The 57,161-nt window shown below is 66.1% G+C and carries 49 protein-coding genes (1 of these 49 only partly in view); 19 read left to right on the forward strand and 30 right to left on the reverse strand.

Features of this window, described 5'->3' with window-relative positions:
- From alaS to panD, 13 genes are all read right to left on the reverse strand, one after another.
- On the reverse strand, positions 1 to 1,110 hold the start of the coding sequence (gene alaS / locus AC6LJW_RS02410; protein WP_498086420.1) for an alanine--tRNA ligase. 1,515 nt of this gene lie to the left of the window's left edge; 1,110 of the gene's 2,625 nt are visible here — the first part of the coding sequence; the start codon lies at positions 1,108 to 1,110; its stop codon lies beyond the left edge, outside the window.
- 79 nt (positions 1,111 to 1,189) lie between these two features.
- On the reverse strand, positions 1,190 to 2,242 hold the full coding sequence (locus tag AC6LJW_RS02415) for a prepilin (RefSeq protein ID WP_498086421.1): 1,053 nt from the start codon (positions 2,240 to 2,242) through the stop codon (positions 1,190 to 1,192).
- Positions 2,239 to 2,856, reverse strand: coding sequence for a type 4 pilus major pilin (locus AC6LJW_RS02420; protein ID WP_156395326.1), 618 nt, complete (start codon positions 2,854 to 2,856; stop codon positions 2,239 to 2,241). The genes AC6LJW_RS02415 and AC6LJW_RS02420 overlap by 4 nt, the downstream gene beginning before the upstream one ends.
- A gap of 61 nt (positions 2,857 to 2,917) precedes the next feature.
- Positions 2,918 to 4,054 (reverse strand): hypothetical protein, encoded by a 1,137-nt coding sequence (locus tag AC6LJW_RS02425; RefSeq protein WP_498086422.1) that lies wholly within the window; start codon positions 4,052 to 4,054, stop codon positions 2,918 to 2,920.
- On the reverse strand, positions 4,047 to 5,849 hold the full coding sequence (locus tag AC6LJW_RS02430; protein WP_498086423.1) for an ATPase, T2SS/T4P/T4SS family: 1,803 nt from the start codon (positions 5,847 to 5,849) through the stop codon (positions 4,047 to 4,049). The genes AC6LJW_RS02425 and AC6LJW_RS02430 overlap by 8 nt, the downstream gene beginning before the upstream one ends.
- Complete coding sequence (locus tag AC6LJW_RS02435) at positions 5,846 to 6,292, reverse strand: hypothetical protein (protein WP_498086424.1); 447 nt, start codon at positions 6,290 to 6,292, stop codon at positions 5,846 to 5,848. Before AC6LJW_RS02435 ends, AC6LJW_RS02430 begins: the two co-directional genes overlap by 4 nt.
- A gap of 34 nt (positions 6,293 to 6,326) precedes the next feature.
- Complete coding sequence (locus tag AC6LJW_RS02440; protein WP_498086425.1) at positions 6,327 to 7,715, reverse strand: hypothetical protein; 1,389 nt, start codon at positions 7,713 to 7,715, stop codon at positions 6,327 to 6,329.
- Between the two features lie 2 nt (positions 7,716 to 7,717).
- The gene (locus AC6LJW_RS02445; protein ID WP_498086426.1) at positions 7,718 to 9,343 is read right to left on the reverse strand and encodes a hypothetical protein; all 1,626 of its coding nucleotides are present in this window, start codon (positions 9,341 to 9,343) and stop codon (positions 7,718 to 7,720) included.
- The gene (locus AC6LJW_RS02450) at positions 9,340 to 10,245 is read right to left on the reverse strand and encodes a TrbG/VirB9 family P-type conjugative transfer protein (protein WP_498086427.1); all 906 of its coding nucleotides are present in this window, start codon (positions 10,243 to 10,245) and stop codon (positions 9,340 to 9,342) included. The genes AC6LJW_RS02445 and AC6LJW_RS02450 overlap by 4 nt, the downstream gene beginning before the upstream one ends.
- Before the next feature lie 209 nt (positions 10,246 to 10,454).
- Complete coding sequence (locus AC6LJW_RS02455) at positions 10,455 to 11,795, reverse strand: extracellular solute-binding protein (RefSeq protein WP_056571481.1); 1,341 nt, start codon at positions 11,793 to 11,795, stop codon at positions 10,455 to 10,457.
- 4 nt (positions 11,796 to 11,799) lie between these two features.
- Positions 11,800 to 13,056: a D-amino acid dehydrogenase gene (locus AC6LJW_RS02460; RefSeq protein WP_498086428.1), complete on the reverse strand. Its 1,257-nt coding sequence runs from the start codon at positions 13,054 to 13,056 to the stop codon at positions 11,800 to 11,802.
- Positions 13,057 to 13,181: 125 nt separating this feature from the next.
- Positions 13,182 to 14,228 (reverse strand): CDP-6-deoxy-delta-3,4-glucoseen reductase, encoded by a 1,047-nt coding sequence (locus AC6LJW_RS02465; RefSeq protein WP_498086429.1) that lies wholly within the window; start codon positions 14,226 to 14,228, stop codon positions 13,182 to 13,184.
- A 69-nt stretch (positions 14,229 to 14,297) separates the two neighbouring features.
- Positions 14,298 to 14,666, reverse strand: coding sequence for an aspartate 1-decarboxylase (panD, locus tag AC6LJW_RS02470; protein ID WP_050446262.1), 369 nt, complete (start codon positions 14,664 to 14,666; stop codon positions 14,298 to 14,300).
- A 209-nt stretch (positions 14,667 to 14,875) separates the two neighbouring features.
- Between panD and sugE the strand changes: the two genes are divergently transcribed.
- Positions 14,876 to 15,193, forward strand: a complete 318-nt coding sequence (gene sugE, locus AC6LJW_RS02475; protein WP_056571491.1) for a quaternary ammonium compound efflux SMR transporter SugE — start codon at positions 14,876 to 14,878, stop codon at positions 15,191 to 15,193.
- Positions 15,194 to 15,230: 37 nt separating this feature from the next.
- On the opposite strand, the gene AC6LJW_RS02480 is transcribed toward sugE, so the two are convergent.
- The 6 genes from AC6LJW_RS02480 to AC6LJW_RS02505 all read right to left on the reverse strand — a co-directional run bounded on the left by AC6LJW_RS02480 (position 15,231) and on the right by AC6LJW_RS02505 (position 20,100).
- Positions 15,231 to 16,103: an MOSC domain-containing protein gene (locus AC6LJW_RS02480; RefSeq protein ID WP_498086430.1), complete on the reverse strand. Its 873-nt coding sequence runs from the start codon at positions 16,101 to 16,103 to the stop codon at positions 15,231 to 15,233.
- 122 nt (positions 16,104 to 16,225) lie between these two features.
- Complete coding sequence (gene thpD / locus AC6LJW_RS02485; RefSeq protein WP_056571498.1) at positions 16,226 to 17,152, reverse strand: ectoine hydroxylase; 927 nt, start codon at positions 17,150 to 17,152, stop codon at positions 16,226 to 16,228.
- A 15-nt stretch (positions 17,153 to 17,167) separates the two neighbouring features.
- Complete coding sequence (locus tag AC6LJW_RS02490; RefSeq protein WP_056571502.1) at positions 17,168 to 17,566, reverse strand: ectoine synthase; 399 nt, start codon at positions 17,564 to 17,566, stop codon at positions 17,168 to 17,170.
- Positions 17,563 to 18,870 carry a diaminobutyrate--2-oxoglutarate transaminase gene (gene ectB / locus AC6LJW_RS02495; RefSeq protein WP_056571509.1) on the reverse strand — a complete coding sequence of 436 codons (1,308 nt, stop codon included), beginning with the start codon at positions 18,868 to 18,870 and terminating at the stop codon, positions 17,563 to 17,565. Before ectB ends, AC6LJW_RS02490 begins: the two co-directional genes overlap by 4 nt.
- Positions 18,871 to 18,994: 124 nt before the next feature.
- Entirely contained in the window at positions 18,995 to 19,555 is a 561-nt protein-coding gene (gene ectA / locus AC6LJW_RS02500) for a diaminobutyrate acetyltransferase (RefSeq protein WP_056571512.1), read from the reverse strand.
- A complete protein-coding gene (locus AC6LJW_RS02505; RefSeq protein WP_056571608.1) occupies positions 19,552 to 20,100 on the reverse strand; it encodes a MarR family winged helix-turn-helix transcriptional regulator in 549 nt (182 codons plus the stop codon). Before AC6LJW_RS02505 ends, ectA begins: the two co-directional genes overlap by 4 nt.
- A 275-nt stretch (positions 20,101 to 20,375) precedes the next feature.
- Between AC6LJW_RS02505 and AC6LJW_RS02510 the strand changes: the two genes are divergently transcribed.
- Both AC6LJW_RS02510 and AC6LJW_RS02515 read left to right on the forward strand, forming a co-directional pair.
- Positions 20,376 to 21,308, forward strand: a complete 933-nt coding sequence (locus AC6LJW_RS02510) for a MurR/RpiR family transcriptional regulator (RefSeq protein WP_498086431.1) — start codon at positions 20,376 to 20,378, stop codon at positions 21,306 to 21,308.
- Between the two features lie 48 nt (positions 21,309 to 21,356).
- Positions 21,357 to 22,697 (forward strand): aspartate aminotransferase family protein, encoded by a 1,341-nt coding sequence (locus AC6LJW_RS02515; protein WP_427985446.1) that lies wholly within the window; start codon positions 21,357 to 21,359, stop codon positions 22,695 to 22,697.
- Positions 22,698 to 22,745: 48 nt separating this feature from the next.
- Here AC6LJW_RS02515 and AC6LJW_RS02520 read toward each other — a convergent pair whose 3' ends face one another.
- From AC6LJW_RS02520 to AC6LJW_RS02535, 4 genes are all read right to left on the reverse strand, one after another.
- Positions 22,746 to 23,948: a DUF418 domain-containing protein gene (locus AC6LJW_RS02520; protein ID WP_498086432.1), complete on the reverse strand. Its 1,203-nt coding sequence runs from the start codon at positions 23,946 to 23,948 to the stop codon at positions 22,746 to 22,748.
- 79 nt (positions 23,949 to 24,027) lie between these two features.
- A complete protein-coding gene (gene parC, locus AC6LJW_RS02525) occupies positions 24,028 to 26,364 on the reverse strand; it encodes a DNA topoisomerase IV subunit A (protein WP_498086433.1) in 2,337 nt (778 codons plus the stop codon).
- A gap of 45 nt (positions 26,365 to 26,409) precedes the next feature.
- Entirely contained in the window at positions 26,410 to 27,009 is a 600-nt protein-coding gene (locus AC6LJW_RS02530; RefSeq protein WP_498086434.1) for a YcxB family protein, read from the reverse strand.
- A complete protein-coding gene (locus tag AC6LJW_RS02535) occupies positions 27,009 to 28,970 on the reverse strand; it encodes a DNA topoisomerase IV subunit B (protein WP_056571533.1) in 1,962 nt (653 codons plus the stop codon). The genes AC6LJW_RS02530 and AC6LJW_RS02535 overlap by 1 nt, the downstream gene beginning before the upstream one ends.
- 325 nt (positions 28,971 to 29,295) lie before the next feature.
- On the opposite strand from AC6LJW_RS02535, the gene trxA reads away from it, so the two are divergent.
- Entirely contained in the window at positions 29,296 to 29,622 is a 327-nt protein-coding gene (trxA, locus tag AC6LJW_RS02540) for a thioredoxin TrxA (RefSeq protein ID WP_056315616.1), read from the forward strand.
- Between the two features lie 117 nt (positions 29,623 to 29,739).
- Positions 29,740 to 30,999, forward strand: a complete 1,260-nt coding sequence (gene rho / locus AC6LJW_RS02545) for a transcription termination factor Rho (RefSeq protein ID WP_043541410.1) — start codon at positions 29,740 to 29,742, stop codon at positions 30,997 to 30,999.
- Positions 31,000 to 31,118: 119 nt separating this feature from the next.
- On the opposite strand, the gene AC6LJW_RS02550 is transcribed toward rho, so the two are convergent.
- Positions 31,119 to 34,751 (reverse strand): YhdP family protein, encoded by a 3,633-nt coding sequence (locus AC6LJW_RS02550; protein WP_498086435.1) that lies wholly within the window; start codon positions 34,749 to 34,751, stop codon positions 31,119 to 31,121.
- A gap of 103 nt (positions 34,752 to 34,854) precedes the next feature.
- On the opposite strand from AC6LJW_RS02550, the gene glnE reads away from it, so the two are divergent.
- Both glnE and AC6LJW_RS02560 read left to right on the forward strand, forming a co-directional pair.
- Positions 34,855 to 37,638: a bifunctional [glutamate--ammonia ligase]-adenylyl-L-tyrosine phosphorylase/[glutamate--ammonia-ligase] adenylyltransferase gene (gene glnE / locus AC6LJW_RS02555; RefSeq protein ID WP_498086436.1), complete on the forward strand. Its 2,784-nt coding sequence runs from the start codon at positions 34,855 to 34,857 to the stop codon at positions 37,636 to 37,638.
- Positions 37,639 to 37,686: 48 nt separating this feature from the next.
- Complete coding sequence (locus AC6LJW_RS02560) at positions 37,687 to 38,361, forward strand: epoxyqueuosine reductase QueH (protein ID WP_105238120.1); 675 nt, start codon at positions 37,687 to 37,689, stop codon at positions 38,359 to 38,361.
- Between the two features lie 118 nt (positions 38,362 to 38,479).
- On the opposite strand, the gene AC6LJW_RS02565 is transcribed toward AC6LJW_RS02560, so the two are convergent.
- Entirely contained in the window at positions 38,480 to 39,469 is a 990-nt protein-coding gene (locus AC6LJW_RS02565; RefSeq protein WP_056571545.1) for a quinone oxidoreductase family protein, read from the reverse strand.
- Between the two features lie 50 nt (positions 39,470 to 39,519).
- Positions 39,520 to 40,497: a DMT family transporter gene (locus tag AC6LJW_RS02570; RefSeq protein ID WP_056571548.1), complete on the reverse strand. Its 978-nt coding sequence runs from the start codon at positions 40,495 to 40,497 to the stop codon at positions 39,520 to 39,522.
- Between the two features lie 69 nt (positions 40,498 to 40,566).
- Between AC6LJW_RS02570 and AC6LJW_RS02575 the strand changes: the two genes are divergently transcribed.
- From AC6LJW_RS02575 to AC6LJW_RS02595, 5 genes are all read left to right on the forward strand, one after another.
- A complete protein-coding gene (locus AC6LJW_RS02575; protein WP_498086437.1) occupies positions 40,567 to 41,454 on the forward strand; it encodes a DMT family transporter in 888 nt (295 codons plus the stop codon).
- A gap of 31 nt (positions 41,455 to 41,485) precedes the next feature.
- Entirely contained in the window at positions 41,486 to 42,010 is a 525-nt protein-coding gene (locus AC6LJW_RS02580; RefSeq protein WP_056571614.1) for a MarR family winged helix-turn-helix transcriptional regulator, read from the forward strand.
- A gap of 95 nt (positions 42,011 to 42,105) precedes the next feature.
- Positions 42,106 to 43,521 (forward strand): efflux transporter outer membrane subunit, encoded by a 1,416-nt coding sequence (locus tag AC6LJW_RS02585; RefSeq protein WP_498086438.1) that lies wholly within the window; start codon positions 42,106 to 42,108, stop codon positions 43,519 to 43,521.
- A 21-nt stretch (positions 43,522 to 43,542) separates the two neighbouring features.
- On the forward strand, positions 43,543 to 44,736 hold the full coding sequence (locus AC6LJW_RS02590; RefSeq protein WP_498086439.1) for an HlyD family secretion protein: 1,194 nt from the start codon (positions 43,543 to 43,545) through the stop codon (positions 44,734 to 44,736).
- On the forward strand, positions 44,733 to 46,346 hold the full coding sequence (locus AC6LJW_RS02595; RefSeq protein ID WP_498086440.1) for a DHA2 family efflux MFS transporter permease subunit: 1,614 nt from the start codon (positions 44,733 to 44,735) through the stop codon (positions 46,344 to 46,346). Before AC6LJW_RS02590 ends, AC6LJW_RS02595 begins: the two co-directional genes overlap by 4 nt.
- Before the next feature lie 94 nt (positions 46,347 to 46,440).
- On the opposite strand, the gene AC6LJW_RS02600 is transcribed toward AC6LJW_RS02595, so the two are convergent.
- The 3 genes from AC6LJW_RS02600 to AC6LJW_RS02610 all read right to left on the reverse strand — a co-directional run bounded on the left by AC6LJW_RS02600 (position 46,441) and on the right by AC6LJW_RS02610 (position 50,163).
- The gene (locus tag AC6LJW_RS02600) at positions 46,441 to 47,400 is read right to left on the reverse strand and encodes a WaaZ-like lipopolysaccharide core biosynthesis protein (RefSeq protein ID WP_056571561.1); all 960 of its coding nucleotides are present in this window, start codon (positions 47,398 to 47,400) and stop codon (positions 46,441 to 46,443) included.
- 33 nt (positions 47,401 to 47,433) lie between these two features.
- Positions 47,434 to 48,501, reverse strand: a complete 1,068-nt coding sequence (locus tag AC6LJW_RS02605) for a tartrate dehydrogenase (protein WP_056571615.1) — start codon at positions 48,499 to 48,501, stop codon at positions 47,434 to 47,436.
- Positions 48,502 to 48,624: 123 nt separating this feature from the next.
- Positions 48,625 to 50,163: a helicase HerA-like C-terminal domain-containing protein gene (locus AC6LJW_RS02610; protein ID WP_498086441.1), complete on the reverse strand. Its 1,539-nt coding sequence runs from the start codon at positions 50,161 to 50,163 to the stop codon at positions 48,625 to 48,627.
- 159 nt (positions 50,164 to 50,322) lie between these two features.
- Here AC6LJW_RS02610 and AC6LJW_RS02615 point away from each other — a divergent pair, with 159 nt between their 5' ends.
- The 7 genes from AC6LJW_RS02615 to AC6LJW_RS02645 all read left to right on the forward strand — a co-directional run bounded on the left by AC6LJW_RS02615 (position 50,323) and on the right by AC6LJW_RS02645 (position 55,542).
- Positions 50,323 to 51,054 (forward strand): YebC/PmpR family DNA-binding transcriptional regulator, encoded by a 732-nt coding sequence (locus AC6LJW_RS02615; protein WP_056571568.1) that lies wholly within the window; start codon positions 50,323 to 50,325, stop codon positions 51,052 to 51,054.
- 63 nt (positions 51,055 to 51,117) lie between these two features.
- Entirely contained in the window at positions 51,118 to 52,425 is a 1,308-nt protein-coding gene (gene purD, locus AC6LJW_RS02620; RefSeq protein ID WP_056571571.1) for a phosphoribosylamine--glycine ligase, read from the forward strand.
- Between the two features lie 12 nt (positions 52,426 to 52,437).
- Complete coding sequence (gene hemF / locus AC6LJW_RS02625) at positions 52,438 to 53,349, forward strand: oxygen-dependent coproporphyrinogen oxidase (RefSeq protein ID WP_056571574.1); 912 nt, start codon at positions 52,438 to 52,440, stop codon at positions 53,347 to 53,349.
- Positions 53,346 to 53,933 (forward strand): nicotinate (nicotinamide) nucleotide adenylyltransferase, encoded by a 588-nt coding sequence (gene nadD / locus AC6LJW_RS02630; protein ID WP_498086442.1) that lies wholly within the window; start codon positions 53,346 to 53,348, stop codon positions 53,931 to 53,933. The genes hemF and nadD overlap by 4 nt, the downstream gene beginning before the upstream one ends.
- A 62-nt stretch (positions 53,934 to 53,995) precedes the next feature.
- A complete protein-coding gene (rsfS, locus tag AC6LJW_RS02635) occupies positions 53,996 to 54,406 on the forward strand; it encodes a ribosome silencing factor (RefSeq protein ID WP_056571579.1) in 411 nt (136 codons plus the stop codon).
- Positions 54,407 to 54,413: 7 nt separating this feature from the next.
- Entirely contained in the window at positions 54,414 to 54,884 is a 471-nt protein-coding gene (rlmH, locus tag AC6LJW_RS02640; protein WP_498086443.1) for a 23S rRNA (pseudouridine(1915)-N(3))-methyltransferase RlmH, read from the forward strand.
- Positions 54,885 to 54,915: 31 nt separating this feature from the next.
- Positions 54,916 to 55,542, forward strand: a complete 627-nt coding sequence (locus AC6LJW_RS02645; protein ID WP_056571582.1) for a Maf family protein — start codon at positions 54,916 to 54,918, stop codon at positions 55,540 to 55,542.
- A gap of 79 nt (positions 55,543 to 55,621) precedes the next feature.
- On the opposite strand, the gene AC6LJW_RS02650 is transcribed toward AC6LJW_RS02645, so the two are convergent.
- Positions 55,622 to 56,962, reverse strand: a complete 1,341-nt coding sequence (locus AC6LJW_RS02650) for a dicarboxylate/amino acid:cation symporter (protein WP_427986726.1) — start codon at positions 56,960 to 56,962, stop codon at positions 55,622 to 55,624.
- Positions 56,963 to 57,161 lie beyond the last annotated feature (199 nt).

The following is a 57,161-nucleotide window of genomic DNA, read 5'->3' on the forward strand; positions in this document are numbered from 1 at the left end:
GCCATGTTCGAGGGTTTCGCCGAAGCGCTCTTCTTCCTGCTTGAGGACCTGGGCCACGCGGTCGGCAACGGCGGCCAGTTCCGGATAGGCCTCGCCCATTTCGGCGACGAGATCCGGCACCAGGCGATGGAAGAACGGCTTGGTCTGGCCCAGCTTGTAGCCATGACGCAGCGCGCGGCGCACGATGCGGCGCAGCACGTAGCCGCGGCCTTCGTTGCTGGGAATCACGCCGTCGACAATGAGGAACGAGCAGGCGCGGATGTGGTCGGCGATGACCTTGAGCGAGTTGTCTTCCAGGTCCTTGATGCCGGTTTCGCGCGCGGCAGCGGCGATCAGGTGCTGGAAGACATCGATTTCGTAGTTGGAATGCACGCCCTGCAGGACGGCGGCGATGCGTTCCAGACCCATGCCGGTATCGACACAGGGACGCGGCAGGCGCGGCATGTTGCCTTCGGCGTCGCGTTCGAACTGCATGAACACCAGGTTCCAGATTTCGATGTAGCGGTCGCCGTCTTCTTCGGGGGATCCCGGCGGGCCGCCCCAGATCTCGGGACCGTGGTCAAAGAAGATTTCGGAGCACGGACCGCAGGGGCCGGTATCGGCCATCTGCCAGAAGTTGTCGGACGCATAGCGCGCGCCCTTGTTGTCGCCGATGCGGATGATGCGCTCGGCCGGCACGCCCACTTCCTTGGCCCAGATGTCGTAGGCTTCGTCGTCTTCCTGGTAGACCGTCACCCAGAGCTTTTCCGCCGGCAGCTTGTAGACCTGTGTCAGCAGCTCCCAGGCGTACTGGATGGCGTCGCGCTTGAAGTAGTCGCCAAAGCTGAAATTGCCCAGCATTTCGAAGAACGTGTGGTGGCGGGCGGTGTAGCCCACGTTCTCCAGGTCGTTGTGCTTGCCCCCGGCGCGCACGCTGCGCTGCGACGAGGTGGCACGCGTGTACGACCGCGATTCCTTGCCCGTGAAGACGTCCTTGAACTGGACCATGCCCGAATTGGTGAAGAGCAGGGTCGGGTCGTTGCCCGGGACGAGCGACGACGAGGGAACAATGGTGTGTCCCTTGGACTTGAAGAATTGCAGGAACTGCTGGCGAATCTCGGAGGATTTCATCGTGGATGAAGCAGAATTTAGGGCGAATCGCCAATTATAGAGGGTTGGCGGAAATACGCGGTAACGGGCAGGACAGTGGTCACCGCACACAGACATAACCGATGGTCCAGCCCTCGGTTCCCTTCCAGACGCCGCCGGAGGACACGACCACGCTTTCATAGCCCACTGGGCAGGCGCACTGGCCCGTGCGGGGGTTGGCGGTGGAGATGCCGGTGTAATGGAAGCAGCCAAGCGGGTAGTTCACGCTGAAGGCGCCGCCGAAGCCGCCGCTCGCCTGCATCCAGACGCCGGATTCGCACGACAGCAACTGGCCGGCGGCGGATTTGGCGAGCGCGCCCGGCTGCGCCCCGCAGGCATGGCCGGGGATTTCCCGGGCGCCCACGTCGATGTAGCCGCCCGCTTCGACGTTGCCTGCCACCGACAGGCCGCCTTGCAAATCGGGATTGCGGGTGTCGCGCATTTTGACGTAGCCGGTCAGGTCAGGCAGCCCCGCGCCGGCGCCCGCCCACAGCGCAAGCGTGCCGGGCGCGTACGTTGGCGCCTCGGCGGCCACGGGATTGGGAAAGCCGAACGCCGCGCCGCGCAACTGGGATGGCGCCTGCGGCCACACGGCCCCGCCGTAGCCGGCTGCGGCAGTGATGACGGACGCCATGGAGACTTCGTCCGGTAATTGCGTCCCTTTTTTCAGCAGCGGTTGGTCAGCGTAGACGATGCCGTCGACCCGGCAGGGTTCGTCGGGACAGGCCGGGCTGCGCAGGATGCGGATGTCCGCGCCGAAGCCGAGGGCCGACTGGTCGGGAAAGTCAGCGGGCAGATGGCCCTGGGCGCGCAGTTCGGACAGCGTGGGGTGGAGGGCGTCGGCAAAGAGCGGCTGGCCGTCGCTGGCCGCGGGCGGATCTCCCTGGGACAGGGCTTCGGAATGCCGCGACAGCACATCCATCAACGCCAGCCGGATCTGCGTCATCCACACGCCCGTGGAGCGGGCAGCCGAGGCCTCGATGCCGCGAACGACTTCGTTGGACGCCCAGATGGCAACGGCGGTGGTGATGGCGAGCGCCAGGGCCATCCCGGCGAGCGAAAAGCCCGCCTGCCGCCGTCCCGCTGCGCGCCGGCCGCTGCGGGGGGCGCTCATCGTGCGGTGAAAACGAAAGTGTTCACATCGCCCTGGGTGCACTGCGCCTGGGCCTGTGCCGCGCGGTACGGGGTCGCGGGGTTCGTGATCGAATCCTTGACGACTTTGGCGCCGCTGCTGCCGCTGATGGAGATAATTTCCGACACCCGCTGCAGGACTGACGCGAGCGCCGGGCAGGCTGCGTGGCTGACACTGGTGAGGGTAAGCGTGAATGCGGAGCCCATGCCCGCACCGTCGACGGATGCGGGTTCGACCTGGACCACGCCGCTGCCGCCGGTGCCGGAGCCGCCCAGCCCGTGGGCCACGCTTGCCGCGGCGCCAGTGCCCTGCACCGAGAGCACCGAGGAGTCGCGCAGCGCATTGGCCAGGGCGCCGGTGTCCAGCCCCGTGTAGGGCGTTACGCCGCCGCCTTGCGCGTTGATCTTCATGCTGGCGATGAACCGCTGCAGTTCTTCGCCGACCTTGGGCACCTTGTTTTCGATGACGTAACCGCCGATGGCGGGGATGCCGACGATGGCGATGAGCAGCACGATGGCTGTGACGATGGAGACTTCCATCAACGAAAACCCGCGCTGAGTCCCACCAAAGGATCGAGACAGACTGACTGCTTTCATGAATATCCTCATTGATTAAAGTGCGCGGCGAACCGCGCCGTTGCCGCCAACCCGCGGTCCACTACTGGCTGGCATAGAAATTGGTCAGCGCCTGGCGTAGCTCGTCTATCACTGCGTAATGCCACAGCGTGATGCCCAGCACCGTGGACAAGGACACGATCAGCAAGGACCAGCGCAGCACGAGCGCCTGGCGCCGCACACGCGCCAGCAGGCGGACCTCGACGCGCTGGCGCACGCGCGCCAGGCCGGGCTCGACCCCGAGCGCGTCCATCAGGTCCGCCATGTACCACCACGTCTGGGAATCCAGCAGTCCGGTGCCAAAGATTTCCGCGCCGCTGGCGCCCCCGTCGATACGGCCCAACATGGCCTGCAGGTGCGAGAGCAGCCACGGCGAGGCGTCGCGCGCCTGCACGGACAGCGCACGGCGCAAGCGCGTGTCGGCCGCGCCGTGCTGCCTGATGAGCACGGCCAGCAACGACAGAAAGCGGATGGCCTGGAAATCGCGGTACAGCCGCCAGAGCAGCCAGCGATCCAGCACGGCGCGAAGATCGCCCGTGAAGTGCGCCAGCGACCAGAGGGCGAGCAAGACCGCGCCGAATATCAGGACGACCCACAGCGCAAGCCACTGCTTCAGGCCGCCTGCCAACGTAAACAACCCGCGCGTGAGCGGCGCGTAGTCTTCGGCAGGCACGGCCTGGAATACCTGCTGCAACCGTGGCACGCTGAAAAACGGGATGGCGCACAGCAACGCGAAGGCCACAATGGCGGCAATGACACCCGTGGCGGCCGCCGACAGCAACGCCGCCCAGGCCTCGGACGCCAACCTGACGGCGCGCGCCAGATCGCGCAACGCCGCGGCCAGGTCGCCGCCCTCTTCCTGAACGCAACTGAGCAGCAGGCATTCGTTGTGCGGCAGCGTGTCGGACCAGGCGACTCCCAGATCTCCACCCGCGCCCAGATACGCGGCGGCCCAGTGCTGGCAGAGGCGTCCGCGAACCGTGTCCGGCCCGTACCGGCTGGCGTCGTCCTCGAAGATGTCGCGCAGGCTCTTTCGCCCTTGCGTGCCTTCGACGACATCCGCCAGGTATTCGTAGTAATCCGCGCGCAGCGAGCGAAAGCGCAGCGCGTCCAGCCGCAAGCGGTACACGCCAACAGACCGTGGGGACCCGCGCGAAAAGCGATGCGCGAGCTCAGCCATGGTGCGCTCCACCGGACATGGCCGCGCCCGTCTGCGCAGGCGACGCGGCCTGCAACGACGGGGATTGCAACGACGGGGATTGCAACGACGGGGCCGGCGCCGTGCTCATGTTCGGCACGACAGGCAATTCGAACCGGCGCAACAGGGTGCGTGGATCGATTTCGCCGAGATGGGCGCGGTATAGCGCGCAATCGAGCGCCCGCGCGCCGCGGGTGGCGGCTTCTCGCCAAGCGCCACCCGTGGCAGGCTGGAACTGTTGCTTCAGTCCGTGGTTGTCGCGCTGCCGCACTTGATCGAGAAAACCCTGCACGCGATCGGGCTCGATCATTTCAGCGGCGACGCAGCGCCCCGCGGTTCCGTTGAGTTCCGGCATGTGATCGCGCCGGCATGCGGGACAGCCGGCTTCGTTTCTGACCCTGAGCGAATCGGAGTGCAGATCGAACGCTTCCTGCAAGCCGCGAACCCAGCCGCGCCAGTCCCATGCATGCGCATGCCGCGCGTGCAAGCCCGACCACAGGCTGTCGACGGGCAGCGCGCAGCCGGGACACAGGCGAGGCAATAGCGTTTGATAGATGAGCAGCTTCAAGATGCCGGGCGACGCGAGGAATTCGCGCGATACGCCGATCGCGTCGGAGGCCAGGCGCTCGGGAATCATCACGGCCGATCCGGCGTGCGTGGTGGCGTACAGACTGACGCCCGAACTGGCGAGGTCCATGAACGCGCGGCCGGTCTGCGTGTCGCGGATCTCGCCGATCAGCAGATCGTTCATGGCCGAGCGCTTGATGGTCTTGAGCTTGGCGTCCAGCGTGGGCCACGCCGCGTCCGCCAGCGCGCCCGTCAACGTGTTCTGCAGCGCGTTGCCGATGTGATATTCCACCGGGTCTTCAAGCGTGATGACCTTGCGCGTGGGCGCGATGCCGCGCATCAGCGTGGCGATGGTGGTGGACTTGCCCGAGCCCACCACGCCCGCCAGCACGATGGCCCCGCCCTCGCGCTCGCGCGCCCGCAATAGCGTTTCGGCCTGTCCGGGCAAGTATCCCAACGCCAGAAGGTCGCCGTTGACGGTTGCATCCAGCCGCAGGATCCGCAGGCACACGGAAGGCCCCGCGTCCGCGGCCAGCGAGGCCCAGCGCAGCACGACTGGGGCGGCATCCACCGTCAGCGAAATACGTCCCTGCTGCTCGAGCGCCGGATCGAACACGGCGCCGTTGCCGCCACGCACGTCCATCCATGCCACGGCCAGGACTTCGAGCAACGTGGCGCTGGACAGGCCGGCGAATCGATCCGAGCCGACATACTCTCCATGGATGGTGTAGCGGATGTCGCCGGCGTCGCGCCGCTGGTCCACGTTGATGTGGACGTCGCTGGCGCCCTGCAGCACGCCCCAGCGGACGATGTCGAGAAACAGCGCTGCCAGCGCCGAGGCGCGCTCGGCCGGGTTGACCCTGGCCGTGCGCCCCGGGCCGGACGCCGTGTACTGGCCGCGCGCGATCATCAGCAGGAGTGGCGCCGGAACGACATATCGCGCGGGGCGCGCCATGCGGTAACCGGCCGCCTTGACCATGCGTTCGACCTCGTCGATCTGGTCGCCGACGGTGTATTCCTTGACGGCGAAGATCGCGGCCTGGCCGCCTTCGAGCAGGACCGGGCACAAGCGTCCGGCCAGCGCAGCCAGATCGAACTGACGGCCCAGCGCGCGCACGAAGGCCGGATCCATGCCCGCGATGTCTTCGGTGGTATGCAGCTCGGGCGGGCGAGCGGGCGTGCCCGCAACGGGCAGGGGCTGCGTTGTCATGGGTGTGCGCCCCCGGCGTCCAGGCACGCGGTCTGGTCGCGGCCTTCGCGGTGCAGGCGCACGCAGGCGCCGTCGACGGCCACCAGACGATACGGCGCGGCCAGGGCGCCGCCTGCCACGGGATCGGCACGGCCCGCCCGGTAGCGCTGCAACGTGCCGTTGACCACGATGTCCACGTTCAAGCTGCGCGCCGTGCCGAATATTGCGGTCACGCGGATGTCGTCCGCCGCGCGCCCGGCGGGCGGCATCGCGGCGCCCTTCCCTTCGCCAACCGTGCAAAGGCCCGGCACCCGGCAGTCGGACAAGGCCGCGGCCGCATCCGCGCGCAACAACGTGCGCACGGTCTCCACCTCCGGCCAAGGTTGCGGCGCGGACGCCTGATCGGCGGGCTGGGCATGGCCTGCCGATACCGCCGCGGCGCTCAGTGCGATACCGGCAAGCATTCGAGCGGCAGCGTGCCGGCGCGGGATGCAACACTCATTCCTGTTCATAAAGTTCCCCCTGCAATTCGGCAACAAGCGCACTGGCGACGAGACTGGGCCGCGGTTGCGACTGCACGTTCACCACGAGGCGCGACCAACGGACCGCGGATATCGGCCCCGGCATCAACGCCATGGAGCGCAATGGCCCATGCAAGATCAGGCTGCGCCGCCGGACGACGGGCATGCTTAACCCCACGGGATTGGCCTGAACCGCCGTTGCGTGCCCGGCCGACTGACCGGCCGCCGCTTGCCCGGCCGCTCCAAGTTGGGCCGCAGCCTGACGCGGCATGTGCGGCATGAGTGGCACGGACGGCGATAGCGCGACGGAAGCGAATGCCGCGCGCACCCCTTGCAGTCCGCCCGCCACTCGCGTGTCGACGTGCAGCGACGAAGGCAACGTCAAGTCGGCCACCCGGATCGGGGCGGACCCCACGCGCCACGCCAGTGTGGCTTCCTCGAGCGGCTTGAACGACACCTGCCAACCAGCTGGCAGCAACGCGTGCAGGCCGTGGTTGGTGGCCAGCGGATGAACCCGCGCATACACGGCCGCGCAGTCCCATTGCTGCGGTCCGGCATCGCAGTGCGCGCGGCGCAAGGCCCAGCCTTGCACCTGCACCGGCAGCGCGGCCACGCTGGCGAGCAGGCGCGTCAGCGCTGTTGGCGGATGGACGGTCGTTGCGCGCAGCATTCCCTCGTAGGCATCGGCCATCGGGTCGCGAGCCGCAACGGTCGCCGGCGGCGCAGCAGGTTTGCGCGAGAACGCACTGACACCGGCGTTCCATAGCGACGGCGCCACGGCGGCAAACCCGATGCAGGCCAGAAAGAGGCGCAGTGCGGCGGGCAACTCCGCCCAGCGCGAGGGCAGCGGATTCAGCGCGGCGCTGGCATCCACGGCCTGCGCCAGTGCCGTCCACACTTGATCCGAAGCGTGTTCCTTCAAGGAGGGACGCTGCGCGAGCAACGCCCGCTGCTCCTGAAGCGCGTCGTCAAGCGAACCGAATACCCGGTCGGTCTGCGACAGAACCGCGCCGCCATGCGCGGCGACAAGCCAATGGCGCCCGTCCGGCAGGCGAACAAGGCTGTGGCCGCCCTCGGGGTACAGCAAGGCAAACAATTGCGCGGCCGATTGCGGCGGCGTCGCTGCCGATGCGCCGGCGCGGCGCGTGAGCCGCCCGCGCCCGATTCCGGAGCGAGCGCGCCCATAGCCCGCGACCATCGCGGGTGATCCGCCCACCACGTAATGCGTGGCCCGCAGGCGTCGACCGCGTGACCGCGCGAGCTTGGGGACGTTGGAACCAATAAGCGCAAACCAGCGCAGGCCAATCGCCAGCGTTCGATCGGCGCCGGGGCATTCGATCAGCAAGAGTTGAGGGGCCCGGTTCACGATCAGTACCCTTCCTCGACCTGGGCCGTCACGAGGATCAGCGTCGTGTGGCGTTCGGTGGCGGCTCTATCCAGGCCCCCCGACAGCAGCGGCAGTCCAGACGCCAGCCGTTGGCGATCGTGCTGGTCCTGCGTGCGGTCAAAGCCCGCCACGATCATGGGCTGCCCCGGCCGCAGCTCGATCTGCTGCACGGTGCCGCTGCCATCGACCGTGATCTGCTGCACCTGGACCTGATTGGCGCTTTCGCCGAAGGTGATTGTTTTCAGAGGTTGCGCGACGGCGTTGTCATACGCGATGGAAAGCAGGATCTGCCCATCTTCCTGGATGTCCGGCACCAGGGTGAGGAACGAGCCCACGGTTTCTTCTTTCTGGCTGATGGAGACCGCGGGCAGCGAACCGTTCGCCCCGGTCGCGGTCATGCCCGGCATGGCGGTGCTTTGCACGCGGTCTATGTAGGAGAACGTGGTCCTGACGGCGTGCGAGACCGGCCGGCGGTTCAAAGTCAGGACCGGAATCTTGCTGTGCCGCACGACCGCGCCCATGGCGCTGAGCGCGGACACGATGGCTTGCGATCCCTGGAATGGCCCCGCGCCCGACGCGGCTTGAAGCAGCCCCGCGCCGGTAGCCGGCACACCGGGCACGGCCAGCCGCGCCGTGGCGCCCGCCGCCGCATAAAGGGCATTCCAGTCAAGGCCGCCCGCGGCCTCCGAGTTGGCGATAAAGGTGATTTCCTCGAAAAGCAGGCGAACGCGGCGGGTCAGCGCCTTGTTCTCGCGTTCCAGATAGCGCGCGACCCGGTCCAGGGCGTCGGGCGTATCGGTGACCACCAGCGCAGCCGCGCCTTCCACCGGCTCTGCAATGACGCCGGATCGCGTGAGGAACGGCAGCACGTTTGCACGCAGGATGGCCAGCGTGTTGTGCTCGCCCGCGGACAGCGTCGTGTTGGAGGTGCTTTCGAAGCCCTCGCCTTCCGCACTGCCGGAGCGGCCAAGCCGCACGTCCACCTTGCTGGCGAGCGTCAGGGCGCGCAGATCGAAGACGCGTGTTTCAGTGCGGTAGAACTCGAGCGCATTGTGTTCGTAGCGCCAGTGCACCGAAAAGCGCGCGGCCAGCGCGTCGAGCAGATCGGCGAGCGGTTGCGGATCCGCGCGCACCTCGATGCGCGCCGGCGCGGCAAGGGCCACCGCGCCGGTGACGGCCAGGCGCGGCAGGAATTGGTCGTGGGCAAGCAGCGCGTCGGGGCGCACCCGCACGGCGATGCCGGTGGCGGCGGTCAGGCGCTGCGCCAGCGTGGGAAGGTCCGCGTCGTCAGCCAGCATGAGCGTGGTTTTGACGTTTTCACGCAAAGCGGGGGGCAGCGTGACCTCGCGCGCGAGCGGCTGCGACTTGCCGGCCAGCCAGGGCGTGGAGACTTCCTGCGCGGCGATGCGCGCCTGATGGTCGGACAAACCATCGGCAAAGGCCTCATGGCGGGCAGCGGCGTCGGCATGCCTGCCGCTGGCCGCGCGGCGCATGTCCGTGACCTGCTCGGACACCGAGCAGCCAGCGATGGCGCACGAGAGCGCAGCGTAAGCAAGCGTTCTGGAAGTTGGGAAGCGCGTGGCGCAAGCTAACAGGCGGAATGTCATGCTGCGGCTCCTTTAGGCGTGGCCGCGCGTGAGCACGATTGCGCAAGCGGCACGACGCGCAGGACGCGATTACCGTAGAAACACGGTTGCAAGGGCCGGTCGGCCAGTTCGGTGGCGCCGAGCAGGCCGCGCACGGCCGCCTTGAAGTCGCCGGAGAATTCGGCCGTGGCGGCCAGCGGGATATCGACGTCCACCGCCCAATGCTGAGGTTGGAACGTCCAGCCGGCCGCGTCGGCCCAGCGTGCCAGCACGGCGCGCAGCGTGGCGTCGGGCGGCGCGGCACGGAACGGGGCGGCCTGCGCGGCAACGTGCGTGTCGGTGGATGTGGCCCCCGCATGCGTGGCGGACGGCGCGGCATGACGGCTCGGCGCTTCTGCGCCGGCCAGCGCGCCCGCTTCCGAACGCGGCGCCGTGTCAGCGACGAGCCTGGTGTGTGCGGTGGAATCCGCATGCGGACGTTCCGATGCGTCCACGGCAGCCGCCGAGGTCTGCACCTTGCGCGAGGCGGATTGAGCCAATTGCGCCGGACTGTCCCCCGCAACATGCGCCCGCTGCGCCCGAGCGGTCAGCCTGCCGCCCCGAAAGCTCAGCGCTTTCCATGCGCCGGCAACCACCACATAAGGATCACGCCGCACGTACGGCAACGCGTGTTCACCGCCATCGCCTGCACCAAAGATGGCCGGCAACGGCTGGCCCGGCAGAAATTGCAGCCAGGTCTCGCGCCCGTCGTCGAAGACCTGCAGCGGCGCGACGGCGGGATCGCCGGATAACTGCCAGTCGAAGCGGAACCCTTGCGAAGGCGGGTTGGCCGCCTGCCAGGAGGATGCGCCCGGGCCGGGCCCCGACCACGTGCATGCGCCAAGGCAAGACAGCCCGGCCGCCAGAAAGAAGATTCGTACCATGCCTCACCGCGAACAAAGCGCGCATCGGAAGCGACACGCTTGAACGGCATGGTGGCCGAGCGCCGGTGGCGCCGCCAGACTGGCATGTACGCACGGACGGATTCATCCACCCTGTGCGCAACGAATCAAAAAAACAAAAAAGCCCGGTCCGAAGACCAGGCTTTGTCCTGCTGCGCGGCGCTGCGGGAGCGCGGCGCCATTGACTGCGATCAGCGCTGCGTGGCGATGGTGCGCGCCTGCGCGGCGGCGTTGTTCAGCGCGGAAACGGGCGGCACCTTGCCATCGAAGGCATCGGTGAGTTCCTTGTTCAGCACAGGCTCGATGCGCTCGTAGTTGGCCATGCGGAAACCACGGCTGTTCTGGACGGGCTTGGCGCTCATCGAGGCAACAAAAGCCTGCGCGCCCGGGATCTTGCTGTAAAACGACACGTCGGAGGCGCGGAAGGCGGCTTCAGTCAGCGGCAGGTAACCCGTGCGCTGATGCCATTCGGCGGCGACGACCGGCTTGGACAGCCACGCCAGGAACTGCGCGGTGGCCTTTTCCTGGGCCTGAGGATGACCTTCGAGGGCCCACAGCGCCGAGCCGCTGACGAAGGGCTTGCCGCCCTCCTTGGTGGCTTGCTCGTAGTAAGGCAGCGGCGAGACGCCGAAGGACAGCGACTTGGTGGCGAGGAACTGGCCGAACGCACCCGAATTGGCCGTCAGCACGGCGCATTCGCCCTTGGCGAACAGCTTGTCGGAGGCGTTGTCGCCGGAATATGCCGTGAACAGCAGCGAGCGCTTCCAGCTGACCATCAGCGAGATGTGGCGCATGTACAGCGTGTCGAACTGCATGGCGGGCGCGGCGGACTTCTTGGTGACCGCATCCAGGCCGTTGTTGTTGCTGGTGAACAGCTGGTTGTTGATCGGAGCCAGGTTCTCGAGGTGGACCGCGACCTGGTCGCTGGACGCGTAGGGGCAGTCGATATCGGCCACGTCGCGCAGCTTCAGAAGTTCGGCCTGCAGCGCGGTCCAGGTGCGTGCGGGCTTGTTGGGATCGAGACCGGCCTTCTTGTAGGCGGCGGTGTTGTAGAACATCACCGGCACTTCGGCCATCCACGGGAAGGCCAGCAGGCGGCCCTTGCTGTCGCGGGTGAAGCTGCTGGTGGCCGGCACGAACCAGTTCAGGTCCTTGATCGGATACTTGGCCAGCAGTTCGTAGAGCGGCAGCACGGCTTTGTGCTGGGCCACGACTTCGGGGGAATGGTTGTCGGACAGTTGCAGCAGGTTCGGGCCCTTCTTGGCCTTGACCGCGGACACTGCCTCTTGCTCCAGGGCGTTCGGCGACGCAAAGCCGCGCAGCGTCACTTTGACGTCGTCCTGTTCCTTGTTGTATTGCTTGGCGAGCTTTTCAAACTCGGCCTTGTTTGCATCTGTCAGCGTGTGCCAGACCTGGATTTCGACGGGCGCGGCGTTTGCCACGCCAGCCATCGCCATCGCGGCGCCAAACACCCATGCACGCCGGCTGGCGAACATCGCGCGGGCAACGCCCGCCAATTGCAGTTTCTTCATAGGTTCACAGACCAAGAAAAGGGAATTCCGGTTCTGGCCGCCGTCCACTGAGCAGATCGGCCAATGCCCGGCCCGAGCCAACACCCATCGTCCAGCCAAGCGTACCGTGTCCAGTATTGATATACAAATTCGGGATACGGCTGCGGCCGATGATGGGCACGTTCGAGGGAGTGGACGGACGCAAGCCCGACCAATAGCTGACGCGCTCGAAATCGAGCGCGTCGGGAAAAAGTTCTTTGGCGAGGCGGGTCAAGGCCTCGCAACGGCCGGTATTCAGGCTGCGCGAGTAGCCGGAAAGTTCCGCCGTGCCTGCCATGCGCAGCCGGTCGCCCAGACGCGAGAAGACAATCTTGTGGCTGCTGTCGGTAAGGCTGACAGTGGGGGTGGCAGCCGGATCAAGTACCGGGAACGTGGCCGAATAGCCTTTGGCCGGGTACACGTTGCACGGGATGCCCAGCGGGCGCAGCAGCCCCGGACTGAAGCTGCCCATGGCGACGACATAGGCGTCGGCCGACACGCTGGCATAGCGGCCGTCGGGCTCGATGAGTTCGACGCCCGTGACGGTCCCGCCCATGGTCAGCAGCCGGGTCGCGCGCGTGCTGTAGCGGAATTCGACGCCCGCGCGCTCGCAGAGCTGGGCGAGCGCGACGGTAAACAGGTGTACGTCCCCGCTTTCGTCCTCGGGCGTGTAGTCGCCGCCCACGATCGTGGCGCGATGCGGCGCCAGCGCGGGCTCGATGGCGACGACTTCGTCGGCAGACACAACGCGGCGTTCGACGCCGAAGTCGCGCATCAGGCCGGCGGCGCGCTGCGAGTTTTCGAATTCGTGGGGATCGCGGTAGAAATTCAGAATGCCGCGTTCGAGGTGGTCGTACTGGATGCCGAGCTCGGCGCGCATGCCGCGCAGCGTGGCGCGGCTGTATTCGGCCATGCGAACCATGGCCCGGATGTTGGGAGCCAGCCGGCCGGGCAGGCATTCGCGCAGGAATGCCAGACCCCACATCCACTGCCGCCAGTCGAGCTGCGGACGGAACAAGAGCGGCGCGTCGTCCCGGAACATCCACTTGAGCAGCTTCATCGGCGCCTGGGGATTGGCCCAGGGTTCGGCGTAGGAGACGGAAATCTGCGCGCCATTGGCGAGGCTGGTTTCCTGGGCGGGGCCGGTGCAGCGGTCTATGACCACGACGTCATGACCCGCCTGGCTTAGCCACCAGGCGCTGGAGATGCCGATAATGCCGCTACCCAATACCGCTACTTTCATGCCCGCATCGCTCCTTGCATGCCGGTTGCGTACGCGGACCCGATGTCCGCGTGCCCCGGCAGGCCGCTGCCAAAGCAGTTTACCTTGCCGTTTTGCAGCCGCCTAAGTAATAAAAAACATATTACTTAAGACCCGGCCTTCGCCAGATCGGCCTCTGACGTGAAGGCATCCGCGTAGAACTCTTCCGGCGGCAGACCGTTCTGCGCGCTGAACTCGCGGCGAGCCGCGTCGACCATCAGCGGCGTGCCGCAGGCATAGACCTGGTGCCTGGAAAGGTCCGCGATGTCGTGCATCACGGCTTCGTGGACAAAGCCGGTGCGGCCGGTCCAGTTGTCTTCCTGCACCGAGTTGGACACGACCGGCACGTAGCGGAAGTTGGGAAGCTGCGCGGACCACGACTGCGCCAGCGCGTCCATGTAGAGGTCCTGCGGACGGCGGCCGCCCCAGTACAGCACGACGGGCCGGTCGATGTTCTTGTGGATCATGTGTTCGACGATCGCCTTGACCGGCGCGAAGCCCGTGCCGCTGGCCAGCAAAACGATCGGCTTGTCGCTGTCTTCGCGCAGGAAGAACGATCCGAACGGCCCTTCCAGGCGCAGGATCTCGCGTTCCTTCATCTGCGTGTCGCCGGCGCCAAACACGTGATCGGTGAAAAGCCCGCCCGGCATGTGCCGGATGTGCAATTCCAGCGGGCTGCCGGTGTGCGGCGCGCCGGCCATCGAATAGCTGCGGCGGCGGCCGTCCTTCAGGATGATTTCGACGTACTGACCGGCGTAATAGCGGAACTGCTCGGAGGCCGGCAGTTGCAGCTTCAGGACCGTGACGTCGGGCGCCACGCGCTCCATGGTCTGGACACGCGACGGCAGCTTGCGGATCTGGATGTCGCTGGCGAGCCGGACTTCGGTGGACTCGACCACGAGGTCGGACTCGGGACGAGCCTGGCAGAACAGCGTGTAGCCGTCGGCCAGTTCCTCGGGCGACAGGATCTGCGCGGGGTACTGGCCGGCGTCGAACTCCCCGGAAACCACTTTGCCCTTGCAGGTGGAGCACGCGCCGTTGCGACAGCTGTAAGGCAGGACGATGCCTGCCGCCAGCGCGGCGTCGAGCACGGTCTGGCCGGGCTCGACCGGGAATTGATGCTTGCTGGGTTGGATGATGACCTGGAAGCTCATGATGAAACGGTTCAGAGGCGACGAAGCGCTATCCGGCGATGCCAGGATGGCGCTCCGCCCGGCCCGGCGTCATGCCGGGAACTTGCGGATTTCCTTGACGCGGTTGGCGTCGTCCACCAGCACCACCTGGGGCTTGTGCGTGGCCGAATCTTCTTCGGACATCGGACCGTACGTGCAGATGATGAGCAGGTCGCCCACCTGGGCCCGGCGTGCGGCCGCGCCATTCAGCGAGATGGCGCCGCTGCCGCGTGCGGCCTTGATGATGTAGGTGTCGAAGCGTTCACCGTTGGTCACGTTGTAGAGTTCGATGCGTTCGAACTCGCGCATGCCGGCAGCGTCGAGGAGGTCTTCGTCGATGCCGCAAGAGCCTTCGTAGTGAAGGTCGGCTTCGGTGACCGTGACGCGGTGCAGCTTTGCCCGCAGCATGATGCGTTGCATAAAGAATTTCCTGGTTTCGCGGCCCGGACCGCGAAGTGTTGCAAGGTTGATGCCCGGCATCCGGATTTGCCGTCGAAAGCCGGTATTCTATAATTTTTGCCGCAACGGGACGGCCCGTTGCCGCGCACCGTCAAACGGCATGCGCGTTTTCCGGGGACGACCCCATTTATGCCGGCACCCCGCCGGCAATGCAATCTTGGGAGTCGTGAATGACCTGGATCATCCTGGTTTTGGCTGGCCTGTTTGAAATCGTCTGGGCCGTCGGCCTGAAATACACCCACGGATTCACCCGGCTGTGGCCGTCCGTGGGCACCGTGGCCGGCATGCTGGTCAGCTTCTGGCTGCTGGCGCTGGCCATGAAAACCCTGCCGCTGGGCACCGCCTACGCCGTATGGGTGGGCATCGGCACGATCGGCGCCTTCGTGGCCGGCATCGTGCTGTTCGGGGAGTCGGCGAGCTGGCTGCGCATCGCCAGCGTCGCGCTCATCGTGTTGGGCCTGGTTGGCTTGAAGCTGTCCTCGCCCTAAGGCCTAGGCCCAGGACCCGCCCCCGAAGGGCGGCGCGTCAGAAATCCAGTTCGATCTCGACCGCGTCGCCCACCTTGAGCCGCGTCCCCGCCGGCGCATCCAGAATGGCGTTCTGGCCGAACACCACGCCGATGTCCAGATTGCGGTAACTCGCCAGCGTGCGGCCCGGTTCCTCGTACTGTTTGGCCGTGCGCTGGTCGATGTCGGGAATCGAGCAACGCGTGCACGGCTTGACGAACGCCATCCGCACTCCGGCCACAGTGATCATGGCGGTGTGGTCTTCTTCGAAGGCTTCCCATTCGCCTTCGACCACGATGTTGGGACGAAAGCGGTCCATGGGCACAGGGTCAGCGCCCTTGGCCTGCAGGCGGGCATTCAGGTCGTCCAGCGACGCCTGGTTGGCGATCAGTAGCGGGAACCCATCGGCAAAGCCAAAGCAGTGCTCGCCCACGAAGGCCTCGGCCAGGTCGGGGTGCGCATCAACCCAGCGGGACACCCAATCCGGCTTGGCATCGCGGCGCGCCGCGGCGTCCACCTTGAGCAGGCCGCAAGGCGTTTGCAGGAACTGGGTCAGCCACTGTGCGGCGGCGTCGCCTTCGCGCCGGGCCGTGGTGGTGTCGCTCCAGACGCCTACCGTGAGGGCATCCCCTTGCAGACCCGAGCCGTCCAGAGCGACGTCCAGGTCCGCCATGCCGGGCGCCGACAGCCGCAGCGCGTCCGCGGTGAGCGCGGTGCGGATGAGCGCCATGGCCGGCCATTGCCGCTGCGTCATGAACTGGCCCGCGGCGTCCACCACCATCCAGCGCCGGTCATGGGCCAGGCCCGCGCGGTCGATCGGCGATTCGTTCAGGTCGATGCCCGCACAGGATTTGACGGGGTAGATATGCAGGCTGAGGATGCGGGCGGACATGGCGGCGGTGGCTCAACGAGTGGCGAATGCCGCAGAGAATACAAGAAATGCGGCGCGCCGGACCGCCCGAAAGAGACAAAAAAAGCCCGGGACAAGCCCGGGCCAGATAAGGTGGCGGTTGCTCAGCCGCCGACCAGCTTCAAGGTGTCCAGCGGCGTGACCGCCTTGAATCCCTTGCGCGTCGCGATGTGCTCGGGACGCGGGGTCAGCCCATACTTGGGCGGGTTCAGGGTGTTCTCCATGCTGTTGTAGACCATGAAGACGTTGGCGCGGGGCCACGGCGAAATGTTGCTGTTCGAGCCGTGCATCGTGTTGCAGTCGAAGAACACCACGGAGCCGGCCTTGGCCGTCATCGTGCTGATGCCGCCCTGCTCCACCAGCAACTGCAGGCTGACCGGATCCGGCACGCCGTATTCCTGCTTCTTCAGCGACTGCTTATAGTGCTCGTTCGGCGTCTCGCCGACGCACGAAATGAACTGCCGATGCGATCCGGGCACCAGCATCAGCGGGCCGTTGCACTCGTTGTTGTCGGTCAGCAGCACCGAGCAACTGAGCGCGCGCATCGACGGCATGCCGTCTTCAACGTGCCAGGTTTCAAAGTCGGAGTGCCAGTAGAACTCCTTGCCCTTGAAGCCCGGCTTCATGTTGGCGCGCGACTGGTGGATGTAGACCTCGGAGCCGAGAATCTGGCGCGCCACGTTGACCAGGCGCGGATCTCGCACCAGGCGGGCCAGCATGGGATTGAGCACGTGCACCAGAAAGATGGAACGCACGGCATTGCTGCCCGGCTCGGTGATGGCCTCTTCGCGGCGGACGATGGAAGGGTCGCGCGTCATGCGCTCGACCTCGGCCGACAGCGCACGCACCTCGGCCTCCGTGAACAGGTTTTCCAAGAGCAGGAAGCCGTCGCGGTCGTACTGGCCGACCTGCTCGCTGGTCAGGGCGTTGGCATACTTGCCGTCTTCATAGACGACGGGGTCCTGGCGGGAAATGATGGCGGAACTGCGATCCGTACGGGAGGCGTACGGATCCTGCGCGGGTGAGATCATGCGAACCTCCTTTTATCAGGCCGCGACCGCATCGGGCAGCGCGTAGACACCTTCCTTGTCGTGCACTTCCTGGCCGGTCAGCGGCGGATTGAAGACGCAGATGACGCGCAGCGGCTCCTTGCCGCCGCACAGCCAGTGCTCGTCGTTTTCGTTCAGCGCGTAGACCACGCCGGGGCCGAGGTCATATTTCTTGCCGTCGGCGATGGTCTCGATCGAACCGTCGCCCTCGATGCACCACACCGCCTCAAGATGGTTCTTGTAGTGGATGTGCGTGCGGCCGCCCGGGAAGATGGTGGTCTCGTGGAATGAAAAGCCCATACCGTCCTTCTTGAGCAGCACACGGCGGCTGACCCAGGTGTCGGTGCGGACTTCGTCGGCAGTGCCGATCACATCTTTGACATTACGTACGATCATTGACGCTTTCCTCCAAATTTCAGGATGCGGGCGGACTGCCCCTCATCGGCCAGCGCTTCGGCCACGCTGGCCTCGATCAGATCCAGGCCCTTGGCGAGCAGATCTTCCTCGATCGTCAGCGCGGGCAGCAGCTTCAGCACTTCATCGTGCGCGCCCGACGTTTCGATCACGACGCCCTTCTTGAAGGCGCATTGCGCGATGCGGTTGGACAGCGCGGGATTGCTGTTGGACACCAGGCCCTGGATCAGGCCGCGGCCACGCGCCGACAGGCCGGCGTTGGGATAGCTGTGCACCAGGTTTTCGAGCCAGTCGCCGACCAGGCGCTCCTTGCGCTGGACGTCGGCGGTGAATGCGGCGTTGGTCCAGTACGTTTCCAGCGCCTGCGTGGCGGTGACGAAGGCGAGGTTGTTGCCGCGGAAGGTGCCGCTGTGAGCGCCGGGCTTCCAGATGTCCAGCTCGGGCTTCATCAGCACCAGCGACATCGGCAGACCAAAGCCCGACAGCGACTTGGACAGCGTGATGATGTCGGGGCGGATGCCAGCGGTCTCGAAGCTGAAGAAGGTGCCGGTGCGGCCGCACCCGACCTGGATGTCGTCCACGATCAGCAGCATGTCGTGGCGCTTGCACAGTTTTTCCAGCTCTTTGAGCCAGCGCAGCGTGGCCACGTTGACGCCGCCTTCGCCCTGCACCGTTTCCACGATGACGGCGGCCGGCTTGTCCATGCCGCTGCTCGGGTCTTCCAGCATGCGTTCCATGTACGACATGGTGTCCACGTCCGGACCAAAGTACCCGTCATAGGGCATGAACGTCGTGTTGCCCAGCGCGTAGCCGGCGGCCTCACGGAACTTCATGTTGGCCGTCGCGGCGAGCGAGCCGCCGCTGACGCCATGAAAGCCGTGCGTAAACGAGATCACGTTGGGGCGGCCCTTGACCTGGCGCGCGATCTTCAGCGCGGCTTCGACGGCATTGGTGCCGGTCGGGCCGGTGAATTGCAGGGTGTACTGCCAGTTGCGCGGCTTGAGCAGCACGCGATCCACCGTCTCCAGGAAACGCTTCTTCGCGCTGGTGGCCATGTCCAGGCCGTGGACGACGCCGTCCGCCTGCACATACTCCAGCAGCTTTTCCTTGAGAACAGGATTGTTGTGGCCGTAGTTCAGCGTGCCTGCGCCGCTGAAGAAGTCGATGTATTCGGTGCCATCTTCATCGATGAGCGTCGAGCCACGGGCCTGATTGAATATCACGGGAAACGACCTGATGTAGCCCCGCACTTCAGACTCCATGCGGTCAAAGATCTTCAAGTCCATGATTAATCCTCCCTTTTCAACTCATTAATTGACGGACGGCCTGATCCCGCCAAGTGCGGCAAGCGCACCTGGATAGTTCGAACCATCCCGGTAAATCGATAAGACCGTCAGGCCTGTGGCGCCCCTAAGGGGACGGCAAGGCGAACGGACCTATCCTTAACAGCATCTCGTCGTCATGGTCCGCGCCGCCGAAGAGTTGCCGGTCGAAGAACGGCTGTTCGGAAACGTGGGCGCCTACTTCGGCGGCCAGGCCGGCGAAGGTGCGGCGCGAAGCCTGGTTGTCAGGCCCCACCGTGGTTTCAAGATAGCGGACATGCGCCAGGCCCTTGCGCTGCAAGAGTTCCCGGAGCATGGCGCGGCCAAGGCGTTGGCCGCGAGCGCGGGCGTGCACCGCAACCTGCCAGACGAACAGGACGTCAGGGCGGGACGGGTCCACATAAGCGGAGATGAAACCATTGATGCGTCCCCCGGCGCTTTCAGCCAGGACGCAGGTGTCGCGAAAGTGCTCGCACAGGAGCAGGTACGCGTAGAGGGAATTCAGGTCGAGCGGCGGGCACTCGGAAATGAGGCGGTGGATCGCGGCGCCGTCTTTGCGGTCGGGCAGACGCATGGTATGGGTCTGCGCGCTGACCGCCGGCGCCACGGCACTTGAGAGTGTGGGGGTATCCAGTTCGTTTTTCTTCATGCAACGATTCCCGATTCTGGGGGTGCCCCGCCCGTGGGCACTTCAAGGATGGGCGACGACACGTCTCCATGCGTGTCGACTGCGGCCTGACCGTCCTGTTCCATGAGCGTCACGATGCGCTCCAAGGACAGGGTGATGGTGGCCTGTTCCAATTCCGGCAAGGCATTGAGCGCGTCAGCCAGATGCTTTTGCAGCGGCGACGGCGCGCCTTGCGCCAATTCATGTCCCGCCTCGGTGGCGGTGACGAACACGATGCGGCGGTCTTCACGGCCCCGCTCGCGGCGGATCAGCGCCTTGTCTTCCAGGCGATCCAGGATGCCGACCACCGTGCTGGGGCTGACGTGCATCTCGCGGCTGATCGCCGTAGCGGTCATGGGACCGTTGGCGATCACAGTGCGCAGGCACATCAATTGCGGTGCAGTGATGTGGCTGACCGCGGACAACTGTCGCGAATGCAGCGCGATCGAACGCGTGATGCGGCGCAGGGCTCGCAAAATGCGCAGGTCGTACTGCTGAGTGGTTTCTGTTTTCGCGGCGTCAGTCATGGATACGGAAGGTTCGGGCAAAATCATTTCTACACGAATCATATGCGCCCGATTTATTCGAGTCAAACAAAAACCCGGGCACGATGTAAATAAATGAACGTGGATTTGGCGAGGATGACTGCAGTATGAATGGACTTGTCAGCACGCCGATTCCGCTGTGCCGGGGGCCAGCGAGGCCCATCCACCTGCGGGCAAGCCCCACTAAAAAACATATGTTTTGTTCATGATGTTTTATTTATCATATGTTTTTTACGGTTTTATCCGGCCCTGTCTACATGTCCCTGCCGTCCTCCCTGCTCGCCACCCTCCAGGAAAAGCTGGAGCAACTGCCACCCGAATTGCAGCGGGCGGCGCGCTGGGTGGTGGCCAATCCCGCGCTGGTGGGACTGTGGTCGATGCGCCGGCAGGCACAGACGCTGGGGGTGGCGCCGGCCACGATGTTGCGGCTGGCCCGCGCGGTGGGCTATGGCAGCTACGAAGATTTCCGCGAGCCGTTCCAGCAGGCGCTGGCCGCACAGAGCGAGCCGGGCCTGCGCGACCGTGCCGCGGCCCTGCAGGCCGCTGCGAGCGCGTCCACGGAACCCGGCCACGATGCGTTGACCGGGTATCAGGTCCAGGCCATGTCCTCGGTCTGCGCGCTGAACCCGCCCGCGGCGTTCGACGCCGCGGTGCAAACCCTTTTGAACGCGCATCAAGTCGGTTTCCTGGGCACGCGCTCGGCCTTCGGCATCGCGTTCCAGATGCGGTATGCCTATCAACTCGTGCGGCGCAACAGTGTCCTGATCGACGGGCTGGGCGGCGCGCCGGCCGAACAGATCGACAACATGGGCGCGGGCGACGCGCTGATCGTCATCTCGCAGGCGCCCTACCCTGTCGCCACCGTCGAGCTCGCACGCCAGGCCGCGCAACGCGGCGTGGCCGTGGTGGCGCTGACCGACGACCCGCTGTCCCCACTTGCCGTGGACGCCCGCCATACCCTCCGCTTTTTCCCGTCCGACCGCGATGGCGTGCAGGCAAGGCCCGCGCACCAGGGACCGGGCTCGTTCTTCCACACGACCGCCGGACTGCTTGGGCTGGCCGAACACCTGATAGCCAGGCTGACGGCCCGCGGCGGCGAAGCGGTGCTGGACCGGCTGACCGAAGTGGAGCAGCGTCTGCGTGCCAGCAACGTCTACTGGACCGGCGCCCCCGCACGTCGCCAAGGCTGAGGCCTGCAAGCCGAAGCCCCCCTTCAACCTGACCCAGGAACCCGCAGCATGAGCCAAACCCACATCCTGCATCGCTCCCTTCGCCATACGCCCCCCATCGCCTTGCGCGGCCAGGGCGCCTGGATCCATGACAGCGCGGGCCGCGCGTATCTGGACGGCTCAGGCGGCGCGGCGGTGTCCTGCCTGGGTCACAACCACCCGGACGTCCAGGCGGCCCTGCACGCGCAGATCGACGCGCTGGCCTACGCCCACACCAGCTTTTTCACTACGGAGGTCGCTGAAAAGCTGGCGGCCCGCCTGGTCGCGGACGCCCCCGCCGGCACCTCGCATGCTTACTTCGTATCGGGCGGCTCGGAAGCGGTCGAAGCGGCGCTGAAGATGGCGCGCCAATACTTCGTCGAAATCGGCCAGCCGCAACGCCGCCACATCATCGCGCGGCGGCAGAGCTATCACGGCAACACGCTGGGCGCGCTGGCGGTTGGCGGCAACGCCTGGCGGCGCGCGCAGTTCGCGCCTTTGCTGATCGAGGTCGAGCATGTCTCGCCCTGCTATGCCTACCGCGACCAACGCGTCGGCGAAACCGCAGAACAATACGGCGAGCGGCTTGCGCAGGAGCTGGACGCGGCCATCCAACGTCTCGGCCCGGACTCCGTGATGGCATTCGTGGCCGAGCCAGTGGTGGGCGCGACATCCGGCGCGGTGACGGCCGTGCCCGGCTACTTCCGCCGCATCCGAGAGGTCTGCGACCGCCACGGCGTGCTGTTCATCGCTGACGAAGTCATGTGCGGCATGGGCCGGACCGGCTCGCTGTACGCCGTCGAACAGGAAGGCGTGACGCCGGATCTCATCACCATCGCCAAGGGCCTGGGCGGCGGCTATCAGCCCATCGGCGCAGTCATGGCGCAGCAGCATATCGTGCAGGCCATGCAGCAGGGCAGCGGCTTTTTCCAGCACGGCCACACGTATCTTGGCCACGCGCTGGCGTGCGCGGCCTCGCTGGCAGTGCAGGACGTGATCCGGCGCGACGGGCTGCTGGAGCGCGTGCGAGTCCAGGGCGCGGGCCTGACGCAGCGGCTGCATGCGGCGCTGGGCGAACACCCGCACGTGGGCGACATCCGCGGCCGGGGCCTGTTCATGGGCGTGGAGCTGGTTCAGGACCGCGCCACCAAGCAGCCCTTCGATCCCGAGCTGACGCTGCATGCGCGGATCAAGCGGGAGGCGATGGCGCGGGGCTTGATGGTCTATCCGATGGGCGGCACCCTCGATGGACGACAGGGTGATCACGTGCTGCTCGCGCCGCCCTTCATCATCTCCGACGACGAACTGGACCAACTGACCGAACGACTCGCCGGCGCCATCGACGCCGCGATATCGCAGACGCGGGGTTAGGCGTCCACCGCAACGGCGGCCGGGCGAGGATCCGCCCGCGCCACCTGATCAGCCTGCGCCTGCCCGCAGCCAGGGCGGCCGTGCGCCAATGGTGAGCGCGCGCAGGAACCATTCCACAGGGCCGTAGGCATGATGCCGCAGCCACCAGGCAGACAACGGCAACTGGGCGGCAAAGATAGCCACCGCAATCAGAAACGCGGCCAGGGGCGGCACGGCGGCGTACAGGCGCAAGCCCCACGCCGTGAAGAGAAATGCGCAGACCACCGACTGCATCAGGTAATTGCTCAGCGCCATCCGCCCGGCGGGCGCCAGCCAGGCCCCAAGGCGCTCGCCAGGCCCCGTGCGCAGCGCCAGCAGGAACGCCGCACCGTATGACAGGCTTAAAAGCGGCGCGGTGAAAAGGCCCACGGCCAGTCCCGGCAATTCCCACACCACGCGCGCCTGCGGCAAGGCGCTGGTCGCATACGCCGCGGCGCCGGCCAGCCCGGGCAGGACGCATAGCGCGCACAGCAGTCCGAGCGCGCGGCGCGAGCGCCAGGGGTCGGCCAGCGCATTGCGCCGGCCCAACGCGTATCCCGCCAGGAACATGGCAAAAACGAATGGCCCCTGCACCAACAGCACAGTGAACCAGATGGCCTCGGTGAGTTCCTTGATGTGCTGCGCGATCGTGGTGCCGACGGTGCCGCGGTACGCCTCGATGGAGGCCAGCGCCTCGGCTTTGTATTGCAGCCCGTAGCCGGCCCGCACGGGGTCCAGGAAACTTAACGCGCCCAGAATCGCCCACACCGCCGATGCCAGTGCGATCAGCCACAGCGCAACGCGCAGCGCCCGGCCCGGGTCCATGCGCCGGCATAGCAGCAGCGCGAGGCCCAGCAACGCGTACGTCACCAGAATGTCGCCCTGGTAGAACAGGATGGCGTGCGCCATACCCAGGGCCGCCAGCCCCGCCTGCCGGCGCAAAAAACGCGGCACGAAGGCCGCGTCGGCGCGTTCGGCCGCCGTCATCTGCAGCGTGAAGCTGTAGCCGAACAGGAAGGAAAACAGCAGGTAGAACTTGGTTTCGAACAACCAGGCGACCAGCCAGCGGACCGTCACATCCAAGGGGCTGGAATAGACCGGATCCGGCACGCCCCCGCCGTAGAACGGAAAGGCGAACACGTTGATGTTGACGACCAGGATGCCGAAGAGCGCAAAGCCCCGCAGGGCATCGACGTGCGCGAGGCGCGGCCGGGCGGCGAGGTCGATGCTCATGCGGGTCTCTGGATGGCAGCTGGGCGGCGCAAGGGGCGCGCGCCGCCGGGCGTCTGCGGCGTCAGGCGGCGCGCAGGCGTCAAACCAGCACCGGAGACAGCAGCGGCTGCTTGGGCCGCACATCCAGCGCGCGGCCCTTGCGGGCCCGCTTGCCGACATAGACCGCCAGATCCGCACCCGCCAGGATGTCTTCGGTCATCTTGTTGCGGTAGATGCCCGTGGCGCGCAGCCCGCGGGGGCCGATCGGCACGGTCTGGTCGAGCTTGTCCGCGCCGTCCAGTCCCATCAGGATGGTGCCGCGTCCGCCGCCGGACAGCGACTTGACCTCGTCCAGGCCAAAGACCAGGAACTTGCCCTTTTGCGACAGCAGCGCCAGTTGCTGGGCGCCTGCAAACAGCGGCACCGGGCGCAGCAGTTCGTCGCCCGTTTCAAGCGTGATGAATTGCTTGCCCGCGCGCTGGCGGCTGACCATGTCGGACAGCTTGGCAGCAAACCCATAGCCCCCGCGCGTTGCCAGCAGCCAGCGGCTGTCGGTAGACGCGGCGATCGTATGGACGATGCGCGTGCCGGACTCCAGGTCGATCATCGTGGTGACCGGTTGGCCGTCACCGCGAGCCGACGGCAAGCCGGACACCGGCACCGAGTAGACCCGGCCGTTGTCGCCGACCGCGATCAGCGTATCGGTGGTGCGGCACTCGAAGGCGCCGTACATGTCGTCGCCCTGCTTGAAGCCGAATTGCGAGGCGTCATGGCCGTGGCCCTGGCGGGCGCGCAGCCAGCCCTTCTGCGAGACGACCACGGTGACCGGTTCGTCCAGCACCTTGGTTTCGAGGACTGCGCGCTCGGCCGTCTCGATCAGGGTGCGCCGCTCGTCGCCGAATTGCTTGGCGTCGGCTTCGATTTCCTTGATCAGCAGGCGCTTGAGCGTCGTGGGATTGTCCAGCAGCTCCTGCAGCGAGACCTGATCCTTGCGCTTGTCGGCCAGTTCCTGTTCGATCTTGAAGCCTTCCAGGCGCGCCAGCTGACGCAGGCGCATTTCGAGGATGTCCTCGGCCTGGCGCTCGGACAGCTTGAAGCGTTCCATCAGCGCGGCGCGGGGCTCGTCGGATTCGCGGATCGTTTGGATGACCTCGTCCACGTTCAGGTAGACGACCATGCGGCCTTCCAGCACATGGATGCGGTCGATGACCTTGTCCAGGCGGAAGCGCGTGCGGCGCACCACGGTGTTCGTGCGGAACGCCAGCCATTCGACCAGCACGTCGCGCAGGCCCTTCTGACGCGGACGGCCGTCGGTGCCGATGCACACCAGGTTGACGCTGGAGCTGCCTTCCATGCTGGTCTGCGCCAGCAGCGTGTTGACGAACTCGTCGCGGTCCACCCGCGAGGTCTTGGGTTCGAAGACCAGGCGCACCGCGGCGTCCTTGCCGGATTCGTCGCGCACGGCGTCCAGCAAGTTCAGCATCACGGCCTTGGCCTGCGTCTGCTCCGGCGTCAGGCTCTTCTTGCCCGTCTTGACCTTGGGATTGGTGATTTCCTCGATCTCTTCGAGCACCTTCTGGCCGGACGTGCCGGGGGGCAGCTCGTTGACGACCAGTTGCCACTGGCCACGCGCCAGTTCTTCAAACTGCCAGCGCGCGCGCACCTTGAGCGAACCGCGGCCCACGCCGTAGATCTGCGCGATATCAGCCGCCGGGGTGATGATCTGGCCGCCGCCCGCGAAGTCCGGGCCGGGGATCATTGCGTACAGTTCCTCGTCCGGCAACTGCGGCTGCTTGATGAGCGCCACGCAAGCCTGAGCGACTTCACGCAAGTTGTGCGGCGGGATCTCGGTGGCCATGCCGACGGCAATGCCCGAGGCGCCGTTCAGCAGCATCACGGGCAGCCGCGCCGGCAGCATCTGCGGCTCTTGCTGGCTGCCGTCGTAGTTGGGCACGAAATCGACAGTGCCCTCGTCCAGCTCGTCGAGCAGCAGCTTGGCGATGGGCGTGAGCCGCGCTTCCGTGTAACGCATGGCGGCGGCGTTGTCGCCGTCGCGCGAACCGAAGTTGCCCTGGCCGTCGATCAGGGGATAGCGCAGCGAGAAATTCTGCGCCATGCGCACCATGGCGTCGTATGCTGCCTGGTCGCCGTGCGGATGGTATTTACCGAGCACGTCGCCGACGACGCGCGCGGATTTGACGGGCTTGGCGCCGGAGCCCAGCCCCATCGCCTGCATGGCAAAAAGGATGCGGCGCTGCACCGGCTTCTGGCCGTCGCCCACGTCGGGCAATGCGCGGCCGCGCACCACGGAAACCGCATAGTCCAGATAGGCCTGCTCCGCGTAGCGCGCCAGCGTGATGGCGGCGTTGCCGTCACCGTCGCCGTCGCCGCCTGGCGGGTTGGAGTCAAACAGGCCGGGTTGATTGCTGTCGGTCATGATGGTTTCAGGTAGACAAATTCATCGAAACGGCGTCAATGCGCCTCAGGCGGACGGGGCCAGGAGCTGCGTGTCGGCGACATGCGCGCGCATCTGGGCGCGCACGGCCTGCAACGTGGCGGCGTCCTGCCCGCGCTTGGGGATGATCACGCCCTGCAGGGTGCCGAGGATGACGTAGAGATGTTCGGGGGTTTCCTCGACCCGCCGCACGTCCGTCCACGCCATGTGCCCGGAGGCGGAGGCGGTGCTGTCGGTAACGCCGTCGGGCCCGAAGTCCAGTTCGTGCCGCCCCAGGTACAGGGTGTCGGGCTGCTTGGCCAGCATGCGGCGCGTGTTCATCCGCACGAGTCCGGGCAGCACGTATTCGTAGGCCAGGGCCAGCAGCGCCAGGATGCCCAAACCCACCGCCAGCCCCTGGAAATACACCGGCAGGATCGCGCCCCAATTGGGGCCCTTGCCGTCCCAGGTCTGCCAGATCAGGTACGCAAGCAGCGCCACGATCATCAGGACGCCGAAGCGCAAATGAGACCGGTAACGTCGGCGGCGCAGCTCCGGCCGTTTGTACACATAGGCGGCAAAATCCGCGTAGTCGTCGGCGGTCAGGTCGACGACCATGCGGGCTTGCCCGGGCGCGGACGGCGTCATCAGATGTCGAGCTCCGCCAGATTGCCCTTTTCCTCGATCCACGCGCGGCGTTGCGAGGACTCGCCCTTGCCCATCAGCATGTCGAACATGCGGGTGGTGTCGTCGGGGGTCTGGTCGCCGTACCCCACGGGCAGCAGGCGGCGCGTGTCCGGATTCATGGTGGTTTCCCACAGTTGCTCGGGGTTCATTTCGCCCAGGCCCTTGAACCGGCTGACGGCCCACGCACCTTCGCGCACGCCTTCCTTGCGCAGCTTGTCCTGCGCGGCTTCGAGCTCGCCATCGTCAAGACAATAGATCTTGCGGGCGGGACGCTTGCCCTGGGCGGGCACGTCCAGGCGGAACAGCGGCGGCTTGGCGACGTAGACGTTGCCGGCCTCGACGAGCTTGGGAAAGTGCCGGTAGAACAGCGTCAGCAACAGCACCTGAATGTGCGAGCCGTCGACGTCCGCGTCCGACAGGATGCAGATGCGGCCGTAGCGCAGGCCGGACAGGTCGGGCGAGTCGTTGGGGCCGTGGGGGTCGACGCCGATGGCCACGGAAATGTCGTGGATTTCGTTGTTGGCAAAGAGCCGGTCGCGGTCGACTTCCCAGGAATTGAGCACCTTGCCGCGCAGCGGCAGGATGGCCTGAAATTCCTTGTCGCGGCCCATCTTGGCCGAGCCGCCGGCCGAGTCGCCCTCGACCAGAAACACTTCGGTGCGCGTGGCGTCGCTGGACTCGCAGTCGGTCAGCTTGCCGGGCAGCACCGCCACGCCGGAGCTCTTGCGCTTTTCAACCTTCTGGGCCGAACGCTGGCGCGCCTGCGCCTGCCGGATGGCCAGTTCCGCGAGCTTCTTGCCGTATTCGACGTTGCTGTGCAGCCAGAGGTCGAGCGCGCTCTTGGAGAATCCGCCGACCAGCCGCACGGCGTCGCGGCTGTTCAGGCGTTCCTTGATCTGACCCTGGAATTGCGGATCGAGCACCTTGGCCGACAGCACGAAGCTGGCGCGGGCGAACACGTCTTCGGGCAAGAGCTTCACGCCCTTGGGCAGCAGGCTGTGAAGCTCGGCAAAGCCCTTGACCGCGCCAAACAGGCCTTCGCGCAGGCCGGATTCATGCGTGCCGCCGGCCGGCGTGGGAATGAGGTTGACGTAGGACTCGCGCACCGCGTTGCCGTCGTCGGTCCAGGCCACCACCCATTGGGCGCCCTCGCCTTCGGCGAAATTTTCGTGGTCGGCGCCGGCGTACTGTTCGGCTTCGAAGAACGGCACCATCAGTTCGGCGCCTACCAGGGCTTCGGCCAGGTAGCCGCGCAGGCCGTCCTGATACTGCCAGGTCTTGGTGTCGCCGGTTTTCTCGTTGACGAGCGTGACCTTCACGCCCGGCAGCAGCACGGCCTTGCTGCGCAGCAGATGCGTCAGCTCGCCCAGCGGGATATTGGGGCTGTCGAAGTATTTGGCATCGGGCCAGACGCGCACGCGGGTGCCGGACTTCTTGCGGCCGCCTTGGTCGTAAGGCGCCAGGGGCTCGTCGACGTCGCCGCCCTTGAACACCAGCCGGCTGACGGCGTTGTCGCGCCAGACGATGACTTCCAGGCGGGTGGCGAGCGCATTGGTGACGGACACACCGACGCCGTGCAGGCCGCCCGAGAAGGCGTAAGCGCCGCCGCCCGCCTTGTCGAACTTGCCGCCCGCATGCAGGCGCGTGAACACGAGTTCGACGACGGGCGCGTTTTCTTCGGGGTGCAGGCCGACGGGAATGCCGCGGCCGTCGTCCTCGACGGAGACGCTGCCATCGGCATGCAGCGTGACCTGGATCTGTTTGCCGTGACCGGCGAGGGCCTCGTCCGCGGCGTTGTCTATGACCTCCTGCACGACGTGCAGGGGGTTTTCGGTGCGGGTGTACATGCCCGGGCGCTGCCGCACGGGTTCCAGCCCCTTCAGGACGCGGATGGACGCCTCGTTGTAACGTGGAGTGGCCAAGTTATCCCCAACATCTGTGGAAAAAAACCGACATTTTACGGTTAAGCCTAGATTCTGCGCGGCTCCGGGTGGGATGCGCACGACCTGACCAGGTCCGAATTCGGTAGGATGATGAACAGTCACAACCGCCGTCCCGGGCGTTGACCTCCCGGATCGCGACAGCTGAGCCGCAACATCCTACACAAAATCCTGCAAACCCTGTTGTTATTAACAGTGGTATGCCTGTTGTTATTGACAGTGGTATGCTTGAGTCCATTCCACAAACAAGAACAACGGCAAGGCGCGTTTTAACGCGCCTTTTGCTGCCGAACCGAGAATCACCATCATGAGCGACCAAATCAAGAACGTCAGTGACGCCAGCTTCGATGCCGATGTGTTGAAATCCGGCCAGCCGGTGCTGGTGGACTACTGGGCTGCCTGGTGTGGCCCCTGCAAGATGATCGCCCCCATTTTGGAAGAAGTCGCCGCCGAATACGCTGGCCGCTTGACGATCGCCAAGCTGAACGTGGACGAAAATCAGGGCACCGCCACCAAGTACGGCATCCGCGGCATTCCGACCCTTATGCTCTTTAAAGACGGCCAAGCTGCAGCCACCAAAGTTGGCGCGCTGTCGAAGTCGCAACTCACCGCATTCCTGGACGGCGCGTTGTAAATCGCGTGCTGTAAACGAAGGCGCCGCCGCATAGGCGGCGCTCATTCAGTACCGCGCGAGCCCGTCCGTGGCGCGCCGCCAGAGCCCTCCTTTACTTTTCCCCCAACACTCACCGCGATGCACCTCAACGAACTGAAGGCGCTGCACGTCTCGCAGCTGCTCGAAATGGCCGCTGGCCTGGAAATCGAGAACGCCAACCGCCTGCGCAAGCAGGAACTGATGTTCGCCATCATGAAGCGGCGCGCCAAGCAGGGCGAGCAGATCTTCGGCGACGGCGTTCTTGAAGTCCTGCCCGACGGTTTTGGTTTCCTGCGCTCGCCGGAAACCTCGTATCTGGCCAGCACCGACGACATCTACATTTCCCCGTCGCAGATCCGCCGTTTCAATCTGCACACCGGCGACTCCATCGAAGGCGAAGTGCGCACCCCCAAGGATGGCGAGCGCTATTTCGCCCTGGTGAAGGTGGACAAGGTCAACGGCGTGGCGCCCGAGGCGATCAAGCATCGCATCATGTTCGAGAACCTGACGCCGCTGCACCCGAACCGCGTCATCCGCCTGGAACGCGACATCAAGAGCGAGGAAAACCTCACCGGCCGGATCCTCGACGTCTTCGCCCCCATCGGCATGGGCCAGCGCGGCCTGATCGTCGCCAGCCCCAAGTCCGGCAAGACCGTGATGATGCAGCACATTGCGCACGCCATCACCACCAACTACCCCGACGCGGTCATGATCGTCCTGCTGGTCGATGAACGCCCCGAGGAAGTGACCGAAATGCAGCGCACCGTGCGCGGTGAAGTGGTTGCGTCGACCTTCGACGAACCCGCCACGCGTCACGTGCAAGTGGCCGAAATGGTCATCGAAAAGGCCAAGCGCCTGGTCGAAATGAAGAAGGACGTCGTGATCCTGCTGGACTCGATCACCCGTCTGGCCCGCGCCTACAACACCGTCGTGCCGGCTTCCGGCAAGGTGCTGACCGGCGGCGTGGACGCCAACGCCCTGCAGCGTCCCAAGCGCTTCTTCGGCGCGGCGCGCAACCTGGAAGAAGGCGGCTCGCTGACCATCCTGGGCACCGCGCTGATCGAAACCGGCAGCCGCATGGATGAAGTCATCTATGAAGAATTCAAGGGCACCGGCAACTCCGAAGTCCACCTCGAGCGCCGCCTGGCTGAAAAGCGCGTCTACCCGTCCATCAACCTGAACAAGTCGGGCACTCGCCGCGAAGAGCTGCTGATCGCGCCCGACCTGCTGCAGAAGGTGTGGGTGCTGCGCAAGTTCATCCACGACATGGACGAAGTCCAATCCATGGAATTCATCCTGGACAAGATGCGCGCCACCAAGACCAACGCCGAATTCTTCGACATGATGAAGAAGAAGTAAGCGCATCGTCCGCGCCAAAAGAAGCCGCCTTTGCAAGGGCGGCTTTTTTTATGGGTGATTTCTTGCTTGGGACGGTGTCTGACACCCGGCGTATATCGTCGTCAGCTTCCCGCGGCGGCTCAGTGTTCGATGAATTCCGGCATCCGGCGCGGCGTGGCATTCGCGGGGCGCGGCGTCTGCTTGGCAGGTTCCTTGCCGGCTTCGATCGGCTCGATGCTGGGGTCGTCCCAGCTACCCGTGACGGCGTATTCCATGGTCATCGCGCGGGCGAGCGGCTGCTTGAGCAGCCATTGCGTGACAAAAGCGCCCAGGCCGATCAGCGGATTGACCGCCAGCGCCGTCACCATTGCCGCGCCGCTGGCGTCCAGATTCGGAATCACCACCGCCTTCATGTCCCAGCGCTCCTTGACGAGGTTCACGCCGCCGGCCAGGACGATGGCGGCGACCGGCCCGTTGATCTTGTAGCCTTCGGTGGTCAGCATGCCGTCGGCCACCTTCACGTGGCCCCGGATGGTGTCGAACGGAAAGCCGTCGCGCAGCAAATTGGTAGGGTTCACGTCCAACCTAGCCAGCCGTTGCAGCGACTGCAGCGACAGCAGCTCCAGCAGCCGCGCGGTGCGGGAATTCACGTGCATGAAGCGGCCGTTGTCCAGGCTGACGACCACGTCGCCCACGACGTCGGCAATGTTGTGCGTCCACGGCAGATTGCGCCACGTGGCTTTGCCCTGGATCGTTCCCTTGCCGTTGGACACCACGTTCTCGAAGCCGATCCGGCCCATGAAGTCACCGATGTTTTCCAGCGTCAGCACCGCATCGACGGTCAGACCGCGGTTCGGACCTTCCAGCCCCCAGTTGCCCGTGGCGTTCAGGGCCGCCGAATCGTTGGTGATGGACAGCTTGTCCAGCCGCCACTGCCGTCCGCGTTCCAGATTGGTGCCCGTCACCTGCAGCGTCCCCAGGTTCTTGCCGTACAGCATGAACTGGTTGGCTTGCAGGTCGATGGCGGGGATGTCGGACAGGTCGTTGCCGGACGCCAGCGCCTTGTCGGCCTGGTTGGCATCGCCCTCGCCCGCGATCGACAGGTGTTTCAGGCGAGCGGTGATCTGGCCGGCGATCGCGCCCTGCGCCTCGCGCCATTCCAGCGTGCCCGCCGCCTGCCGCGATTCCAGTTCGACGCGCCAGCGCGCCGGCGCGGGGCGCGTGGCGTACAGCGTCAGGTCATTGAAGGTCAAGCCGCTGGCGTGCATCACACCGGCCGCCAGACTGATGCGCTCGGGCTGCGGCAGGATGGGCTTGGAAGGCGGCCTGCCCTTGACGGGCGGGGCGTCGAATCCATCCGATACCTTTTCCCAGCCGTCCATGTCCAACTCAGGCAGGTTGGCGTTCAGGCTCAGCCCGCGTTCCGGCAGGCTGGCTGGCCGCCCGACGCCCAATGCGCCGCGCGAAAAATAGGAGGCCGAGCCATCGGCAGGGTCCCGCTCGAACAACGCGTTGACGTTGTCGCCCAGGCTGGCCGTGAGCCAGCGCCGGTCGCGCGCGCCCCGGTCCTGCGCGGGCGACCATTGCACCTTCAACAACTGCGCGGACTTGGCGGGCTTGCCGGCCGGCGCGGGCATGTCGATCGCCATGCCGATCAGGTCGGACTCGGCCGAAATGTCGATCGCGCCGCCCTTCAGGTAGATCAGCCGGCCCTTGTAAGCCGCCCGGCCGGTAAAGCGCGACATCGACGGCGCGCGGCTCAACTGCGTCAGTCCGGCTCCCGATAGCGTGCCGTCAAAGCGCAGCGCGTCCGTGCCTTGCGCCAGCGTGCCGTAGATGTTGACGGGCCCGCCCAGGAACTGCGCGCGGATGCCCTTGGTCTGCACGCCCTTTTCCGAAAATTCCAGATCACCGTGGATCTGGCTGAGCACCGGAATCTCGGGCATGAAGCTGAACGAATTGTCCGAGAACCTGATGCGCCCCAGCACCCGCGTGTCGTCGGTGTTGAGCAGCGGCACGGTGAGATCGAGCGGCATCCGCCAGTCGCCGGTGCCGTGCGCCTCGTCCAGGGCCCCGTCCAGCAACTCGCCCAGCGGAGAATTCGCGGCCAGCGCCAGGTACGCCGCCACCGGCCCGGAGGTATCGCCGGTGACCCGAAGCTGCGAGTCGTGTTCCATGTTGGGAATGGCGGCTTTCACCGCGCCCAACTTCACGGTGTGTCCCTGTCCGGTATGCGCCACGGCGCCGCCCGCGCTGTCCAACGCCAGGCTCACCTTGTCGATGCGAAAACTGCCCGACAGGTTTTCCAGCATCGGCCAGCCCTTGTGGTGTTTGCGCGCCGGCGCGTAATCGACCTTGGCGCCGGAATAGTTGCCCGCGATGACGAACTCGCCGGTCGAGCCGGGCGCGCCATACGGAAAGTCGTCCAGATCGCCCTTGAGCGTGATGGCCGCCGAGTGCATCTGCCCGGCGGGCAGGCCGGTCGCCAGCCATTCGCGGGCGTCGGCGTTTACCTCGAGCGGCAGATAACGGTGGATGGCCGGCATCGAGCCGCGCACCATCGTGCCGCGCACGTCGGCCGTGCCCGCGGCGGTCTTACCCTCGGGCCGCCATTGCCCTTGCAGGCGTGCTTCCAGATCTTCATTGGCCAAGCGCAACTGGGCCACGTCGACGAACCAATGCTCCGAATTCGGCCCCTTGACCTGGGCGTCGAGTTCCAGGTCGTCGGCCCGCAGGGTCGGCGTCTCGAAGACGCCCGGCAGCGTCACGCCCAACTGATGCACCTTGCCCCTGACGGCCACGGCAGGCGCGCCCGTGCTGCGACCCAGCGGCACGCCTTCGATCTTCACGTAATCGCCGGGCCACACGGAAAAGCGCAACTGGCCCGACCCGCTCTGGACGGCGGGGCCGTCCGGCGCGGAGGTCCAGGCCACGCCGCGCACGGCGACGTCGCTGGTCAGTTCGGTGAACTTGCCGTGGTCCAGTTGCCACCACGCCCGCGCGGCCAGCCGGCCGGCGACTGCGGGCACGTCGATCCACGGCGCCCAGGCCTGCGGCTCCACGTCATCAACCTGCGCAAAAATCTGTCCGCTCCAGTTGGCGGGTCTCCGAGCGTCGGTGGCGAAGAGGCTACGGTTGAATTCGCCACGCAGCTCCAGCTTGTTCGCCAGCGCGGGGCCCGCGGAGGCCTGCAGCACGAACCGATGCGACAGCGCGCCATTGCGCACCAGGAAGTCGACCCCCTCCAGCGTCAGTTCCGGCGCCTGGCGCAGTTCGTCCTGCCAGCGCAGCGTGGCGTCACTGACCAGCAGTTCGCGCTGCGCCGCCAGCCAGCGCAGGCCCGGATGATTCAGATCGGAGGCGTGGTCGCTTGCGTTCAGGTCGATGTCCTGCCCGGCGACCCACAGATGATTGGACGCGTCCCGCCGCAACGTAAGTTCCGGTTTTTCCAGCCGCAGCCGCACCAGCGTGGGCGACAGCGCCAGCAGGCTGCGCCATGCAACAACCGCGGAAACGGACGGCAGGCTCAATACCGGATCGGCCTCGTCGTCGTAGACCTGGACGGCGGCGAGATCGAGCCTAGGATTGAGCCCTTGCCAGTTTGCCTTGATCGCGCCGATCGTGACGCGGGCGCCCAACGCCTCGCTGGCGTAGGCTTCGATCTGAGGGCGCCACTGATCCACGCGCGGGAGGACCCAGTAGCGCACGCCCAGAAACCCGATGGCGACGACGCCATAGACGGTCAGCGCGGCCCAGAACAGGCTGCGGAGCACTTTTTTTGGAACAGACACGGATCAGTGGGCAGGAGGAGATGTCTTGCAGTATCGTCCCCACTTATACCTGAAACACGTCCATCCGTCTGCCGCCCTTTGCACCATGTCGAAACCATCCTTGCTTGCCCCTGCCCTCGCCTGGTCCGGCCATCTGCGCCGCCGCCTGGACGCCCACCCGGACCTGGCCGCCTGGTTGGACAGGGCCGTGAAACACCCCGTGACACCGGACCTGATGGCGCAATGGCAGAACGAACTGGCCGGCACGGCCTCGGACGCCTCCGCCGCCCTGCCGGTGGACGTCTGCCGCATGGTGCTGCGCAAGCTGCGCGAACGCGTCTTCAGCGTGCTGATCGTGCGCGACCTGACTGGGCAAGCGCCGCTTGAGGAAGTGGTGGGCGCCATGACCGCGCTGGCGGACATGGCGGTGGCCGCCGCCTATCGCAGCGTGGCGGCGGAACTGGTGGCCGTCCACGGCGTTCCGCGTGACCCCGCCACCGGCAAGCCTCAGGAGATGCTGATCGTCGGCATGGGCAAGCTGGGCGGCTGCGAGCTGAACGTCTCGTCCGACATCGACCTCATCATGCTCTACGGCGAGGAAGGCGAAACCGACGGCCCCCGCCGCATCAGCCATCACGAGTTCTATGGTCGATTGACCCGCCGCATGATGCCGGTGCTGTCCGAGGTGGACGCCAACGGCCAGGTGTTCCGCACGGACTTGCGCCTGCGTCCCGACGGCGACTCGGGTCCGTTGGCCTGGAGCCTGGACGCCCTGGAGCATTACCTCATCGGCCAGGGCCGCGAATGGGAGCGCTATGCGTGGCTGAAGGCGCGGCTGATGCCCGCGCAGGCATTTGCAGACAGCGACAGTGCCGCGCAGGCCAGGCAGCTCGAAAGCCTGCGCGTGCCCTTCGTCTACCGCAAGTACTTCGATTTTGACGCGCTGGCCGCGCTGCGCGCGTTGCGCGAGCGCATCCGCCAGGACTGGCAGCGCCGCGCGTCGGCGCGCAACGGCATCGACAGCGCCAACAACATCAAGCTGGGTGACGGCGGCATCCGCGAGATCGAGTTCGTGGTGCAGCTTGCGCAATTGATCCGCGGCGGCCGCATGCCGGCGCTGCAAAAGCGCGGCTTGCTGGAAGCGCTGCACGCCGAATGCGTGGCGGGTCTGGTCCCCGAGGACGACGCCCGCCGGCTCGAAGATGCCTACCGATTCCTGCGGCGCACCGAGCACGCGCTGCAGTACCGCGAAGACGAACAGACCCACCTCTTGCCCGGCGACCCAGACCTGCGCGCCGCCCTGGCCGCGGCGCTCGGGATGACGCCCGAAGACTTTGAAAGCGCGTTGGCCGCGCACCGCACGTTCGTGTCGCAGACCTTCCGCAACGTGTTCCGCATGGTCGGCATGGGCGAGGAAGAATCCGCGCCCGCCGCCACCCCGGACACCGCGCCCGCCAGCCAGGACGAGCCTGACAGCGAAAGCGAACTGAGCGATCAGATCCGCCAGGCGTTTGGCAACGACGCGGACGACCTCCTGCGCCGCGCCCAGACGCTGTCCGGCAGCCACCGCGTGCGCAGCCTGCCCGAAAGCAGCCGCCGCCGCATGGAGATCCTGCTGCCTGCCGCGCTGCGCGCCGCGCTGCAGACGCCGGCGCCGCATGAAGCCGCAGTCCGTCTCTTCGACCTGATCGAAAAGATTGCGCAGCGCAGCGCGTACCTGGCCCTGCTGGCTGAATACCCGGACACGCTCGCCCGCGTGGCGCGCATGGTGGCCGCCAGCCCGTGGGCCGCGCAGTATCTGACGCAGCATCCGCTGCTGCTCGACAGCCTGATCGACTGGCGCACGCTTTTCGAGCCGCTGGACTTCGGCCAGATTGCCCGGCAACTGACCGCGGACCTGAACGCCTGCCGGCTTCCCGACGGCGACCCGGACGTCGAGCGCCAGATGAACCTGATGCGCGATGTGCAGCGCCAGGCCAGCTTCCAATTGCTGGCGCAGGATCTGGAGGGCGAGCTCACCGTCGAAAAGCTGGCCGACCAGTTGTCGGCGCTGGCCGACCTGCTGCTTACCGAAACCATCCGCCGCGCGTGGCCGCTCGTGAACAAGATCCCGGGCGCCGAACCGCACTTTGCCGTCATCGCGTACGGCAAGCTCGGCGGCAAGGAGCTGGGCTATGCGTCCGACCTGGACCTGGTGTTCCTCTTTGACGACCCGCGCGACGACTCCGCGGAGGTCTACGCCAAGCTGGGCCGGCGCATGTCGTCCTGGCTGTCGACCATGACGTCCTCGGGCCGGCTGTACGAGACCGACCTGCGCCTGCGGCCCGATGGGGACGCGGGGCTGCTGGCCGTGTCGCTCGAGGCCTTCGAGCAATACCAGCACAAGCACGCATGGGCCTGGGAACACCAGGCGCTGACCCGGGCGCGTTTTGCCGCCGGCGACGCCAGCTTGGGGGACCGCTTCGAAAAGATCCGCGAAGACATCCTGGTGGCGCCGCGCGACACGGCCGCGCTGCGCAATGAGGTGCTGGCAATGCGCGAGAAGATCAACGCCGGCCATCCCAACACGTCCGACCGCTTCGATCTGAAGCACGATCGCGGAGGCATGGTCGACGTGGAGTTCGTGACACAGTATCTGGTGCTGTGCCACGCGCGCACGCACCCGGTGCTGGTGCGCAACCTGGGCAACATCGCGCTGCTGCGCCTGGCCGCCGAAGCCGGGCTGATCCCGCCGGACCTCGCGGCGCGGTCGGGGGACGCCTACCGCACGCTGCGGCGCGTCCAGCACCAGTTGCGCCTGCAGGGGGTGGAAAAGGCCCGCGTGGGGCCCGACCAGCTCCAGGCAGAACGGGCCGCGGTCCGCGAACTCTGGACGACGGTGCTGGGCTGATGACAACTCGTCGTAAAATAAGGGTTTTTCCGCTTTTTCCTGACCGCCATGTCTGAACTCGTCCGCCCCAAACTCGACCTGCCCGCCGGCCGCAGCAAGGTGCTGATGCATTCGTGCTGCGCGCCCTGTTCCGGCGAGGTCATGGAGGCCATGACGGCCTCCGGGATCGATTACGCGATCTACTTCTACAACCCGAACATCCATCCGGTCAAAGAGTACGAAATCCGCAAGCAGGAGAACATCCGCTTTGCCGAGCAGCACGGCATCGAATTCATCGACGCCGACTACGACATGGACAACTGGTTCGACCGCGTCAAGGGCATGGAAGACGCGCCCGAGCGCGGCGAGCGCTGCACGGCCTGCTTCGACATGCGCTTCGAGCGCACCGCGCTCTACGCCCACGAGCATGGCTTTGACACCATCACCAGCTCGCTCGGGATCTCGCGCTGGAAGGACATGAATCAGATCAACGGCTGCGGCGAACGCGCCGCGGCGCGCTACGACGACCTGATCTACTGGACCTACAACTGGCGCAAGGGCGGCGGTTCGGCGCGCATGATCGAAATCAGCAAGCGCGAGAACTTCTACCAGCAGGAATACTGCGGCTGCGTCTATTCGCTGCGCGACACCAACCGCCATCGCCGCTCGCAGGGCCGCGAACGCATCCACATCGGCGTCAAGTTCTACGGCAAGGAAGACCTGATCAACGAAGAAAATCTCTGATCAGCGGGCGGCGCGGGCCCCGCGCCGCCCATGAAAAAGGCCTGGCAGTCCGCGCATCGTGCGCCCTCCAGGCCCGCTGCGGCGCCCCACGGGGCGCCGCAATGCTTTTTTGAAGCGATCAGTCCAGCGTCAGCACCGTCGCGCCCGTCGTCTTGCGCGAAGCCAGCGCCGTTTGCGCTTCGCCCGCCTGCTCCAGCGTGTAGCGCTGGTCGATGCGAACCTTGATCTTCTTCTTGAGCACCAGATCGAACAGCTCTTCGGAAGCCGACTGCAGCTTTTCCAGCGTGTTCACGTGGATGCCCAGCGAGGGACGCGTCACGTACAGGCTGCCCTTCTGGTTCAGGACGGCCAGGTTCACACCCGCCACCGGACCGGACGCATTGCCGAAGCTGACCATCAGGCCGCGCGGCTCGATGCAGTCCAGCGAGGTTTCCCACGTGTCCTTGCCCACGCCGTCGTACACCACCGGCACCTTCTTGCCACCCGTCAGTTCCAGGACGCGCTCGACCACGTTTTCACGCGAATAATCAATGGTTTCCCACGCGCCGTTCTCGCGCGCCAGTGCCGCCTTTTCGGGGCTGGATACCGTGCCGATGAGCTTGACGCCCAGCGCCTTGGCCCATTGGCATGCGATCAGCCCGACGCCGCCGGCCGCGGCATGGAACAGAATGGTCTCGCCGCCCTGCAGGCGGTAGGTCTGGCGGAACAGGTACTGCACCGTCAGGCCCTTGAGCATCAGGGCAGCCGCCTCGTCGAATTCGATGCCCTTGGGCACCTTCACGACCTGCAAGGCCGGCACGTTGCGGGCCTTGGCGTAGGCGCCGATGGGGCTTTGCCCGTAGGCCACGCGGTCGCCCTTCTTCAGGTGCTTCACATCAGCGCCCACCGCGGTCACCACGCCGGCGCCCTCGAAACCCAGGCCATGCGGCAGCGGATGCGGATACAAGCCCGTGCGGAAATAGATATCGATGAAGTTCAAACCGGCGGCGTGCTGCTCGATCGTGACTTCGTTGGCGGCCGGCGGCGGCACTTCCACCTCAACCAGCTTCAGGACTTCGGGACCACCGTGCTGCTCGATACGAATTGCCTTGACGAGATTGCTGGCCATGCTGGCCTCCTTTCATTGGAAATAATGCGAATTGACCAAAAATGCAGACTTCAACGCGTGGATTGCCTGTCGTCCTGCGCGGAAGGCGTGCGCATGGCGCCGCCCCCCATCAACGCAAACACCCCCGCCAGCACCAGGACGGTTCCGCCCATCTGCCACACGGTGATGGGCTCGTCGAGGAACCACGAGGCCAGGAACAGCACCGACACCGGCCCCACCATGCCCAGCAGCGAGGCGGTGGGTGCGCCGATCAGCGACACCGCCCACATCAGCATGAACACCGGCACCACCGTGTTCAGCGTGGCGTGAATGATGGAGTAGCCATAGACCGCCGCGGGCTGGATCAGCATCGACGGCGGGTGCACAACGAAGAACTGGATGATGCAGGCCACGCACGACACGAGCATGGCATACGCCACCAGACGCGTCGGGCCGATCCGCTTGATCAGTTCCCCGGAGCAAATCAGGTACACAGAATAGCTTGCAGCCGAGCCGAAAACGAACAAAGACCCTAACAGGACCTCGCCGCCCCCGCCGAAGGACAGGTCGTGCGCAAACACCAGCACCACGCCGGCATACGACAGCACCATGGCCAGCCATTGCCGGCGCTCGATCGGCCGCTTGAACCAAAGGGCCGACAGCAGCACGACGAGCGAGGGAGACAGGAACAGGATCAGGCGTTCGAGGCTGGCGGTGATGTAGCGCAGCCCCAGGAAATCCAGGAAGCTGGACAGGTAATAGCCCAGGAGGCCAAGCACGCACACCTGCAGGCGTTCCTTGGTGGTCATCACCACGATTTCGCCCCGGGCCGCGCGGCGCGACTGGTGCCACGCCACGACCGCGAAGAACGGCATCGCGAACAGCATGCGAAACGCGATCAGCGTGACCGCGTCGATCCCGTAGCGGTAGGTGAACTTGACGACGATGGCCTTGGCGGAAAAGAGGATCGCGCCAAGCACCGCCATGGCGATCCCGGCGGCGCGGCCGGAGGCCAGCGGGAGCGCCGTAAGCTTGGCAATACGATTCATGCGATGATTTTAAGTTCACCGCAAAATAAATTGCACGCCTTCTCTGATGCAAACCGCTTTCTTCGCAGCATGACCCGACAACGCGCTCTTACCTATATCCATATTGCCGCCGTGCTATTCGGCCTGACCGGCGTGTTCGGCGAACTGATCCAGGCCAGCGCCGCGGTCATCACGCTGGGTCGGGCGGCGTTCGCGGTCGTGGCGCTGGGCATCTTCGCGCGCATGCGCCGCAAGCCGCTGCTTGGCGTGCTGACCCCGGCGCAGTTGTTCGTGCTGGTGATCGCGGGCGCGCTGCTCGCGGCGCACTGGGTCACCTTCTTCATCTCCGTGAAGGTGGGCGGCATTGCCATCGCGACGCTCGGCTTTGCCAGCTTTCCCGCGTTCATCACCCTGTTTGAAGGCCTGATCTTCCGCGAACGCGTCCGGCTGGCTGAATGGCTGCTGCTGGGCCTGGTGACCGCCGGCCTGGTGCTTGTCACGCCCTCGTTCGACCTGGCCAACCAGGGCACCATCGGGCTCGCGTGGGGCCTGCTGTCCGGCCTGAGCTTTGCCCTGCTCGCGCTGAGCAACCGCCGCTCGGCATCCGGCATGGACCCGATGCAGGTGGCCTGCTGGCAAAACGTCGTGGTCGCGCTGGTGATGATGCCCTTCGCGGTCGGCCAGCTTCCTGCCCTGCCCGCGCAGGACTGGGTCTGGTTGGCGCTGCTGGGCGTCTTTTGCACCGGGCTGTCCCACTACCTGTTCGTGTCCAGCCTGACCCGGTTGAATGCCCGAAGCGCGGGGCTGGTGATTGCGCTGGAACCGGTCTACGCCATTGCGTTCGCCTGGGTGCTGTTCAGCCAGGAACCGACGCCGCGCATGCTGGCCGGCGGCGCCCTTATCGTGGCCGCCATCGTCTGGTCCGGGCTGCGCAAGCAGGCAACGGCAGCCGAACCGGCTTCAAAGATACAGCCTTGACAATAACTGACTAGGCAGTAAAATGCGCCGCATGACTGCCGCGCCTTCCCTGCCCACGCCCGTACCCGCCGAGTCGCCCGACGCCCCCGTCCATTACCGCAACGACACCCGTTGCATGGCCGAAGACAACGCGGGCTACCTTATCAAGCTGGCCTATCATTCCATGAACCGGATGCTGGACCAGGAGATGGCGCCGCTTGATCTCACCGCCATGCAATGGCGTCCGCTGGCCATGGTGTTCCTGGGCCGCGCCGATACGCCCGCCGAACTGGCGCGGCTCAACGACATGGACACCGGCGCCATGACGCGCGCGCTGGATCGCCTGGAAGCCAAGGGACTTTTGCGCCGGAACCGCAGCCAGGAAGACCGCCGTGTCGTCAAGATCGAACTCACCGAACTGGGCGAGGCCAAGGCCCGCGAAATTCCCGCCAACATTGCCCGCGCGCTCAATCATCATCTGCGCGGCTTCTCGACCGACGAGGTCACCCAGCTCATGCACTTCATGCGCCGGATGATCGCAAACGGGTCCGCCTCCGGCTCCCCGGCCGACCGCTGACGCCCACGCCCCGTGCTGGAGCCGGGGTTTTTATTTGGCATAATCGTTGCCTAGGCAAATACAGATTAATCAATTACTTTCAGCTAACAGTCAGGATGAAACGCCTTTTATCTACCGCATTGGTGCTGGCCCTCACCGGTTGCGCGCTGATGGAGCCGGCGCCCAAGCCCGTCGCCGCGCTTGATGCCGCCACGCTCGGGCTGACCGGTCAAGGCACCGAATGGCCCGCCGCGCAATGGTGGGAACGCTACGGCGACCCGCAACTGAACGCCCTGATGACCGAAGCGCTAGCCAACAGTCCCTCTATGAGCGCCGCGCAGGCGCGTCTGGCCAAGGCCAACGCCGCCGTCGGTATCGCGCGCGCCCCGCTGCTGCCGCGCGTGGACGCGGGCTACACCCTCAACCGCGAGCACCTGTCCAAGGACTACATCTACCCGGCGCCGCTGGGCGGCTCTGTCGTCAGCGACAACCGGCTGGCATTGGACTTCAGCTACGAGCTGGATTTCTGGGGCAAGAACCGTTCGCGCCTGCAGTCCGCGGTCTCGCAGCAGGAAGCCGCCAGCGCCGACGCGCAAGCCGCGCGCAACCTGCTCGCCAGCGCCACCGTGCGCGCCTACCTGAACCTGCAGAACGCGTTCGCCCAGCGCGACGTGCTGAACCGCGTGATCGCGCAGCGCGCCGAAGTCCTGTCGCTGACCCAGGGCCGCTACTCGGCCGGGCTGGACACGCAGGTCGAGGTCAAGCAGGCCGAGTCGTCGCTGGCCTCCGGCAAGGTCGAACTGACCCAGACCGACACCACGCTCGCCCAACTGCGTAACCAGGTCGCCGCGCTGGCCGGCGCCGGCCCGCAGCGCGGACAGGATCTGGTTCAGGTGTCGCTGACCGCACCGGCCGGCGCCGTTCCGGCCAGCGTGCCGCTCGACCTGCTCGGGCACCGTCCCGACGTCACGGCCGCCCGCTGGCGCGCCGAGGCGGCGCGTCACGCCATCGACGCGGCCAAGGCCGAGTTCTACCCCAATGTGAACCTGGCCGCGTTCGTCGGTTTTCAAGCGATTGGCACCGGCAACCTGCTGGGCGCCGACGCCCGCATGGCCGGCATCGGTCCGGCCATCACGCTGCCCATCTTCCACGGCGGCGAGCTCAACGCCAATCTGGCGGGCCGCCGCGCCGACGCGGATCTGGCAGTGTCGGACTACAACCAGACCGTGCTGGACGCCGCGCATCAGGTCGCCGACGCGCTGGATGGCCTGCGCCTGCTGGACCAGGAAAAGACCCAGCAACGCCAGGCGCGCGAGGCCATCGAGGCCGCCTACGCTCTGGCCGTCGACCGCTACAAGGCGGGCATGGGCAACTACATCACGGTGCTGATCGCGCAGACCGGCGTGCTGACGCAGGCCCGTCTTGATACCGACCTGCGCATCCGCGCCTATCAGCTCGACGCCAACCTCGCCACCGCCTTGGGCGGCGGCTACGCGCCGCAGGCCGAGCCTGCCCCGAACTCCATTCATTGAACGATCCCGGATTCAGACGTCATGAACGCTGCCACTCCCACCACCCATCCCGCCCGTAAACGCCTCCTGCTGACGGCGACCGGGGTTTTCATCGTTGCCGGCATTGCCTACGGCATCTGGTGGACGCTCTTCGGCGCCCATTTCGAAAGCACCGACGACGCCTACGTGCACGGCAACCTGGTGCAGATCACGCCGCAGGTGCCCGGCACCGTGGTCGCCATCGAAGCCGACGATACCGAAACGGTCACCGCCGGCCAGCCGCTGGTCCGCCTCGATCCCGCCGACACCGACATTGCCCTGCAGCAGGCGCAAGCCAAGCTGGCGCAGACTGTGCGCCAGGTGCAGACCTATTACGTGCAGAACGATGCGCTGGCGGCCGACGTCGACCTGCGCAATGCCGACATCCTGCGCGCCCAGGCCGAGCTGACCCGCGCGCAGAGCGACGTGAAGCGCCGCCAGCAGTTGGCCAAGTCGGGCGGCGTCAGCGGCGAGGAAATCCTGCACGCCGAGGTCGCGCTCAAATCCGCCCAGTCCGGCGTCGCGCAAGCCAAGGCGGCGCTGGCCGCCGCGCAGGCCAAGCTGGCGACCAACCAGGCGCTGACGCAAGGCACCTCGGTCGCCGATCACCCCGACGTGCGCCAGGCGGCGGCCGAGCTGCGCAATGCCTGGCTCGCGCAGTCGCGCACCGTGCTGCCCGCTCCCGTGGGCGGCGTGATCGCGCGCCGCAGCGCGCAGGTCGGCCAGCGCGTCGCCCCGGGCGCCGCCCTGATGACCGTCGTACCGCTCGATCAGGTGTGGATCGAGGCCAACTTCAAGGAAGGCCAATTGCGCAAGATGCGCATCGGCCAGCCGGTCAAGATGGTGGCCGATCTGTACGGCAGCGCGGTCACCTACCACGGCACCGTCGCCGGCCTGGACGCCGGCACGGGCAGCGCTTTCGCCCTGCTTCCCGCTCAGAACGCCACCGGCAACTGGATCAAGGTCGTGCAGCGCGTCCCCGTGCGGATCACGCTGGATCCCGAAGACCTCAAGCAGCATCCGCTGCGCGTGGGTCTGTCGATGGACGTTGAAGTCGACGTGGGCAAGGACGACGGCGCTCCGCTGACGCAAGTGGCGCGCAAGGAACCGGTCTGGTCGACCCGCGCGTTCGAGCCCGCCCACCATGAAGTCGACGCAATGATCGCAAAGATCATCGCCGCCAACGTCGCATCATGAGCACCGCCGCCCAGCCCGCGGGCGCAGGCGCGCCCCCAGACGCCGCCCGCCCGCCGGGCACGCATCCGCCGCTGGAGGGTGCGACCCGCATCATCGGGTCCATCGCCCTGTCGACCGCGGTCTTCATGAACGTGCTGGACACCTCCATCGCGAACGTGTCCATCCCCACCATCTCCGGCGACCTGGGCGTAAGCACCAGCCAGGGCACGTGGGTCATCACGTCGTTCGCGGTGGCCAACGCCATCACCGTGCCGCTGACCGGCTGGTTGACGCAGCGCTTCGGCCAGGTTCGCCTGTTTCTGATCTCCACGCTGCTCTTCGTGCTGGCGTCCTGGCTGTGCGGCTTCTCGCCCTCGCTTGAGGCGCTGATCGCCTTCCGGGTGCTGCAAGGCGCGGTGGCCGGCCCGATGATCCCGCTGTCGCAGACGCTGATGCTGGCCAGCTTCCCGAAGTCCAAGGCAGGCATGGCCCTGGCGGTCTGGTCCATGACAACGCTGGTGGCCCCGGTTGCCGGCCCGCTGCTCGGCGGCTGGATCTCCGACAACTACACCTGGCCCTGGATCTTCTACATCAACGTGCCGGTGGGCCTCCTGGCCGCCTGGATCAGCTGGCGCATCTACGGCAACCGCGAATCCGTCACGCGCAAACTGCCGATCGACAAGCTCGGCCTCGTTTTGCTCGTGGTCTGGGTGGGCGCGCTGCAGATCATGCTGGACAAGGGCAAGGAATTGGACTGGTTCGCCAGCCCCACCATCATCGCGCTGGCGGCGATCGCCTTCGTGGCCTTCGTGTTCTTCCTGATCTGGGAACTGACCGACGCGCACCCGGTCGTGGACCTGCGGCTCTTCAAGGTCCGCAATTTCACGGTGGGCGCGCTGACGCTGGCCGTGGCCTATGGCGTCTTCTTTGGCAACGTCGTGCTGCTGCCGCTCTGGCTGCAGAGCAACATGGGCTACACGGCGACCTACGCGGGCCTTGTGACCGCGCCGGTCGGACTGCTGGCGATCCTGCTCACCCCCATCGTGGGCAAGATGCTGGCCACGCGCGACCCCAGGCAGATCGTGACGGTCGCCTTCCTGATCTTCGCGCTGGTCTGCTTCATGCGCGCGGGCTTCAACACCCAGACGGATGTGCGCACGCTGATGATCCCGACCATCATCCAGGGCGCCGCAATGGCGGCATTCTTCGTGCCGCTCACCTCGATCACGCTGTCCAGCATGGAGCCCTGGCGCATCCCTGCCGCGTCGGGCCTCTCGAACTTCCTGCGGCTGACGGCGGGCGCGTTCGGCACGTCGATTTCCACGACGCTATGGGAAAACCGCGCAACCCTGCATCACGCGCAACTGACCGAGATTGCCCGGCCCGGCCAGCAGGCGTTCGACCAGACCATGAACTCCTTGCAGAACGGGCTGGGCGTCTCGCACCAGCAGGCGCTTACCATGGTGGACGGGCTGATCAATGCGCAGGCCTTCACGATGTCGGCGACGGACGTGTTCTACGCGTCCGCGATCATCTTCCTGCTGCTGACGGGTCTGGTCTGGTTCGCACGGCCGCGCGCCTCCAAATCGGGCGGCGGCGGCGCGGCGGAAGCGGCTGCCGGCGCGCACTGATTCGTTCGGCATCGGCAAAAAATCAAGGCGCCTCGCGGCGCCTTGTTTTTTTTGGACATGCACTTGTTGACCAAGCTGCGTTTGGACAGGCAGGTCAGTCCTTGAGCAAGGTGTGCCAGTCCCTGCGTTCGATGATGTCGGCCGACAGCGCGCTGACCGGAGACAGGTTGAACACGGACACCCCGCGCGCGCGCCAGAGCGGCGACGCAAAGCGGAAAGACGGCTCGATGAACTTCGGAAAGTTGCGCGTCAGCCGGCTGGTCTGCGGCTTGCCGCCTTCATCGTAGAAACGCAATCCGCCCTGCACGGTCAGGTCCAGTCCATGCACGTAGACCTCGCGCGCGCCGCCGGACATCAGGACCTGCAGCGCCGCATAGGCCACGGTATCGGCATCGAACACGCCCAGCGACGCATTGAAGCTGTAGCCCAGCCCCTGTTTTGCGTCCAGCAGTTCAACATCAGGCGAGGCGGCGGCAATGCGCTTGAGCACCGCTGGCGCAACGCTGCGTTCATAGGCGCGCCGGGAGATCAACTCGATGATGCAGATGCGGCAGCGGATTTGCTCCTGCGGAATGCCCTGCATGATGTAGCGCAGAACCTCGGGAAACACATACAGCGTCAGGTCGCGCCCGACGATATCGCGCACCAACTCAATGCGGTCCCGCACGAAGTTCTGGTCGATGATGCAGTAATACTTGAACTGCAGGTCGAACTTGCGCGACAGCGCGATGGAGCCATTGACGCCCATCGCCACGCCGATATCCATGCGGTCATACGGGATCTCGGAGATCGAAGGGCCGCTCAGGATCAGGTGCACCACCTTGTCGGCAGGGTCGTAGCCCTGCGACAAGGGAGTGATGCGCAATGAACGGCCGAACGCACGATAAGCGCTGATCGCGCCATCCTTGTCCCGCCAGATCCGCACGAATGGCCACAGGTGCTGATTGTGCCGCTGCGTGCGCGAACGCAGCATGCGGAAAAGCTTGCGGACAAACCGGTCGGCCCGCCCGCCGCCCACGTGCTCGGAGGGAGGAGAAAAAATCGAGTCGTTCATCTACTAACCAGACAGGCCTGCCCGCAACTGCACTTAACCGCCCCGGACCAGCGAAGCAATTGCGTCGCCGACCTCGGCCGTTGAAGCGTTGCCTTTCATATCCCGCGTCCGCGGGCCATCGGCCAGCACGGTTTCGATTGCCTTGACCACGGCGGCCGACGCATCGGGATACCCCAAGAAATCCAGCATCAATGCCCCGCTCCAGATCTGACCGATGGGGTTGGCGATGCCCTTGCCATAAATGTCCGGCGCCGAGCCATGCACCGGTTCAAAGAGCGACGGAAACTTGCGTTCCGGGTTGAGGTTTGCTGACGGCGCAATGCCGATGGTGCCCGTGCATGCCGGCCCCAGATCGGACAGGATGTCGCCGAACAGGTTGGAAGCCACCACGACATCGAACCAGTCCGGATGCTGCACGAAGTGCGCGCACAGGATGTCGATGTGGTATTTGTCCCAGCGCACATCGGGATAGTTCCCGGCCATGTCGGCAACGCGCTCGTCCCACCAGGGCATCGAGATGGAAATGCCATTGGACTTGGTGGCAGCGGTCAGGTGCTTGCCGCGCTTTTGCGCCAGCTCGAATGCGAACTTCAGCACGCGCTCGGCGCCGATGCGCGTGAAAACGCTTTCCTGGATGACCACTTCGCGGTCGGTGCCCTCGAACAGGCGGCCGCCGCTGTTGGAGTATTCGCCCTCGGTGTTTTCGCGCACGATGAAGAAATCGATCTCGCCGGGCTTGCGGTCGGCCAGCGGCGACGGCACGCCAGGCATCAGACGCACCGGACGCAGATTGATGTACTGATCGAATTCGCGGCGGAACTTGAACAGCGAGCCCCACAAGGCCTCGTGGTCCGGCACCGTGGCGGGCCAGCCGATCGAACCGAAGAAAATGGCCTCATGCTGGCCGATCTGGTCCTTCCAGTCGTCCGGCATCATCTTGCCGTGCTTGGCGTAGTAGTCGCAGCTCCAGTCGAAATGGTCCCACTGGAACTCGATTCCGAACCGCGTCGCCACGGCATCCAGTACCTTCAAACCTTCCGGCACGACTTCCTTGCCGATCCCGTCTCCGGGGAGCACCGCAATCTTGTGTTTCTTAGCCACCATGTCTTCCTTTGGTTTTCATTGATACACCGCCCGCAATGTTAGGCATAAACGGGCGCAACACAATACCCCCGTCCCCCGAACGGACGGACCTGCCGATTTGCCGCTTTGCGCCGATAAGGCTTAGCGCCGGCCCTTCGATCCCAGCAGCGACCCCAGGATTCCGCGCGTGAGTTCCCGCGCGATGGAGCGTGCCGAGCTTTTCGCGATGGTCTGCACCACGCCGTCGCGCTTGCCGCCGCGCGGTCCGGTCGACCCAAACAGCACGTCCTTCAGGCTGTCCATCAGCCCGCCGCTCTCGTCGGCAGGCGGCTCGGACGTCTTGGCGGAAGGCTGCCCGGACCGGGCCGGCGCATCCTTGGCCACCTGGGGTTCCGCTGGCGCCGCCGCGCGGCCCGCCAGGATTTCGTAGGCCGACTCCCGGTCGACCGCCTTCTCATATTTGGGCGCCAGGTCATTGCCTTGACGCAGCGCCTGCCGTTCGGCGTCCGTCGCCGGCCCGATACGGCTGCCCGGCGGCACGATGAAGGCCCGCTCGGTCGGCATCGGCCGCCCCTTGGCGTCAAGCAGCGACACCAGCGCCTCGCCCACGCCTAGCTCGGTAATCGCGGCCTCGATGTCCAGGCCAGGATTGGGGCGCATGGTCTGCGCGGCGGTCTTGACGGCCTTCTGGTCGCGCGGCGTGAACGCCCGCAGCGCATGCTGGACGCGGTTGCCCAACTGGCCCAGCACGGTGTCCGGGATATCCAGCGGATTCTGCGTCACGAAGTAAACGCCCACCCCCTTGGAGCGCACCAGGCGCACGACCTGCTCGATCTTGGTCAAAAGCGCCTGCGGCGCGTCGTTGAACAGCAGGTGGGCCTCGTCGAAGAAGAAAACCAGCTTGGGCTGGTCCATGTCGCCCACCTCGGGCAGCTTTTCGTACAGGTCGGCCAACAGCCACAGCAGGAAGATGGCATACAGGCGCGGCGCCTGCATCAGCTTGTCGGCCGCCAGCACATTGACGATGCCGCGGCCCTGCGCGTCGGTGCGCATCAGGTCGGCAACGTCCAGCATCGGCTCGCCAAAGAACTTTTCCGCGCCTTGCGATTCCAGCGCCAGCAAGCCGCGCTGGATGGCGCCGACGCTGGCCGAGGACACATTGCCGTAGCGCGTCTTCAGCTCGCCCGCCCGGTCGGCGACGTCCTGGAGCATCGCCCGCAGGTCCTTCAGGTCCAAGAGCAGCTGTCCTTCGTCGTCCGCCACCTTGAAAACCAGGGTCAGGACGCCTTCCTGCGTGTCGTTCAGTTCCAGGATGCGCGAGAGCAGCAACGGCCCCATATCGGTGATGGTCGCCCGCACCGGCAGCCCCTGCTCGCCAAAGACATCCCACAGCGCGACCGGGCTGGCGCCCCAGGCCGGCTCCGGCAGGCCCAGATTCTGCAGGCGTTCCTGCAGTTTAGGGCTGGACACGCCCGCCTGCGAAATGCCGGTCAGGTCGCCTTTGACGTCCGCCATGAACACGGGCGTGCCGATCCGGGAAAAGGATTCGGCCAGCACCTGCAGCGTGACGGTCTTGCCCGTGCCGGTGGCCCCCGTGATGCACCCGTGGCGGTTGGCCAGGGCCGGCAGCAGCGCCAACTCGGTCTGCGCGTTCTTGGCGATGACAAGGGGGTTGGGCATGGGCGGCTCCGGACCAGGGATCAGATGGATGCCCAAGTGTAGAGCCTGCCGCCCGCCTTGTGCGCGTGGCTATATGGACACAAGCATCCCTCTTGCCGGACGGGACAGCCGCCGGCACGGTAAAATGCCGTCTTTGCAGACACATTTTCCTGGGAAGCCATGGCCGGACACAGCAAATGGGCCAATATTCAGCACCGCAAAGGGCGCCAAGACGCCAAGCGCGGAAAGCTCTGGACCAAGATCATTCGTGAAATCACCGTGGCGGCGCGCGCCGGCGGCCCCGACCCGGACAGCAACCCCCGTTTGCGCATGGCCTGGGACAAGGCCACCGACGCCAACATGCCCAAGGACAACATCCAGCGCGCCATCCAGCGTGGCGCGGGCGGCGCCGACGGCGAGGCCTACGAAGAAGTCCGCTACGAAGGTTACGGTATCGGCGGCGCGGCGGTCATCGTCGACTGCATGACCGACAACCGCACCCGCACCGTCGCCGAAGTCCGCCACGCCTTCTCCAAGAATGGCGGCAACCTCGGCCAGGAAGGCTCCGTCGCCTTCATGTTCAAGCACTGCGGCCAATTCGTGTTCGCCCCCGGCACCCCTGAAGACAAGGTCATGGAAGCCGCCCTCGATGCTGGCGCCGAAGACGTCACCACCGACGAAGAAGGCGTGATCGAAGTCGTCTGCGCCCCGTCCGATTACGCGGCCGTGCGCAAGGCATTCGACGAGGCCGGCCTGAAGGCCGAAGTCGACGGCATCGTCATGAAGGCCCTGAACGAAACCGAACTCGCCGGCGACGACGCCGCCAAGATGCAGAAACTGCTCGACGCCCTGGAAAACCTGGACGACGTGCAGGAAGTCTATACGACCGTCATTTTCGACGAAGCGCAGTAACTCTCCCTTTCCTGGCGCGCCAGCGGCTCTGTCCGCCTGCGCGCCTCTTCAGACTCACGCAACATGAAACTCCTGGTAATTGGCTCGGGCGGCCGCGAACATGCCCTCGCCTGGCGGCTGGCCCGCTCCCCGCGCGTGCACAAGGTGTACGTCGCTCCGGGCAACGGCGGCACGCAACGGGCCGAGCAGATGGAAAACATCCCGCTCACCAATGCCGAGGAACTGGCCGATTTCGTCCAGCGCGAGGGGATCGCCCTGACGGTCGTCGGCCCCGAGGCGCCCCTGGCCGCCGGCGTCGTCGACGTCTTCCGCGCCCGTGGCCTGAAGATCTTCGGCCCCACCAAGGCCGCCGCGCAGCTTGAAAGCTCCAAGGATTACGCCAAGGCCTTCATGGTCCGGCACAACATCCCGACCGCGCGCTACGAAACCTTCACCGACCCGGCCAAGGCCCATGCCTACATCGACCAGGAAGGCGCGCCCATCGTCATCAAGGCCGACGGCCTGGCCGCCGGCAAGGGCGTCGTGGTTGCCGCCACCCTCGACGAAGCGCACGCCGCCGTCGACGCCATGCTGGGCGACGGCTCCATGGGCGAAGCCGGCGCACGCGTCGTCATCGAAGAATGCCTGATCGGCGAAGAAGCCAGCTTCATCGTCATGTGCGACGGCCGCAATGTGCTCGCCCTGGCCACCAGCCAGGACCACAAGCGCCTGCAGGACGGCGACCGCGGCCCCAACACGGGCGGCATGGGCGCTTACTCGCCCGCGCCCATCGTCACGCCTGAACTGCATCACCGCATCATGCGCGAAATCATCCTGCCCACCGTGCAGGGCATGACGCGCGACGGCATCCCCTACACAGGCTTCCTGTACGCCGGCCTGATGATCGCCCCGGGCGACGATCCCGACCGCGAAATCAAGACGCTGGAGTTCAACTGCCGCATGGGCGACCCCGAAACCCAGCCCATCATGATGCGCGTCAAGAGCGACCTGCTCGACGCGCTCGAGCACGCCGTCGAAGGCACGCTCGACCAGGCCGACATCGTCTGGGACCGCCGCACCGCCCTGGGCGCCGTGCTGGCCGCTCACAACTATCCCAACACGCCACGCACCGGCGACGTCATCCGCGGCCTGCCCGCCGATGCCGAAGACTGCATGGTGTTTCACGCCGCCACCCAGCTCGACGGCGACGAAACCAAGACCACCGGCGGCCGCGTGCTGTGCGTCACCGCACTGGGCGATTCGGTCAAGATGGCGCGCGACCGTGTCTACGAAGCCATCGACCGCATCCACTTCGATGGCCGGCAGTACCGCTCCGACATCGGCTGGCGCGCGCTCAAGCCGTCTCAGCAAAAGCCCAAGTCCAACGCGTAACCGGAACCGCCCATGACCGCTCTGCCCGTCTCCGCTGTCCGGGACTACCTCACCGGCCTGCAAGCCCGCATCGTGGGCGCGCTGGAAGCGGCCGAAGGCGGCCCCTTCCGCACCGACGAATGGGTGCGGCCGGAGGGCGGCGGCGGGCTGTCGCGTCTGCTCGAAGGCGGCCAGCTCTTCGAGCGCGCCGGCGTGCTGTTCAGCCACGTTCAGGGGTCCAAGCTGCCCCCGTCGGCCAGCGCGCATCGGCCGGAGCTCGCCGGCCGCTCATGGGAAGCCATGGGCGTGTCCATGGTGCTGCATCCGCGCAATCCGTACGTGCCCACCACGCACATGAACGTGCGAATGTTCGTCGCGGCCGCGCGGCCCGGCCACGACGAGGCCGACGTCTTCTGGTTCGGCGGCGGCATCGACCTCACGCCGTACTACCCCTTCGAAGAAGACGCCCGCCACTTCCACACGGTGTGCCGAAACGCGCTGGCGCCCCACGGGCCCGATTACTATCCGCGCTACAAGCGCTGGTGCGACGAGTACTTCTTCCTCAAGCATCGCGACGAAACCCGCGGCATCGGCGGCGTCTTCTTCGACGACTTGAACGCGCCCGGCTTCGACGCGTCTTTCGCTCTCACCCGTTCAGTCGGCGACGCGTTCCTGGACAGCTACCTGCCCATCGTCGACAAGCGCCGCGGCATCGCCTACACCGAGCGCGAGCGCGACTTCCAGGCCTACCGCCGCGGCCGCTACGTCGAATTCAACTTGGTCTTTGACCGCGGCACGCTGTTCGGCCTGCAATCCGGGGGCCGCACCGAATCAATCCTGTTGTCCATGCCGCCACTCGCGCAATGGCGCTACGACTGGCAGCCTGAAGCCGGCACGCCCGAAGCCGAGCTGGCCGCCTACCTCAAGCCGCGGGACTGGGTTTGAAACGCATCGGCCTTTTCGGCGGCAGCTTCGACCCCGTTCACGTCGCCCACATCGCGCTGGCGCAGAATGCCTTGCAGTCGCTTGGCTTGGCCCAGGTGCAGCTCATCCCCGCCGCCAACCCCTGGCAGCGCGCTGCACTGAACGCCACCGCCGCCCATCGCCTCGCGATGCTGGAACTGGCCATCGCCGGCCATCCGGGGCTGGCGGTCAATCCCATTGAAATCGAGCGCGGCGGCGCCACCTACACCATCGACACGTTGCGCGCGCTCCCGCAGGACGCGCGCTATGTGTGGTTGCTGGGCGCCGACCAGCTCGCCAATTTCTGCACCTGGCGCAATTGGCGCGACATTTCCAGCCTTGTCGACCTCGCCGTGGCCACCCGCCCCGGCACGGCCCTCAGCGCACCGGCGGAACTGGCGCAATGGCTGCAGGAACAAGGCCACACCCTGCAAGAACTCCCTTTTCCGCCCATGCCGGTGTCGGCTTCCGAAATCCGCCAGCGCCTCGCGCAGGGCCAATCCACCGACGGACTGCTCGACGCATCCGTCGCCGCATATATTGCGGCGCACAAACTCTACCGATAAACCTCCCCGCCCGGCGCCGCCGGTCAGCCGCCGCTGCCATCGAGCGGGTTATATTTGCAGCTATGGATATACAGAAACTCCAACGCGCCGTCATCGACGCCCTCGAAGACGTCAAGGCGCAAGACATCAAGGTCTTCAGCACCACGCATCTGACCAGCCTTTTCGATCGCGTCGTGATTGCAAGCGCCACCTCCAACCGCCAGACCCGCGCGCTGGCATCCAGCGTTGCCGATCGCGGCCGCGCCATGTCGCTGACCGGCATCACCATCGAAGGCGAGGACACCGGTGAATGGGTCGTCGTCGACCTCGGCGATGTCGTTGTGCACATCATGCAGCCGGCCATTCGGCAGTACTACAACCTCGAAGAAATCTGGGGCGGCAAGCCGGTGCGCGTGAAGCTCCTGCCCGAATCGACCCGCCCCGCTCCTGTCCCCAGCGACAGCGGCAGTGGTTACGACGACCTCGAAGACTGACCACGCCGTGAAGCTGATCGTCGTCGCGGTGGGCACGCGGATGCCGGACTGGGTGCAAACTGCCTGGGACGACTACGCCAAGCGCCTGCCGGCCGACTGCGCGCTGGAACTGCGCGAGATCAAGCCCGAGCCCCGCACGACCGGCAAAACTCCGGCCCAGATGATGGCGGCCGAGGCCAAGCGCATCGAGGCGGCTCTGCCCGCCAATGCGCTGCGCCTTGCCCTGGACGAACGCGGACGCGATCTCACCACCATGGCGCTGTCGCAAAAGCTTGAACAGTGGCGCGCGGGCGGACAGGATGTCGCGTTTCTCGTCGGCGGCCCCGACGGACTGGATCCCGCGCTCAAGGCGTCCGCCAGAGACCAGTTGCGCCTGTCGTCCCTCACGTTGCCTCATCCCATGGTGCGCGTGGTCCTGGCCGAACAGCTCTACCGCGCCTGGGCCATCATGACCAACCACCCCTACCACCGCGCGTGACCGCCGCCTGGCGGCGCCTGCCCTGCTCCGCATGACCGACACCGCCAATCCCTCCCGTTCTTCCCCGCGCCTGTATCTCGCCTCCGCCAGCCCGCGCCGCCGCGAGTTGCTGAACCAGATCGGCCTGGCGCACGAGGTTCTGCTCGTTCCGTCCCCGCCCGGCGAGGACGAACCGCAGCATCCGGGCGAAAGCGCCGCTGACTATGTGCAGCGCACCGCCCGCGACAAGGCCCTGCGCGGCCGCGACTGGATGCGTGCGCACGCCATGCCCGCCCTGCCCCTGCTCGCGGCCGACACCACCGTCATCCTGGCGGGCGAGGTGCTGGGCAAACCGGCGGACCGTGACGACGCCATCCGCATCCTGCGGGCGCTGTCCGGCGCCACGCATGAAGTCCATACCGCGGTCGCGCTGTGCAGCGGCGACCGCCTGCTGGAAGCCGTCTCCATCACCCAAGTCCGCATGCGCGCCTTGCAAGAAGACGAAATCGGCCGCTATTGCGACAGCGGCGAACCCTTCGGCAAGGCGGGCGCGTATGGCATCCAGGGCTTGGCGGGCACATTCGTCTCGCACATCGCCGGCAGCTACACAGGCGTCATGGGCCTGCCGCTGTTCGAAACCGCCAACCTGCTCCGCGAGGCCGGCATCCAGGTGCCCTGACACCGATTCGGCCCGCAAGAAAAAATCCCCCGCGCCGCAAGGCTTCGGGGGATTTTTTTTATCTGCGTGGCGCTGTTGTTCAGCTCTGACGGACGGGTTCGCCGAGGGCGACCTGAGGCTGCGACGCCGCAGGCGTGCCCGCGCTGTCCAGGGTGGCATGCAGTTGCTCCTGGTCCAGCTCGCCTTCCCAGCGCGCGACGACCACGGTGGCGGTCGCATTACCCACCAGGTTGGTCAGCGCGCGGCATTCGGACATGAAGCGGTCCACACCCAGGATCAGCGCCATGCCCGCGACCGGCACCGAAGGCACCACAGACAGCGTGGCCGCCAGCGTGATGAAGCCCGCACCGGTCACGCCGGCCGCGCCCTTCGAGCTCAGCATCGCCACCAGCAGCAGCAGGATCTGGTCGCCCAGCGAGAGCGGAATGTCGCAGGCCTGCGCAATGAACAGCGCAGCCATCGTCATGTAGATATTGGTGCCGTCCAGGTTGAACGAATAACCAGTGGGCACCACCAGACCGACCACCGACTTCGAGCAGCCCGCGCGTTCCATCTTCTGCATCAGCGTGGGCAGAGCGGCTTCCGACGAGCTCGTGCCCAGCACCAGCAGCAGTTCTTCGCGGATGTAGCGGACCAGCTTGAAGATCGAGAAACCGTTGTAGCGGGCAACCAGGCCCAGCACGACGACGACAAACAGCACCGACGTCGCGTAGAACGTGCCCACCAGCATCGCCAGGTTCACGACCGACTTGATGCCGTACTTGCCGATGGTGAACGCCATCGCGCCAAAGGCGCCGATGGGTGCGGCCTTCATCAGGATCGCCACCATCTTGAAAATGGGCTGCGCCAGCGCCGTCATGAAATTCAGGATCGGCTTGCCGCGCTCGCCCACCATGGCCAGCGAAATGCCGAACAGCACGGCCACGAACAGCACCTGCAGAATGTCGCCACCCACGAACGGGCTGAAGATGGTCGTGGGAATCACGTTCATCAGGAAGCCGGTGATCGTCGAGTCATGCGCTTTGGCGACATAGCCGGACACCGCCTTCTGATCCAGCGTGGTCGGGTCGATGTGCATCCCGGCGCCAGGCTGCACGATATGGCTGACCACCATGCCGACGACCAACGCCAATGTCGAGAACACCAGGAAATACAGCATGGCCTTGCCAGCCACGCGCCCAACCTTCTTCAGGTCGCTCATGGCGGCAATGCCGGTTGCCACGGTCAGGAAAATGACCGGTGCAATGATCATCTTCACCAGCTTGATGAAGGCGTCGCCCAGCGGTTGCATCTGCTGACCGAGCTCGGGCTTGAATGCGCCGAGCAAAATGCCCACCACAATGGCGAAGATCACCTGCACATACAGGATTTGATAGAACTTGAGCTTGCGCGCGGGCGCGCTGTGATCCACTTCGATCATTGGGATTGTCCCCACCAAGGCCCCTTGCTCCGCGCAGCGTGGCGCGTGCGACGTCGGGGCGTTATCTGTTTTATGGCCATGCGTTCCTGCCGCCAGCCGATTTCACCGCGGGGATGTGCCGCGCGGCTTGCCGGTATATATGCAATACCCATGCCAGGTCGGCCGGCCAACCACTCCCCCAGATAAACCCTTGAAAATG

This window comes from Achromobacter sp. 1012554356 (assembly GCF_059760815.1).

What these genes read in the sequence shown, in the direction of transcription:
- AC6LJW_RS02415 (WP_498086421.1), bottom strand. Translation starts at nt 2,242, where the DNA reads ATGAGCGCCCCCCGCAGCGGCCGGCGCGCAGCGGGACGGCGGCAGGCG.
- AC6LJW_RS02420 (WP_156395326.1), bottom strand. Translation starts at nt 2,856, where the DNA reads ATGAAAGCAGTCAGTCTGTCTCGATCCTTTGGTGGGACTCAGCGCGGG.
- AC6LJW_RS02425 (WP_498086422.1), bottom strand. Translation starts at nt 4,054, where the DNA reads ATGGCTGAGCTCGCGCATCGCTTTTCGCGCGGGTCCCCACGGTCTGTT.
- AC6LJW_RS02430 (WP_498086423.1), bottom strand. Translation starts at nt 5,849, where the DNA reads ATGACAACGCAGCCCCTGCCCGTTGCGGGCACGCCCGCTCGCCCGCCC.
- AC6LJW_RS02435 (WP_498086424.1), bottom strand. Translation starts at nt 6,292, where the DNA reads ATGCTTGCCGGTATCGCACTGAGCGCCGCGGCGGTATCGGCAGGCCAT.
- AC6LJW_RS02445 (WP_498086426.1), bottom strand. Translation starts at nt 9,343, where the DNA reads ATGACATTCCGCCTGTTAGCTTGCGCCACGCGCTTCCCAACTTCCAGA.
- AC6LJW_RS02450 (WP_498086427.1), bottom strand. Translation starts at nt 10,245, where the DNA reads ATGGTACGAATCTTCTTTCTGGCGGCCGGGCTGTCTTGCCTTGGCGCA.
- AC6LJW_RS02455 (WP_056571481.1), bottom strand. Translation starts at nt 11,795, where the DNA reads ATGAAGAAACTGCAATTGGCGGGCGTTGCCCGCGCGATGTTCGCCAGC.
- AC6LJW_RS02460 (WP_498086428.1), bottom strand. Translation starts at nt 13,056, where the DNA reads ATGAAAGTAGCGGTATTGGGTAGCGGCATTATCGGCATCTCCAGCGCC.
- AC6LJW_RS02465 (WP_498086429.1), bottom strand. Translation starts at nt 14,228, where the DNA reads ATGAGCTTCCAGGTCATCATCCAACCCAGCAAGCATCAATTCCCGGTC.
- panD (WP_050446262.1), bottom strand. Translation starts at nt 14,666, where the DNA reads ATGCAACGCATCATGCTGCGGGCAAAGCTGCACCGCGTCACGGTCACC.
- sugE (WP_056571491.1), top strand. Translation starts at nt 14,876, where the DNA reads ATGACCTGGATCATCCTGGTTTTGGCTGGCCTGTTTGAAATCGTCTGG.
- AC6LJW_RS02480 (WP_498086430.1), bottom strand. Translation starts at nt 16,103, where the DNA reads ATGTCCGCCCGCATCCTCAGCCTGCATATCTACCCCGTCAAATCCTGT.
- thpD (WP_056571498.1), bottom strand. Translation starts at nt 17,152, where the DNA reads ATGATCTCACCCGCGCAGGATCCGTACGCCTCCCGTACGGATCGCAGT.
- AC6LJW_RS02490 (WP_056571502.1), bottom strand. Translation starts at nt 17,566, where the DNA reads ATGATCGTACGTAATGTCAAAGATGTGATCGGCACTGCCGACGAAGTC.
- ectB (WP_056571509.1), bottom strand. Translation starts at nt 18,870, where the DNA reads ATGGACTTGAAGATCTTTGACCGCATGGAGTCTGAAGTGCGGGGCTAC.
- ectA (WP_056571512.1), bottom strand. Translation starts at nt 19,555, where the DNA reads ATGAAGAAAAACGAACTGGATACCCCCACACTCTCAAGTGCCGTGGCG.
- AC6LJW_RS02505 (WP_056571608.1), bottom strand. Translation starts at nt 20,100, where the DNA reads ATGACTGACGCCGCGAAAACAGAAACCACTCAGCAGTACGACCTGCGC.
- AC6LJW_RS02510 (WP_498086431.1), top strand. Translation starts at nt 20,376, where the DNA reads ATGTCCCTGCCGTCCTCCCTGCTCGCCACCCTCCAGGAAAAGCTGGAG.
- AC6LJW_RS02515 (WP_427985446.1), top strand. Translation starts at nt 21,357, where the DNA reads ATGAGCCAAACCCACATCCTGCATCGCTCCCTTCGCCATACGCCCCCC.
- AC6LJW_RS02520 (WP_498086432.1), bottom strand. Translation starts at nt 23,948, where the DNA reads ATGAGCATCGACCTCGCCGCCCGGCCGCGCCTCGCGCACGTCGATGCC.
- parC (WP_498086433.1), bottom strand. Translation starts at nt 26,364, where the DNA reads ATGACCGACAGCAATCAACCCGGCCTGTTTGACTCCAACCCGCCAGGC.
- AC6LJW_RS02530 (WP_498086434.1), bottom strand. Translation starts at nt 27,009, where the DNA reads ATGACGCCGTCCGCGCCCGGGCAAGCCCGCATGGTCGTCGACCTGACC.
- trxA (WP_056315616.1), top strand. Translation starts at nt 29,296, where the DNA reads ATGAGCGACCAAATCAAGAACGTCAGTGACGCCAGCTTCGATGCCGAT.
- rho (WP_043541410.1), top strand. Translation starts at nt 29,740, where the DNA reads ATGCACCTCAACGAACTGAAGGCGCTGCACGTCTCGCAGCTGCTCGAA.
- glnE (WP_498086436.1), top strand. Translation starts at nt 34,855, where the DNA reads ATGTCGAAACCATCCTTGCTTGCCCCTGCCCTCGCCTGGTCCGGCCAT.
- AC6LJW_RS02560 (WP_105238120.1), top strand. Translation starts at nt 37,687, where the DNA reads ATGTCTGAACTCGTCCGCCCCAAACTCGACCTGCCCGCCGGCCGCAGC.
- AC6LJW_RS02565 (WP_056571545.1), bottom strand. Translation starts at nt 39,469, where the DNA reads ATGGCCAGCAATCTCGTCAAGGCAATTCGTATCGAGCAGCACGGTGGT.
- AC6LJW_RS02570 (WP_056571548.1), bottom strand. Translation starts at nt 40,497, where the DNA reads ATGAATCGTATTGCCAAGCTTACGGCGCTCCCGCTGGCCTCCGGCCGC.
- AC6LJW_RS02575 (WP_498086437.1), top strand. Translation starts at nt 40,567, where the DNA reads ATGACCCGACAACGCGCTCTTACCTATATCCATATTGCCGCCGTGCTA.
- AC6LJW_RS02580 (WP_056571614.1), top strand. Translation starts at nt 41,486, where the DNA reads ATGACTGCCGCGCCTTCCCTGCCCACGCCCGTACCCGCCGAGTCGCCC.
- AC6LJW_RS02585 (WP_498086438.1), top strand. Translation starts at nt 42,106, where the DNA reads ATGAAACGCCTTTTATCTACCGCATTGGTGCTGGCCCTCACCGGTTGC.
- AC6LJW_RS02590 (WP_498086439.1), top strand. Translation starts at nt 43,543, where the DNA reads ATGAACGCTGCCACTCCCACCACCCATCCCGCCCGTAAACGCCTCCTG.
- AC6LJW_RS02595 (WP_498086440.1), top strand. Translation starts at nt 44,733, where the DNA reads ATGAGCACCGCCGCCCAGCCCGCGGGCGCAGGCGCGCCCCCAGACGCC.
- AC6LJW_RS02600 (WP_056571561.1), bottom strand. Translation starts at nt 47,400, where the DNA reads ATGAACGACTCGATTTTTTCTCCTCCCTCCGAGCACGTGGGCGGCGGG.
- AC6LJW_RS02610 (WP_498086441.1), bottom strand. Translation starts at nt 50,163, where the DNA reads ATGCCCAACCCCCTTGTCATCGCCAAGAACGCGCAGACCGAGTTGGCG.
- AC6LJW_RS02615 (WP_056571568.1), top strand. Translation starts at nt 50,323, where the DNA reads ATGGCCGGACACAGCAAATGGGCCAATATTCAGCACCGCAAAGGGCGC.
- purD (WP_056571571.1), top strand. Translation starts at nt 51,118, where the DNA reads ATGAAACTCCTGGTAATTGGCTCGGGCGGCCGCGAACATGCCCTCGCC.
- hemF (WP_056571574.1), top strand. Translation starts at nt 52,438, where the DNA reads ATGACCGCTCTGCCCGTCTCCGCTGTCCGGGACTACCTCACCGGCCTG.
- rsfS (WP_056571579.1), top strand. Translation starts at nt 53,996, where the DNA reads ATGGATATACAGAAACTCCAACGCGCCGTCATCGACGCCCTCGAAGAC.
- AC6LJW_RS02645 (WP_056571582.1), top strand. Translation starts at nt 54,916, where the DNA reads ATGACCGACACCGCCAATCCCTCCCGTTCTTCCCCGCGCCTGTATCTC.
- AC6LJW_RS02650 (WP_427986726.1), bottom strand. Translation starts at nt 56,962, where the DNA reads ATGATCGAAGTGGATCACAGCGCGCCCGCGCGCAAGCTCAAGTTCTAT.